We start from the raw sequence: 49869 nt of genomic DNA on the forward strand, positions 1-49869 counted from the left end.
TTGGACTGCTCTGCTCATGGCAGCTACGACCGGGCCCGGACGGCCCATATTCCCCTGTCGTCGACATTCACAGACGACGCCCAGACCGGCCGCGGCCGATTCCGCTCTCAGCGATGCGGACCGACCGGCGGCCGACGAGGGGAACAAAACGACATGCCACAAGGTTGAGCGCATCAGACTGAACTTTGGAGGGTTGATGTCCGAACCAATTGCTGTGCCGGTCCTGTTTGTCAGTGAGCCGATCGTGCTGCCCGGCATGGTCGTGCCGATCGAACTCGACGATGCGGCCCGCGCCGCGGTCGACGCCGCGCAAGCCACGGAGTCCGGAAAACTCCTGATCGCCCCGCGGCTCGATGACCGGTATCCCACGTATGGCGTGCTGGCCTCGATCGTGCAGGTCGGCCGGATCGCCGGCGGTGGCGGTGCGGCCGCGGTGATCCGCGGCGAGAACCGCGCACACATCGGAACCGGCACCACCGGGCCGGGTGCGGCGCTGTGGGTCGAAGTGACCGAGGTCACCGAAGCACCGGCCGATGACGATACGAAAGCGCTTGCCGCCGAATACAAGAAGCTGCTGCTCGCCATGCTGCAGCGGCGTGAGGCGTGGCAGATCGTCGACGTCGTCAACAAGATCAGCGATCCGTCCGCGCTGGCCGACACTGCCGGTTACGCGTCGTATCTGACCGACGTGCAGCGTCGGCAGCTGCTGGAAACCGAGAACGTCACCGATCGGCTCCGCGTGTTGATCGACTGGACCAGCGAGCATCTGGCCGAGGTCGAGGTCAACGACAAGATCGCCGAGGACGTGCGCTCGGGTATGGAGAAGCAGCAGAAGGAGTTCCTGCTGCGCCAACAGCTGAACGCGATTCGCAAGGAACTGGGTGAAGGCGAACCCGAGGGTTCAGATGACTATCGGGCCCGCATCGAGGCCGCCGACCTGCCCGAGAAAGTGCGGGAGGCCGCGCTGCGCGAAGTCGGCAAGCTGGAGCGGTCCAGTGAGCAGAGCCCCGAGGGCGGCTGGATCCGCACGTGGCTCGACACGGTGCTGGATCTGCCGTGGAACGTGCGGACCGACGATTCGACGGATCTCAAGGGCGCCCGCGAAATTCTGGACGCCGACCACCACGGTCTGGACGACGTGAAGGATCGCATCGTCGAGTACCTCGCGGTGCGGGCCAGGCGCGCCCAGCGCGGCATGGCCGTGGTCGGCGGTCGCGGATCCGGTGCGGTGATGGTGCTGGCAGGCCCGCCCGGCGTCGGCAAGACGTCGCTCGGTGAGTCCGTGGCACGCGCACTCGGCCGCAAGTTCGTGCGGGTCGCCCTCGGCGGCGTGCGCGACGAGGCCGAGATCCGCGGTCACCGACGCACCTACGTCGGCGCGCTGCCCGGCCGGATCGTGCGGGCCATCGGCGAGGCGGGATCGATGAATCCCGTTGTGCTGCTGGACGAGATCGACAAGGTCGGCTCGGATTTCCGCGGCGACCCGTCGGCCGCGCTGCTCGAGGTGCTCGATCCCGCGCAGAACCACACGTTCCGCGACCACTACCTGGATCTGGACCTGGACCTGTCCGACGTGGTGTTCCTCGCGACGGCCAACGTCATCGAGAACATCCCTTCGGCGCTGCTGGACCGCATGGAACTGGTGCAGATCGACGGCTACACCGAGGACGACAAGGTCGCGATCGCACGCGATTACCTGCTCCCCCGGCAGGCCGAACGCGCGGCATTGACCGAATCCGAGGTGACGGTGACCGACGCCGCGTTGCGCAAGATCGCCGCCGACTACACCCGTGAGCCGGGTGTGCGGCAGTTCGAGCGGTTGCTGGCCAAGGCGCTGCGCAAGGTGACGACCAAATTGGATTCCGCGGCTGCGCCCATCACGATCGATGAGCCGGATCTCGTGGAATACCTGGGTCGTCCGCGGTTCACGCCGGAATCCAGCGAGCGTACGGCGGTGCCGGGCGTCGCGACGGGCCTGGCGGTGACCGGCCTGGGTGGCGACGTGCTCTACATCGAGGCCAACTCGAACGAGGGCGAGCCGGGTCTGCAGCTCACCGGTCAGCTGGGCGACGTGATGAAGGAGTCGGCGCAGATCGCGCTGTCCTACGTGCGTGCACACGCCGAGCAGCTCGGCGTCGACCCCACGGCGCTCGACCGGCGCATCCACGTGCACGTGCCCGCGGGCGCGGTGCCCAAGGACGGCCCGTCGGCCGGCGTCACGATGGTGACGGCGCTGGTGTCGATGGCGACCGGGCGGCAGGTGCGCGGTGACGTCGGTATGACCGGCGAGGTCACGCTGAACGGTCGGGTGTTGCCGATCGGCGGGGTCAAGCAGAAGCTGTTGGCAGCCCAACGAGCCGGACTGTCAACGGTTTTCATCCCGCAACGCAACGAGCCCGATCTGGACGATGTCCCTGCCGAGGTGCTGGCGGCACTTGAGGTCAAGCCGATGACCGACGTGGCCGACATCATCGCCCAGGCGCTGGAGCCCGCGGCTCAGGCCGCCACCGCCGCGGCCTGAGCCGCGCGCGTCAGACGCCGGGCAGCCGCCGCGATGCGCTCACGTCGCGGCGGCGCATGTCCTCCTCGGCGTCGAGCAGCTCGACCGCCCGCAGTGCGAGCCACAGCTCGGCCAGCGAATCGGTTTCGGCCAGATCGAGTTTGGTGATCTCGGCGACCCTCCGCATCCGGTACATCACCGTCTGCCGGTGGACGTGCAACGTCTGCGCCGTCTGCTGCCACGACCGTCGGTTTCGCAGGAACGCATCGAGCGTCTCGACGAGATCGGTGTTCTGTTCGCGGTCGTACTCCTGCAGCGGGCGCAGCACGCGGTCGACGAGGGCTTGTGCGTCGCCGACGCTCGACAGTCCCAGCCAGGACGGCCCGCTGCCGTACCGCGACACTGCGACCCCGCGCCGCTGTGCGAGCGAAAAGGCCCACGACGCTTCGCGAATCGATTCCTGAAGGCGGTTGATGGAACCCAGACGCTGGCTGATCCCGATTCGGGCCGTGGGCCCGAGTGCCCGCGCCAGCACGTCGTCGCACGGCGAGTTCTCGGGCACCACGGCGTAGAGGATCCCTTCGCGTGTGGTGCACACATACGGAATCGCATGGCGCCACAGCGAGTTGTGCACGTGGAGCACGCGGTCGTCGTCGGAGCTGTGCGCGGCGATCAGGACCACCGTCGCGGGATCCAGTCCGAGATCGGCGAGTTGTCCGGCTGCGGTCGGACCGTCGATGCGGCTCTCCAACAGGCGCTCCAGGAACGCCGAACCCTGGCGCCGACCGTGTTCGAGCATCAGCTGCGTCTGCGACAACTCGAGGCTGACCACTGTCGCCGCGTGCTGGAGCTGAATGGGGTCGACACGCCCGCCCTCGGCCGTGACGGCCACCAGCGCGGCGCTGGGATGGCGCTGAATGTCGGTGAGCAGGGCCGTGTTCCCGGCGACGGCGGGCAGGCCGAAGGCGCCCGCCGCCACATTCGTGAGGCTGTCGGACAATGCGACGACCGCGTCCCGCGTGGTGGCGTCCAACTCGGCTGCTTGCGGAAACCACGGCTCACCGGTGTGTCGATCGCAGACGTGGAGCCGGCAACCCAGTTCGCGTTCCAGTGCGGCGAACAGCTCCGCCGACGTGGTGGCGCGCGCGATGTGGCGGCGAACCAGGTCGTAGATCCGCACCGTCCGGGTGAGGCGGCTGGATTGGTCGAGCAGTGTGGCTTCGGCGACCGCCCGGGAGATGGCCACGAACGGAAGCGGATAGCGGATGTTCAGAATCGGCAGCCCCAGCCGGTCGCTGGCCGAAATCACGTCGTCACTGAGGTCCGGGCAGTACATCTTCTCGCCGATCGCCAGCCCGGACACGCCGGCCTCGTTCAATCGCTCGACGACAAGCACCTGCTCGGCCGGTCCCGCGGGAAACGACAACCCGTTGGTCATCAACAGCTCGCCGCCGGTGACCCAGCGCCACGGTTCGGGGAGATCGGACGTGTGTGTCCAGGAGATCTCCCGGCTCAGGCCCGATGCCCCGGCGAGGACCTCCAGGCCCAGGTGGGGTGTTTCCGCCAACTCACCGACTGTGATCGCGATAGCGCCGCCTCCGTTCCGGTTTAGCCGATCGCACAAACCATAGGCGCGTGTTTTGCGCATCGTCTACTCGCGGACAGGCCGCGCCCGCCGCCATGCTGTGTCTCGGCTCACACCTCCCCCGTTCGAGAGCCCCGTCACGCAGGAGCTTCCATGTCCCAAGCCGGCCACCTCATCGACGATGCGCCGCTCACGTCCTTCCACAAGAAGTTGACGCTGTTCTCGTCAGGCGGACCGTTCATCGACGGTTACGCGCTGTCCATCATCGGCGTCGCCCTCATCACGCTCGAACCCGCGATGAGCTTGTCGGCCACCGAGATCGGGCTGATCGGCGCCGCCAGCCTCATCGGCATCTTCGTCGGCGGCGGGGTGTTCGGATACGTCACCGACAAGATCGGTCGCCACCTGATGTACATCGCCGACCTGATCGCGCTCGCCGTGTTCTCCGTGCTCTCGGCATTCGCCACCGAAGCGTGGCAGCTCATCCTGCTGCGGTTTCTCCTCGGCGTCGCGATCGGCGCGGACTACCCCATCGCCACATCGCTGCTGGCCGAATTCCTGCCGAAGAAACAACGCGGCAGGCTCCTCGGGGCGATGTTCGTGGTGTGGGCCGTGGGTGCCGCGGCCGCCTACGTCGTCGGTTTCCTCCTCCGCGATTACGGGCCCGATGCCTGGCGCCTGCTGTTGGCGAGCCCGGCCGTGTTCGCCGTGATCACCCTGCTGGCCCGGATGGGTACCCCAGAATCGCCGCGCTGGCTGCTCAGCAAGGGGCGAGTCGCCGAGGCCGACGCCGCGATCAAGCAGGCCTTCGGACCGCAGTTCGGCGTGGGCGACCTGGACCAGAATGACGGCGAAACCGCCAGGACCACTTCGTTCGCACAGGTTTTCAAGCGGCCGTACCTCAACCGCACCATCTTCGTCGCGGTGTTCTGGACCGCCCAGGTCATCCCGCTCTTCGCGGTCTACACGTTCGCACCCGACCTGTTGGCGTCCTTCGGACTCGAGGGCGACGCCAACCTCTACGGCGGATCACTGTTGATCTCACTGCTTTTCGTGGTCGGTGGCATACCGGGCCTGTACCTCGTCGAGAAGATCGGCCGCCGGGCACTGCTGATCGGATCGTTCGCCGTGATCGCGGTCGCGCTCGCCATACCCGCCCTCATACCGGGGATTCCGCCCGTCGCGTTCTTCCTCGCGCTGGCCGTGTACGCGCTGGCCTCGGGCGCCTCGAGCTTCCTCGAAATCGTCTATCCCAACGAGCTTTTCCCTACCGAGGTCCGCGCGACCGCGGTCGGCGTGGGCACCGCGGTGAGCCGCATCGGCTCCGCGGGCGGCACGTATCTGATGCCGCTTGCCCTCACCGCACTGGGCGCCGGTGGCGCGCTCGGGGTCGGGGCCGCGGTTACCGCAGTGGGTTTGGTGGTCGCGATCTTCATGGCGCCCGAAACCCGCGGTGTCGCACTGACCGAGAGTGCGGCGCCGTCACCTGCCGAAGAACAACTACCCGCGTCCTGAGCCGTCCCCACAATCCCGCACTCAACGAAAGACAGGAAACCAGTGAGCATTCGACCGACCGTTCCAACCGTCGACGCACGTACCGGCCTCGTCGGGGCGGTGCCCGCCACCGAGGTGCCCCGCTACGCGGGCAAGAGCACCTTCGCCCGCATCGCCGATGTGCACGAGGTCAGCGACTACGACATCGCCATCCTCGGAATCCCGTTCGACGGCGGCACGTCGTACCGACCGGGCGCGCGATTCGGTCCGCTGGCCGTCCGCCAGGCCGCCCGCACCATCCGCCCGGGCTATCACGTCGAACTCGGGGTCGCGCCGCTGCAGACCGTTCAGGTCGTCGACGCGGGCGACATCTCGGTCACGCCCTATGACATCGCCGCCGCGTGCCGGCAGATCCAGGACCACACGGCCGACATACTCGGTGACGGCGACCGCCGCATCGTCGCGATCGGCGGCGACCACACGATCGCGCTTCCGAATTTGCGTGCGCTGCACGCCAAGTACGGGCCGGTGGCCCTCGTGCACTTCGACGCCCACCTCGACACGTGGGACACGTATTTCAACGCCCCGGTCACCCACGGCACGATCTTCCGCCGCGCATTCGAGGAAGGACTGTTGATCGAGGACCACTCGATCCATGTGGGTATCCGCGGGCCGATCTACGACCAACTCGACCTGCGGGACGACGCCGACATGGGATTCAAGATCATCCGGGCCGGTGATCTCGACGTGATCGGTACCGACGCCGCGGTCGACATCGTCCGGTGCCGCGTCGGCGACGTGCCGGTGTACCTCTCGATCGACATCGACGTGCTCGACCCGGCGTTCGCACCAGGCACCGGCACCCCGGAAGCAGGCGGTTTCACGTCCCGCGAACTGCTGCGCATGCTGCGCAAGCTGGGCGGGCTGAACATCGTCGGCGCCGATGTCGTCGAGGTCGCCCCGGCTTACGACCACGCCGAGATCACGTCGGTGGCTGCCGCGACCATCGTGTTCGACCTCGTGTCGCTCATGGTCGCGGACAGCACGACGCATCCGGAGGTGCAGGCGGACGAGGCCGCGATGGCCCCGTCCTGATCGGGGGGTGCGCAATCGGGATCCGACTGATAACGTGACGCGCGGCACACTCCCAGTTCGGGAGTGGCTCATAACTCAAAACGCCGTTGAGTCGCGGCGGGAGAGCCCCGCCCCATCCAGTTGGCGGGCGCCGCAGGAGCAAATCCTCCCCAGGAATCTCTCAGGCACCGGTACCGCCGCGACTAGGCACCTCTGGAAAGCAGCCGAGCACACCGTGTTCGGCTCACCGAAGGGGCAAGCGATTCGTCGGTGACGGCGGATCGTGAAAACTCTCAGGTTCAAGCGACAGAGTGGGGAGGCGCCCGCAGCCCGCGCTCCCCTTCGCGCCTGAGATCCTTGAGGTGTTATGTCCCAATCCAGTGACCTGACCGCTCCCGAAGCGGCTTCGACTCCGTCATCGGCCGAGCCACGGCTCGACCGGCAGCTCTCCAACCGGCACATTCAGCTCATCGCCATTGGCGGCGCCATCGGCACCGGGCTCTTCATGGGCTCGGGCAAGACGATCTCGCTCGCCGGCCCGTCGGTGATCTTCGTCTACATGATCATCGGCTTCATGTTGTTCTTCGTGATGCGGGCCATGGGCGAGTTGCTCTTGTCCAACCTGCATTACAAGTCGTTCGCCGACTTCGCGGCCGATCTCCTCGGGCCGTGGGCGGGCTTCTTCACGGGCTGGACCTACTGGTTCTGCTGGATCGTCACCGGTGTCGCCGACGTGGTCGCCATCTCGGGTTATGTGAGCTACTGGTGGGGTGACCTGCCGCTGTGGATACCGGCGCTCGTCACGGTCGGCGTGCTGATCGGGTTGAACCTGCCGACGGTCCGCGCGTTCGGAGAGACCGAGTTCTGGTTCGCACTGATCAAGATCGTCGCGATCGTCGCACTCATCGTCATCGGTCTCGTGATGGTGTTCCGCCACTTCGAGGCGCCCAACGGCGCGGTGGCGAGCTTCGCGAACCTGTGGAACGACGGTGGCTTCTTCCCGACCGGGCCGATGGGATTCGTCGCCGGATTCCAGATCGCCACATTCGCGTTCGTCGGTATCGAACTGGTGGGCACGACCGCGGCCGAGGCCAAGAACCCCGAACGCAACCTGCCGAAGGCCATCAACTCGATCCCCGTGCGCGTGATGCTGTTCTACGTCGCCGCGCTCGCGGTGATCATCTCGGTGACGCCGTGGCGCGAGATCAGCCCGGACAACAGCCCCTTCGTGGCGATGTTCAGCCTCGCCGGGCTCGGCATCGCGGCATCGGTGGTCAACTTCGTCGTGCTGACCTCGGCGGCGTCGTCGGCCAACTCGGGTATCTACTCGACCTCCCGGATGGTGTACGGCCTGGCCCAGGAAGGCGACGCACCCAGCCGGTTCGGCAAGCTGACGTCACGGCGGGTGCCGGCCAACGCGTTGTTCCTGTCCGGAGTGTTCCTGCTTTCGGGCGTGGTCATGGTGGTCGTGGGCGACTCGATCATCGAGGCCTTCACGATCGTGACGACGATTTCGTCGCTGTGCTTCATGTTCGTCTGGTCGATCATCCTGATCAGCTACCTGACCTACCGCAAGCGCAGACCCGAACTGCACGAGGCGTCGAAGTTCAAGATGCCCGGCGGCATCGTGATGTGTTACGTGGTGCTGGCGTTCTTCGTCTTCCTGGTCTGGGCGTTCACCCAGAAGCAGGACACGCTGCAGGCACTGCTGGTCACACCGGTCTGGTTCATCGTGCTCGGTGTCGCATGGGCGGTGCTGCGGCGGCGCCCGGGCCATCTGGCCCGCGAAGCCAAGTTCCGCGCCGATCTCGAAGCCGCAGAACAGGACTGACCACACCAGCGCCGGAGCGGCGTCCCCGCCATCGGGACGCCGCTCCGCCCTGCGTGATCCAAAGTCGTTGCACGCCAACGGTTTACAACATCACGTCGATCAGGTAGGGTGTGGTGAACAACTCAATACGCCGTTGACCCGCAGCGGGAGAATCCTCCAATTCGGAGGCGCCGTAGGAGCAACTTCCTCCCCGGGAATCTCTCAGGCTCAATACCGCTGCGTCGAGGCAACTCTGGAGAACAGTGCCGAATTCGGCACTTACCGAAGGTGTACAGCGCAACCGCGCCCAGACTCTCAGGTTTCAGGACAGAGCGGGGAGGTGTCCCAGTTGACGTCCGGCCCCCGGACGCTACCGAAACCGGAGTCACCTCGTGAACTTCCCCGCACGCCACATCGGCCCCGACGCCGACGAGACAGCTCACATGCTGCGCCGCCTGGGCTACCGCGATCTCGATCAGCTCATCGATGCCGCGGTGCCCGACCAGATCCGCATCACCGAACCGCTGGATCTGCCTGCCGCCCGCGATGAGGACCGCGTCCTGAGCGACCTGCGTACGCTGGCCGACCGCAATCGGCCGCGCGTGCAGATGATCGGCCTGGGCTACTACGACACCGTGACGCCCGCCGTCCTGCGCCGCAACATGCTCGAATCACCGGCCTGGTACACCGCATATACGCCGTACCAGCCGGAGATCTCCCAGGGCCGGCTCGAGGCGCTGCTGACGTTCCAGACGATGATCCAGGACCTCACGGCACTGCCGATCGCCGGCGCATCCCTGCTCGACGAGGCCACCGCGGTGATGGAAGCGGTGCTGCTCATGCGGCGCGCCAACAAGTCGAAGTCCAGCCGCGTGATCCTCGACGCCGAGTGCCTGCCGCAGACGATCGCCCTCGTGCGCGGCCGCGCCCGAGCGGTGGGCATCGACGTCGAGGTCGCCGAACTGTCGGACGGCCTACCCGACGGCGACGCGTTCGGTGTGGTGCTGCAGGCCCCGGGGGCCAGCGGCGTGGTGCGCGGCCTGGCGGAGCTCATCGCCGACGCCGCCGCCCGCGGAATGCTGACAACCGTTGCGGCCGATCTGCTTTCGCTGACGCTGTTGCGCGCACCCGGTGAGCTGGGCGCCGACATCGCCGTCGGTTCGGCACAGCGGTTCGGTGTGCCCCTGTTCTTCGGCGGTCCGCACGCCGGTTACCTGTCGGTGCGCGCCGGACTCGAACGCATGCTGCCTGGCCGGCTTGTCGGGGTCTCTCTGGATTCCGAAGGCAAGCCGGCCTACCGCCTGGCGCTGCAGACCCGCGAGCAACACATCCGCCGCGACAAGGCCACGAGCAACATCTGCACCGCACAGGCTCTGCTGGCCAACGTCGCCGCGATGTACGCCGCCTACCACGGCCCGGACGGCCTGCGCGCCATCGCCACTCGCATTCACCGGCACGCCTGCGCCATCGCGGCCGGTCTGCGCGCGGCCGGGCACGATGTTGTCCACGAGCGGTTCTTCGACACGGTCTTGGTGCGCAGCCGCGGTGCGGCACAACGATTCGTCGCCGCCGCCGAGGCCGACGGCATCAACCTCAGGCTCGTCGACTCCGACCATGTCGGCATCGCATGCGACGAACGCACGACCGACGACGTCGTGGCCCGGGTGCTCGCGGTGTTCGACGCATCCGTGCAGCCCGCCGTAACCACCGGATTCCCAGCGGAACTGGTACGCACCTCGACCTACCTCCACCACCCGGTGTTCCACGAGCACCGGTCCGAGACGGCGATGCTTCGCTTCCTGCGCGAGCTGTCTGATAAGGATCTCGCCCTGGACCGCAGCATGATTCCGCTCGGCTCGTGCACGATGAAGCTGAACTCGGCCGTCGAAATGGAGCCGATCAGCTGGCCCGGATTCGCCGGTATCCACCCATACGCACCGGCCGAGCAGACCGAGGGATACCTGGCGCTGATCGCCGACCTCGAGGGCTGGCTCGCCGAAATCACCGGCTACGACCGGGTTTCGCTGCAGCCCAACGCCGGTTCGCAGGGCGAGCTGGCCGGGCTGCTGGCCATCAAGGCCTATCACTCCTCGCGCGGTGAATCCCACCGCGACGTCTGTCTGATCCCCCAATCCGCACACGGCACCAACGCCGCATCGGCGGTGCTGGCGGGCATGCGGGTCGTGGTGGTCGGGACGGCGGCCAACGGCAACATCGACATCGCCGACCTGCGGGCCAAACTCGCCGCCCATGACGGCTCGGTCGGCGCCATCATGCTCACCTACCCGTCCACCCACGGCGTGTACGAGAACGACATCACGACCGTGTGCGATCTGGTCCACGCGGCGGGCGGCCAGGTGTACGTCGACGGGGCCAACCTCAACGCCCTGGTGGGCCTCGCCAAGCCGGGCCGGTTCGGCGGCGACGTGTCACACCTGAACCTGCACAAGACGTTCTGCATCCCGCACGGCGGCGGCGGCCCGGGCGTCGGCCCGGTGGCCGTGCGAGCGCACCTGGCGCCGTTCCTGCCGGGCGATCCCCTGGCCGAGGACGGGCCGGCACCCGTCTCGGCCGCGAACTACGGTTCGGCGGGCATTCTCCCGATCACGTGGGCCTATCTGGCGCTCATGGGCCCCGATGGCCTCACCGCTGCCACCAAGTCCGCGGTACTGGCCGCCAACTACCTGGCCGATGCGCTCACCGAGCACTACCCGGTGCTCTACACCGGTCCGGCCGGGCTCGTCGCGCACGAATGCATCCTCGACCTGCGTGCCCTCACGAAGGCCACCGGAGTGACCGCCGAGGACGTCGCGAAGCGCCTGATCGACTACGGATTCCACGCACCGACGTTGTCGTTCCCGGTGAACGGCACGCTCATGGTCGAACCGACCGAGTCGGAGAACCTCGCCGAGCTCGACCGGTTCATCGAAGCGATGATCGCGATCCGCCACGAGATCGACCAGGTCGGGTCGGGGGTCTGGCCGCTGGAGCAGAGCCCGCTGCGGCAGGCACCGCACACCGCCGAACAGGTGACCGCACCGGACTGGGATCTTCCGTACGACAGGCAGTACGCGGTGTACCCGGTCGATGCGGTGCGCCGCAACAAATATTGGCCGCCGGTGCGCCGTATCGACGGCGTGCACGGGGATCGCAACCTGGTGTGCTCGTGCCCGGCACCGGAAGCCTTCGAGATCACCGACGCCCCCGCCGTATCCGACCGTGAGGAAGTGTTCGCATGACCAGTACCGCACCAACCACCACGTCGCCGTTACTCGGCGAGCACCGCGAGCTCGGCGCGACGTTCACCGACTTCGCGGGCTGGCAGATGCCGCTGAAGTACGGCAGCGAACTGACCGAGCATCACGCGGTCCGCCGCACCGCCGGGTTGTTCGACCTGTCGCACATGGGCGAGATCGAGGTCAGCGGTCCGCAGGCCGGTGCGGCGCTCGACTTCGCGCTCGTGGGCGAGCTGTCCAAGATCGCGGTCGGCCGTGCCAAGTACTCGCTGATGTGCGACGCCGACGGCGGTGTGATCGACGACCTGGTGGTGTACCGCCTGACCGACGAGCACTTCCTGGTCGTCGCCAACGCGGCCAACGCGCCGGCCGTCGCCACCGAATTCACCACACGTGCACAGGGTTTCGATGCCACGGTGACGGATCGGTCCGGCGACACCGCGCTGATCGCGGTGCAGGGGCCTGCCTCGGCCTCGATCGTGCAGTCGCTGGCGCCCCAGCAGCTCGCCGACACCATCGCCGCGCTCAAGTACTACGCGGTGACCACCGCCGAGGTGGCCGGTCTCGAAGTGCTGCTGGCCCGGACCGGCTACACCGGCGAGGACGGTTTCGAACTGTACGTACCCGCCGGGCAAGCCGTGGCGCTGTGGCGGGCCTTGGCCGACGCGACCGCGGGTGCGGACGGGAGCCCAGCCGGCCTGGCGTGCCGCGACACCCTGCGTCTGGAAGCCGGCATGGCGCTGTACGGGCACGAACTGACCTTGGCGACCAACCCGTACGAGGCGGGCCTGGGCAAGGTGGTGCGGTTGACCAAAGACTTCGTCGGCCGCGATGCGCTGCAACGTCTTTCCGAGCAGCCCGCGCAGCGGACCCTGGTCGGGCTCAAAGGCGCCGGGCGGCGGGCTGCGCGCGCCGGATACTCCCTGCATCAGGCCGACAACGCCGAGCCCGTCGGTGTGGTGACCTCCGGTGCGCTCTCCCCCACCCTCGGATACCCGATCGCCCTGGCCTACCTCGACGTCGACCTCGCCGAACCCGGAACCGCGCTCACGGTCGACGTGCGCGGCAAACGGGAACCGTTCGAGGTCACCCCATCCCCCTTCTACCGCCGCTAGCCGAGAGGAAAACCGATGTCTGCCACCCCCATTCCCGACGACCGCAGCTACACCGAGGAACACGAGTGGGTGCTCATCGCACCCGGTGCCGCCGTGCCCGACGAGCCGGTGCGGATCGGTATCACCGCCGTCGCCGCGCAGGCCCTCGGCGATCTCGTGTACCTCGACCTGCCCGAGGTGGGTGCGACCGTGACGGCCGGCGAGGTCTGCGGCGAGGTCGAATCCACCAAGACGGTCTCCGAGCTCTACCCGCCGGTCAGCGGTGAGGTCACCGAGGTGAACACCGCGGCCATCGACGACCCGAGCCTGGTGACCTCCGATCCCTACGGCCAGGGCTGGCTGTTCGCGGTCGCCCCCACCGACACGGCCGTGCTTCTCACCGCCGCCGAATACGCTGACAAGAACGGAGTTCCGGCATGAGCGTGCTCAACGACCCCCTGGTCGAATTCGATCCCGAGATCGCCGAGGCGATCGGCCTCGAACTGCAGCGCCAACGCGTCGGGCTCGAGATGATCGCCTCGGAGAACCATGCGCCGCTCGCGGTGATGCAGGCGCAGGGTTCGGTGCTCACCAACAAGTACGCCGAGGGATATCCGGGGCGGCGCTACTACGGCGGATGCGAGCACATCGACGTCATCGAACGGCTCGCGATCGGCCGGATCAAGGAGTTGTTCGGCGCCGAATTCGCCAATGTCCAACCGCATTCGGGCGCGCAGGCCAACGCGGCCGTCATGCATGCGCTGATCAAGCCGGGCGACACCATCCTCGGGCTGTCGCTGGACTGCGGCGGCCACCTCACCCACGGCATGCGGCTGAATTTCTCCGGCAAGCTCTACAACGTCGCGGCCTACGGCGTCTCCCCGTCCGACTACCTCATCGACATGGACGAGGTCGCCAGGATCGCACGGGAATGCAAGCCGCAGTTGATCATCGGCGGCTGGTCGGCCTATCCGCGCCAGCTCGACTTCGCGCGCTTCCGGGAGATCGCCGACGAGGTCGGCGCCTACCTGATGGTCGACATGGCCCACTTCGCCGGTTTGGTGGCCGCGGGCCTGTACCCCTCGCCGGTGCCCCACGCGCACGTCGTCACCTCGACGACCCACAAGACACTCGGCGGTCCGCGCGGCGGGATCATCCTGACCAACGAGGCCGAACTGGCCAAGAAGCTCAACTCGGCGGTGTTTCCCGGTCAGCAGGGCGGCCCGCTCGAACACGTCATCGCCGCCAAGGCCGTCGGCTTCAAGATGGCCGCGCAGCCCGAGTTCGCCGAACGTCAGCAGCGCGTCCTGCGGGGCGCCCGGATCCTGGCCGACCGACTGAGCCAGCCCGACGCCAAAGAGGCCGGCATCACCGTGCTGACCGGCGGCACCGATGTGCACCTCGTGCTGGTCGATCTGCGGGACGCGGCGATCGACGGCCAGCAAGCCGAGGACCGGCTCGACGCGATCGGTATCACGGTCAACCGCAACGCCGTGCCATTCGATCCGCGGCCGCCGATGGTCACCTCGGGCCTGCGGATCGGTACGCCGGCGCTGGCGGCTCGCGGGTTCGGCGATGACGACTTCAGCCGTGTCGCCGACCTCATCGTCCGCGCCCTGGTCGCGGCACCGGGCGCCGACGTCAGCGATCTGGCTGCCGAGGTGCGCGCGCTCGCCGACAAGTACCCGCTCTACCCAGGACTGTAAGCATGACCATCAGCGTGTTCGAGCTCTTCTCGGTCGGCATCGGGCCGTCGAGCTCGCACACCGTGGGACCGATGCGGGCGGCTGCGCGATTCGCCGAGGATCTCAGCAGGGACGGGCTGATCGGCGAGGTCGCCGTTGTCGATGTCGATCTGTACGGTTCGCTCGCGGCCACCGGGGGCGGCCACGGCACGATGCCGGCGATCCTGCTGGGTCTTGAGGGGTACCAGCCGGAGACGATCGAGACCGACGAGATGGAACGCCGCCTGCGGGAACTGCGCACCAGCGGGCGCATCAACCTGGGCGGACGCGTGCCGATTGCGTTGGCGGAGGACGACATCCGGCTGCATCCGCACACCGTGCTGCCGCGCCACCCGAACGGGATGACCATCACGGCGTACGGCGGCAGCGGTCGCCAGGTGCGATCGGAGACGTACTTCTCGGTGGGCGGTGGGTTCGTGGTCAGCGAATCCGAGCCCGAACAGAACCGGAGTGCGTCGCACAACGCATGGTCGTTCGGCTCGGCCGCCGAACTGCTCGACCTGGCCGACCGGCACGGCCTGCCGATCAGTGCCGTGATGCTCAATCACGAGATGGTGACGCGGTCTCAGCCCGAAATCCGCGAGCGGCTGCTACACATCCGCGACGTCATGGTGGCCTGCCAGCGTCGCGGTATCACGCGTGACGGCGACCTGCCCGGAAACCTGCGGGTGCGCCGCCGCGCCCGCGACTGGTACGAGCGACTCGACGCCGAAGACCCGAACCGGGACCCGGCGTTCGCCGAGGACTGGGTCAACCTCGTGGCGCTCGCGGTGAACGAGGAAAATGCCTCGGGCGGAAGGATTGTCACGGCACCGACCAACGGCGCCGCCGGCATCATCCCCGCGGTGCTGCACTACGCGCTGCACTACACCGCGGCAGGAAAGTCCGATCCGGACGGCACCGCAGTGGCGTTCCTGCTCACCGCCGGGGCCATCGGCTCGCTCTACAAGGAGCGCGCGTCGATCTCCGGCGCCGAGGTCGGATGTCAGGGCGAGGTCGGCTCGGCCGCGTCGATGGCCGCCGCCGGCCTGGCCGAGATCCTCGGTGGCACACCGCAACAGGTCGAGAACGCCGCCGAGATCGCGATGGAACACAGCCTGGGCTTGACGTGCGACCCGATCGGCGGGCTCGTGCAGATCCCGTGCATCGAGCGCAACGCCATCTCGGCGGGCAAGGCCATCAACGCCGCGCGCATGGCGCTGCGCGGTGACGGGACACACCGGGTGACGCTCGACCAGGTGATCGAAACCATGCGCTGCACCGGGCTGGACATGAGCGCCAAATACAAGGAGACCTCGACCGGTGGCCTCGCCGTCAACGTGTCGGTGAACCTTGTCGAGTGCTGAATCAGATTGAGGGAGAATCGTAGTGAGCAATGAGACGGGTACCGCGCGGGTTAAGCGTGGTATGGCTGAGATGCTCAAGGGCGGCGTGATCATGGACGTGGTCACTGCGGAGCAGGCTCGCATTGCTGAGGGTGCGGGCGCGGTGGCGGTGATGGCGTTGGAGCGGGTGCCTGCCGACATCCGCGCCCAGGGCGGGGTGTCGCGCATGAGCGATCCCGACATGATCGAGGGCATCATCGACGCGGTCACCATCCCGGTGATGGCCAAGGCCCGCATCGGCCATTTCGTGGAGGCCCAGATTCTGCAGAGCTTGGGTGTGGACTATGTCGACGAGTCGGAGGTGTTGACCCCGGCCGACTACACCAACCACATCGACAAGTGGAAATTCACCGTGCCGTTCGTGTGCGGGGCGACCAATCTGGGTGAGGCGTTGCGCCGGATCACCGAGGGCGCGGCGATGATCCGCTCCAAGGGCGAGGCCGGCACCGGCGATGTCTCCAACGCGACGACGCACATGCGCAAGATCGGTGGCGAGATCCGCCGGCTGACCTCGATGAGCGAGGACGAGCTCTACGTGGCGGCCAAGGAACTCCAGGCACCGTATGAGTTGGTGGCCGAGGTGGCGCGGGCCGGCAAGTTGCCGGTGACGCTGTTCACCGCCGGTGGCATCGCCACGCCGGCCGATGCGGCGATGATGATGCAGCTCGGCGCCGAGGGGGTGTTCGTCGGGTCGGGGATCTTCAAATCCGGCAACCCCGCGCAGCGGGCCGCCGCGATCGTCAAGGCCACCACGTTCTACGACGATCCCGATGTGCTGGCCAAGGTGTCACGCGGTCTGGGCGAGGCCATGGTCGGCATCAACGTCGAAGAGATCGCCCAGCCCCACCGCCTCGCCGAACGCGGCTGGTAGCCGATGACCGTCATCCCACCGGGCCGCCGCATGCTGCGGCTGGAGGTCCGTAACGCCGCGACGCCGATCGAACGCAAGCCGCCGTGGCTCAAGACCCGTGTCCGCACCGGCCCCGAGTACCGCGACCTCACCGCGCTCGTCGAGCGGGAGAACCTGCACACGGTGTGCCAGGAAGCCGGTTGTCCCAACATCTTCGAATGCTGGGAGGCCAGGGAGGCCACGTTCCTGATCGGTGGTGACCAATGCACGCGGCGCTGCGACTTCTGCCAGATCGACACGGGACGGCCCGCGCCGCTCGATCGCGACGAGCCGCGCCGGGTCGCCGAATCGGTGGCCACGATGGGATTGCGGTATGCGACCATCACCGGCGTCGCACGTGATGACCTGCCGGACGGCGGCGCGTGGCTGTATGCCGAGACGGTCCGCGAAATCCACCGCCGCTGTCCGGGCACCGGGGTGGAACTGCTCATCCCCGACTTCACCGGCCGCCCCGACCAACTCGCCGAGGTATTCGACTCGCGGCCCCAGGTGCTCGCCCACAACCTCGAAACCGTGCCACGGGTGTTCCGCCGGGTTCGCCCCGGATTCAGCTATGCCCGCTCGCTGCAGGTGATCACCAGTGCTCGGGACGTCGGACTCATCACGAAGTCCAATCTCATCCTGGGTCTGGGCGAAACACCCGACGAGGCCGTACAAGCGCTGCACGACCTGCACGAGGCGGGTTGCCAATTGGTGACCATCACGCAGTACCTGCGCCCGAGCCCGCGCCACCATCCGATCGCGCGATGGGTCGCACCGGACGAGTTCACCGAGCTCGGCGGCATCGCCCGAGACATCGGATTCGCCGGTGTGCTGTCCGGTCCACTGGTCCGGTCGTCGTACCGCGCCGGCCAGCTCTACGCCCAAGCCAAGAAGGAGATTTCATGACTCGCACCTCTGCGGACGTCGTCGTTCTCGGCGGCGGTCCGGGCGGATATGCCACCGCACTGCGCAGCGCCCAGCTGGGGCTTTCGGTGATCCTCGTCGAGGAAGGCGAGGTCGGTGGGACGTGCCTGCACCGCGGCTGCATCCCGACCAAGGCCCTGCTGCACGCCGCCGAGATTGCTGACAATGCCAGGGCAGCAGCACAATTCGGGGTGAACGCCACATTCGACGGCGTCGACCCGCAACAGCTGCACGCCTATAAGGACAGCGTGGTCGCGCGCCTACACAAGGGGCTGCAGGCCTTGCTGCCCGCGCAGGGTGTCACGGTGATCAACGGTCGCGGCCGCCTCACCGGACCGAACACCGTCGACGTCGCCGGCCAGACGGTCACCGGCGGCGCCATCGTGCTTGCGACCGGCTCCGCACCGAAACCGCTGCCCGGCATCGAGCCCGGTGACCGGGTGATCACCAGCGACGAGGCGCTCGAGCTGCGGTCGATCCCGCGGCGTGCGGTGATCCTCGGCGGTGGTGTCATCGGCGTCGAATTCGCCAGCCTGTGGGCCTCATTCGGCACCGCGGTCACCGTCGTCGAAGCCGAACCCCGGCTGGTCCCGCACGAGGACGAGGCCGTCTCCAAGCACCTCGAACGTGCCTTCCGCCGCCGCAAGATCACCGCCAAGACCGGCGTCCGCGTCACCGGTGTCGAGCAGACGGACGAGGGCGTGGCAGTCACACTCGAGAACGGCGCTGTGATCGAGGCCGACCTGCTGCTGGTCGCCGTCGGACGCGTACCGCGCACCGACGGGCTGGAGGCGGCGGGCATCACGCTCGAACGCGGCTTCGTCGTCACCGACGACCGGCTGCGCACGACAGTGCCCACCGTGTACGCCGTCGGTGACATCGTCGCGGGCACCCAACTCGCGCACCGCGCCTTCCAGCAGGGCATCTTCGTGGCCGAGGTACTCGCGCAACGCAATCCGGACCCGATCGACGAGACCGGCATCCCACGCGTCACCTACTCGCGCCCCGAGATCGCCTCCGTCGGCCTCACCGAGAACCAGGCGCGGATCCGGTTCGGCGACAACGTCGAGACCGCGAGCCACGATCTCGCGGGCAACGGTAAGAGCCAGATCCTCAAGACGTCGGGCACGGTCAAACTGGTCCTCGCCCCGTCGGGCGCGGTGGTCGGCATTCATCTGGTCGGCGAACGCGTCGGCGAGCTGATCGGCGAAGCACAACTGATCTACAACCTGCAGATCAAGCCGGGCGAGGCGGCCAAGTTCGTGCATGCGCACCCGACGCAGAACGAGGCGCTCGGCGAGGCGCTGATGGCCGCCGCAGGAATGCCGCTGCACGGCCACGGCTGACCGCATAGATTGGGGCGGCATGATCGATCTCACGGATCTGAAACGCCGCATCGTGCACGGCACCCAGCGCCGCATCGTCAATCCTGTCGGCAGGCAGCTACCGATCACCATGCTCGAAACGATCGGCCGCAAGTCCGGTCAACCCCGCCACACCGCAGTCGGCGGAAGGGTGATCGACAACCAGTTCTGGATGGTGTCCGAACACGGCGACCGCTCGCACTATGTGCTCAACATCAAGGCGAATCCCGCTGTGCGGGTGCGGGTCAACGGCAAGTGGCGCACCGGTGTCGCCCACCTGCTGCCGGACGACGATGCGGTGGCCCGGTTGAAGGAGCTTCCCACGGTCAACAGCGCGGTGGTCCGGGCCGTGGGCAGCAACCTGCTGACCATCCGCGTAGACCTCGACTGACATGGCCTTCGACCCCGAACTCGCCGACCGCATACGCGAATTGATCGCCACCGAACGCGGCGTCGACGAGAAGCGGATGTTCGGCGGGCTCGCGTTTCTGGTCAACGGCAACATGTCGGTGGCCGCGACCCGCGAGGGCGGCCTGATGGTGCGGGTGCCGATCGAGGAATCAGCACAACTTCTGCGTCGGGACCATGTCGAGCCGATGGTGATGGGCGGCCGGGAAATGCGCGGCTGGTTGCGCGTGGGCACCGACGGCCTGAAGACCAAGCGGCAACTACAGGGCTGGGTCACCCGAGGGGTCGGCTTCGCCAAGACGCTGCCGCCCAAGTGAAGAGGTTTCCACCGCAGGGCAGCCGGGTAGGCGCAGTGACATGTCGACCACGCAGCGGGATCTGGCTCGCCGGCTGCTGAGCGCCGCCGGGCACACCTACGCCGAGCAGGCAGGCATCCGGATGGCCGACAAGCCCATGCCGCTGTTCGAACTGCTGGTGCTGTGCATGCTGGCGAGCAAACCGATCGACGCCGGCATCGCCACCCGGGCCGGCCGCGAACTGTTCCGCAGTGGGCTGCGCACACCACATGCGGTTCTCGACGCCGAGCGGCGCGACATGATCCGGGCCTTCGGCCGCGCGCATTACGTGCGGTACGACGAAAGCTCGGCCACCCGTCTGACCGACATCGCCGCGACGGTCGACGACCGCTACCGCGGTGACCTGCGGCGGCTCGCCGACGCGGCCGACCGCGACACCGCCGCCGCGAGACGACTCCTGAAAGAGTTCAAGGGAATCGGTGACACCGGCGCCGATATTTTCCTGCGCGAGGTACAGGACACCTGGACGTGGGTAAGGCCGTTCTTCGACGACCGCGCGCTGGGCGCCGCACGCGACCTCGGGTTGCCCGGCGACCCGGCGGCCTTACAGCGGCTGGCACCGGGCAAGACGGCGCGGCTGGCAGCGGCCCTGGTCCGTGCGTCGCTGGACGACGAGCTGCGTGCCGCACTGTTGCGACCACCCGCTCACGCCACCGCCTGAGTTCGACCGTTTACCACCATCCGGGCAGAATCGTCATTAACATAGGGGCGCCTGGCAAGAAGGGTGGCACTGGTACATGCTGACCACGGTACGAAAAGTTCTGAGCTTCCAGATGACGATCGCCGAATGGATCGGCACGGCGATCATCCTGGCGGTCCCCTATCTGATCATCGGGATGGTCTGGTCGCTGACCCATACCGAGCACCTGCACGGGATGAGCCGGGCCGATGCCGTGGTGTCGTTCCTCGGCTCCATCGTGTCGTGGCCGGTACTGCTGTTCACCAACGTCTGCATGAGTTGACGGGACGAGCCGCGCATGTCTGTCGGGGACACCACACACGCCAACCGAATCTCGGTCACCAGACGCACCGCACGGTGGGATGACGGCCCGGTCACCATCGCCGACGCCATGGATTTCTGGGCCTTCGCCGCCGGGGCCGCGAACGTCATCATGCAGCTGTCCCGACCCGGGGTCGGGTACGGCGTCGTCGAAAGCAAGGTCGACTCCGGCAATCTGCTCAAGCACCCGTGGAAACGGGCCCGCACGACCTTCCAGTACCTCGCCGTGGCCATCCTCGGCCGCCCCGAAGACCGCGAAGCCTTCCGCGACGCCGTCGACGTGGCCCACCGCCAGGTGAGGTCGGGCCCGGCAAGCCCGGTGCGGTACAACGCGTTTGACCGTGACCTGCAGATGTGGGTGGCGGCCTGCCTGTTCGTCGGGTTGGAGGACACCTACCAGCTGCTGCGCGGCACGATGACGGCCGAACAGGCTGAACAGTTCTACGCCTCCGCCGCCACGCTCGGCACCACGTTGCAGGTCAGTGCCGAGCAGTGGCCCGCCACGCGCGCCGAGTTCGACGCCTACTGGAACACCGCATGCGAGCAGGTCGCCATCGACGACGTGGTCGCGCGCTACCTGCACGATCTGGTGAACCTGAAGATGATCAACCCACTGTTAGGCCTGCCGTTCCGGCCGCTGCTGAAATTCCTCACCGCGGGCTTTCTGGCCCCGGTTTTCCGCGATGCGCTGGGCCTCGGCTGGGGCCGCGGCCGCCAACGGCTGTTCGAATGGCTTTTCCTGCTGGTCGCGTTCGGCAACCGGTTCCTGCCGATCTTCATAAGGCAGGGCGGCAGCTTCCTGCTCCTGGCGGACGTGCGCCGCCGGGTGCGCACCGGCAAGCCCCTGATCTGAGCGGCGTCGGTAGCATGCGACGGATCCTGAGCCGGAAAGTCAGCCTCGAGCAGATGATCGAGACAGCGCTGTGGCTGGCGCTCCCCTACATCGTGATCGGCCTGCTGTGGACGTTCTTCCATCCCGAGCAGGTGCAGTTGATCGAATCCGAACTGCTGACCCGCATACCGGCGGGAGCCAACCTTGTGGCGTTCGGTCAGGTCACGCTGTTGTGGCCGCTGCTGCTAGTCGGCGGCGACATCTGTGTGGCGGCGACCTGAGAAACCGGTCGTCACAAAATCTGGACGCTACCGTCATCGCGGCAGCCGCGGTTGGCTAGGGTCAGGCGCCGTGAAAGCTTGCATGGCGATACGAACGGCGGTCCTCGTCGCGGCGACGGCGACCCTCGCCGCGTGTACCTCCGGCACGGTCGTCAACACCGGCGACACTCCGCAGCAGACTGCGCCGCCCACGTCGGCGCCGGTGCCGCAGTTCGGCACCGCGAACCTGGTGAACGCCGCCGACTATGCGGCACCGGTGGACGGCCGCACGGCCTATTACTTCAGCACCCCGAGCGGACGCTGGCACTGCGCGATCCTGCCCCGCGACCGCGCCGGTTGCGAGTCGGCGGACGGCCTGGACTCCGGTATCGGCATCACCGGAGCGCCCGACGTCATCGTCGACGGCGAGCCCACCACGCCCAACGCGATCGTCGTGGACCGCGATCACGACGCCGCGTTCGTGGTGCTGCCGCAGACGCAGTTCTCGCTCGACACCGCGGCGGTTTTGCCGTTCGGCAAAGTGCTTGCGGTGGCGGGTTTTCGGTGCAATGTGCAGGAGGAGCACGGGGTGTCGTGCGTGCGGGAACTCACCGGCAAAGGTTTCACCTTCTCCGGCGACGGTTACACCCTGCAGTACACCGACGTCCCTTAGCGAGGCTCATGATCCGGATCGGCACCTCGGGGTGGTCCTACGACCACTGGAACGGCGTGCTCTACCCGCCGGGCACGCCGACCGCGAAGCGGCTCGACCGATATACCGAGGCCTTCGACACCGTCGAGCTCAACGCGAGCTTCTACCGCTGGCCCAAAGACACGACCTTCGCCGGCTGGCGGCAACGGCTACCCGACGGTTTCACGATGTCGGTCAAGGCGCACCGCGGTTTGACGCACTACCGCCGGTTGCGCTCGCCCGAACCCTGGATCGAGCGGTTCGAGCGCTGCTGGACCGAACTCGGTGACCGCGGCGAAGCCCTTCTGGTGCAACTCCATCCCGCCATCGAACGCGACGACGATCTGCTCGCCGGGTTTCTGAAGTTGATGCCCGACCGCATCCCGGTGGCGATGGAGCTGCGACATCGATCCTGGAACGATCCGGCCGTGTACGCGCTGTTGGAGGCGCATCGGGCCGCATATGTGGTGATGAGCGGGCCCGGCCTGGTGTGTGAACCGGTGGCCACGAGTGATCTGGTGTATGTCCGCCTGCACGGACCCGAACAGGGCGCGATGTATGCCGGCTCCTATCCGGATGAGCAGTTGCGGTGGTGGGCCGACAAGATCGGGCAGTGGGATGCCGACGGCCATCGCGTCGTCGTGTACTTCAACAACGACCTCGGCGGCCACGCCGTGCGGAACGCCGGAAAGCTCAAGGAGTTCCTGGCGCGCGAGTAGGCTGAGTCGGCATGACAACTTCGTCCACATTCGCGATCATCGGTGGCGGCCTCGCCGGCGCCAAGGCTGCTGAAGCGCTGCGGGACAACGACTTTGACGGCCATGTCGTGTTGTTCGCCGCGGAGGACAAGCTGCCCTACGAGCGGCCGCCGCTGTCCAAGGAATATCTGGCCGGCAAGAAGGCGCTGGCTGATTTCACCGTCGATCCGGCCGCGTGGTACCGCGACCACAATGTCGAACTCCGGCTGGGCACCGAGGTTACCGCCGTCAACCCCGCCGACCACACCATCACCCTGCCCGACGACAGCACCGTGAGCTACGACAAGTTGCTGCTCGCCACGGGCTCGGCGCCGAAACGCCCGCCCATACCCGGCGCCGACGCGGCCGGCGTGCACTATCTGCGCACCATCGACGATGCCGCCGCCCTGAATTCCGCACTGACGGAAGGTTCTTCGTTGGCGGTCGTCGGCGCCGGCTGGATCGGCATGGAGGTCGCCGCCAGTGCCCGTCAGCGGGGCGTGAACGTCACGGTCGTCGAAACGGCTCGTCTTCCCCTGCTCGGTGCGCTCGGCGCCGAAGTTGGTGAGGTGTTCGCGCGCCTGCACCGCGAGCACGGCGTCGACCTACGCCTCAACGAGACCGTGCAGGAGATCACGACCAGCGGCGGCACCGCCACCGGTCTACGACTCGGGGATGGGTCCACCGTTCCCGCCGATGCCGTGCTGGTGGCGGTGGGCGCGGCGCCCAACATCGGCCTGGCCGAACGCGCCGGCCTCGCGACCGCCGACGGTGGCGTACTCGTCGACGCCGCGTTGCGCACGAGCGATGCCGACATCTATGCGGTCGGTGACATCGCCGCCGCGCAGCACCCGCTGTTCGGTGTGCGTATCCGCACCGAGCACTGGGCGAACGCGCTCAAGCAGCCCGCCGTGGCCGCGGCCGGAATGGTCGGCAGAACGGCCGAATACGACGACCTGCCGTATTTCTTCACCGACCAGTACGACCTCGGCATGGAGTACGTCGGCCATGCCCCCAGCTACGAGCGTGTCGTGTTCCGCGGCGATGTCGCGGGCCGCGAATTCGTCGTGTTCTGGCTCGACGCCGACAATCGGGTGCTCGCCGGCATGAACGTCAACGTGTGGGATGTGCTCGACGACATCAAAGCCCTGATCCGGTCGCGTGTCGCCGTCGACCCCGAACGTCTGGCCGACACCGGCCAACCACTCGACGCCGGGTAGCTGTGCAGGCAAAACGCACGCACTGCGAATGCGAGTGCGGTTCAACAATATTGTCGTCACCGTAGCGGTCGGCTGTAACGTGCAGGAGGCGCCGTGGCGCGGCGCGCAGAGCGAAGCCGCGCGAGAATGAGCCGACAGTCAGGAAGGTGAGTCTGCAGTGAACGTTGCCCCCGACGAACTGACCGGCACCGAACAGGCGGTACTCCTGGTGTTGATGGCCGAGTCGCGACCCGTGCCCAACCCGGAACTGGAACGCCTTGGCCCCAAGCTCGACAAGCCGGGTCGGGTTCGGCTCAACGAGCTGGGCTTGATCGAGACGACGACCGGCAGGCCCCTCGTGCACGAGCTGACCGACTCCGGCTGGGCACTGTGCCGCGAATTGCTCGGCGCAGGCGCCCCGGCCCGCTCCTCGGGCCAGGGCAGGGCGCTGTACACCGTGCTGAATTCTCTCGGCCGCTACTTCGACCGAGCCGACCTCGCCCCGGCTGACGTGTTCCTGCCGCCCGCACAGGCCGAAGAGCAGTTACGGACCGCCTACACCCGGCTGGCCGCCCGGCCCGGTGGCTGGGTGAGCCTCGTCAGCCTGCGTGAAGCAGTGCCCGGACTGGCCCGCGCCGAGGTGGACGCGGCGCTGGTGAATCTGTACCAGCAGCCGGGCGTCAGTCTCATCCCCGAGGAGAACCAGAAGGTGCTGACCGCCGCCGACCGGGCCGCCGCCGTACAGATCGGCGACCAGAACAAACATCTGATGGCGATCGAGTCCTGATGGAACTACAGGAACGCGAAGCACTCAGCGCGCTGCGCCTCACGTGGGCGCCGACCGCCGACGATCTGTGGCATTCGCAGGGCGCCCTGCACGTCGGCGGACTGCACGACCGGCCGATGGCCGACGTCATGGCCGCATTCGGCGATGCCGCGCGAGACGCCGATTCCAGCCCGCTCGGCGTCGTGGTGCGCGGGCCCGCCGGCTCGGGCAAGACCCATCTGCTCGGCCAGGTACGCGAACAGGTGCAGACCGCCGGCGGATTCTTTTTCCTGGTCGAACTTCTCGACGCGGCCAGCTTCTGGCAGTCGGCACGCGCCGGGATCCTGGAGAGCCTCGGCAGGCCCGGCTCGGAGCGCGAAACGCAGCTCAAGGATCTGCTGTGGGAGCTGTCGTCGATCGCCCACATCTCCCGGGCCAACCGCAGGGCGATCATCGGCGACGACGAGCTGACACCCGATGTCCTCACCGATTTCGTCAACGCACTGCACAAGGCGCGTCGCCAGACCGTCAAACGGGCCCACCACACGCTGCGCGCGATGGTGCTGCTCGCGGCAACCGATCTCGACCTGCAGGACATCGGCGAGGCGTTCCTGACTGCCAACGACGACTTCGGCCGCGGCGAACGCGACGTGTGGGGGCTGCCCGCACCGAGTCTCACGCCGCAGGAATCGGTACGCGACATCTCCCGACTGATCGCATTGGCGGGACCTGCCGTACTGGCGCTCGACCAGATCGACACGCTGTTGGCGCAATCGCCCGAACGCACCGACAACGCCGGAGACCAGCCCGAGTCCGACAACCGAGATCTGGAGCACGTCGCGCACGGGCTGATGTCGGTGCGGCAGACGATGCGCCGCACCGTGCCGGTGGTGGCCTGCCTGCCCGCCGCGTGGGAGGCGATCCAGGACCGGGCGACCGCCACCGTGCAGGACCGGTTCCGGGCCACCGGGCTGTTGCAGGGTTTGCCGACCCCGGACGTCGGCCGCGCGATCCTGGAGCGCCGATTCACCGCCAGCTACAGCGCGGTCGGTTTCACCGCGCCGTACCCGAGCTGGCCGATCCTGCCGTCGGCGTTCGACGAGGCGACGCAGTACACGCCGCGGCAGCTGCTCAAGCGGGCCGACGCGCACGTGCGGCGCTGTCTCGAACGCGACACCATCGAGGAGCTCGCGCGGCTGACCGGTGAGGTCGCCGAGCCGCACGAGCCGAGCGCGGGTGACACGCCGCGCGGCGACACCGGCGAACTCGACCGCCGGTTCGCCGAGTATCGGCGGCGCGCGGTGCCTGCCGCGGCGCTGGATCCCGACGGTGAGGACACCACGATGCCCGGCCTGTTGTCGGCCGCGCTTGAGGCCTGGATCACCGAGCTCGGCGAAGCCGAGCAGGCATTCCGACCCGATCCGCCGCCCGGCCAACGCGTCGTGCTGCACGCCCGGCTCCGGCAGAGCCTCGATGCCGCCACCGACGACGAGCGGCACTGGGCGTTTCGTGCGGTCTCGTCGGGCAACGCCGTCGCGGTCCAGAACCGCATCCGGAAGGCTTGGGAGGCAACGGGTTCCAACCCGGACCGGCGCAGACTGTTCCTGCTGCGCAACAACCCATGGCCCAAGGGCGCCAAGACGGCCGCGATGATCGCCGAGTTCGAGGCGGCGGGCGGGCGCGTGCTTCCGATGAGCGACGACGACCTGCGCACGATGACGGCGCTGCGCGACCTGATCGCCGACAACCACCCCGATCTGCCCGAGTGGTTGCGAAAGCGCAGGCCCGGCCACGGGATCGCGCTGCTTCGCGCCGCGCTCGGCGACGTCGCGGGCGACGAGCCGCCTCCGGTGCCCGAAATCGTCGACGTGCCGGTCCATGACGAGGAACCGGCCCCGCTCGTGGTCGACCACTCGCCCACCGCGGTCACCCTTGGCATCGACGCGACCACCGGGCAACCGGTCTCGGTCGACCTGGCCGCGCTGCGCAAGCACACCGCGATATTCGCCGGATCGGGGTCTGGCAAGACCGTGCTGATCCGGCGGCTCGTGGAAGAGTGTGCGCTGCGCGGTGTTTCGTCGATCGTGCTCGACCCGAACAACGATCTGTCGCGGTTGGGCAGCCGGTGGCCGGAGCCGCCACCCGGCTGGAATCCTGCCGACGACGCCCGCAGCGACGAGTACCTGTCCAACACCGAAGTGGTGGTGTGGACGCCGCGCCGCGCGACGGGGCGGCCGTTGGCGTTCCAGCCGCTGCCCGATTTCGCCAGTGTGCTCGACGACGCCGACGAGTTCTCCGACGCCGTCGAATCCGCGGTCGCTGCGCTGGAACCACGGGCGCTCATCGTCGGAAACACCGCCAAGGCCAACCGGTCCCGAGCCGTGCTGCGCGAGGCATTGCGGTTCTACGGCGCCGGGCGCTCGGTGACGTTGAGTGGGTTCATCGATCTGCTGAGCAACCTGCCCGACGGCGTCAGCGCACTGGGCGGTGCGCACAAGCTGGCCGCCGAACTCGGCCAGAACCTGCGTGCCGCAACGGTCAACGACCCGTTGTTCGGCGGCGCCGGCACCGCGGCCGATCCGGGTGTCCTGCTGAGCCCGTCGCCGGGTTATCGCGCGCGGGTGTCGGTGATCAGCATGGTCGGCCTGACCAACGAGCAGCAACGCGAAGGCTTCGTCAACCAGTTGCAGATGGCGTTGTTCGCATGGATCAAACGCAACCCGGCGGGCGATCGACCGCTCGGCGGGCTCCTCGTGATGGACGAGGCGCAGAACTTCGCGCCGTCGACCCACATGACCGCCTGCACGCACAGCACGCTGGCGTTGTCATCGCAGGCCCGCAAGTACGGGCTCGGTCTGGTGTTCGCGACACAGGCTCCGCGCGGTCTGCACAACCACATTCCGGGTAATTCGGCCACCCAGTTCTACGGGCTGCTGAACTCCCCCGCCCAGATCGCGGTGGCCAGAGAGATGGCCCGGGTGAAGGGCGGCCTGGTGCCCGACATCAGCCGGCTGCGCTCCGGCCAGTTCTATCTGGCGTTGGAGGGCGACGCATTTCACAAGATCCAGACGCCGTGGTGTCTGTCGTTCCACCCGCCGAGCCCACCGACGACCGATGAGGTGCTGACCCTCGCGCAGCGGGAGCTGGCTGCGCGGTAGAGCCGCGACGAGCGTGGGCCCCGTGCACGCAAATCTTCGAGAAAGCGTGCACGAGGCCCACAGTCGTGTGCGGCGGGTCAGGGCTGGGTCTGCCCCGGGATGCCCTCGTAGGCGATGTCGCCGGTCTTGAGGTTCTGCTCGGTGAGCTCGACCAGACCGTCGAGGAACTTCTGCCGTTCGGTCACCACGTGCTGGATCGCGACGTCGACGTTGTCCTTGGTGATGGCCGGCATGACGTAGACCGGGTCGGTCTTGACCTGCTCGCCCTTGACCAGCGCGTCGGCCACGGCGAGGCCGGCGGACAGCTCGACGGTGCCGTTCTGCAGTGAGGTGCCGATGAATTCACCGCTCTTGACGGCGTTCAGGCCGTCCTCGATGCCGTCGATCCCGACGATCGGCACGCCGGTGCGGCCGGCCTCTTTGAGCGCCTGCAATGCGCCCAGCCCCATGTCGTCGTTCTGCGACACGACGCCGTCGATCTGGTTGCCGAACGACGAGATCCAGTTCTTCATCTTGTTGACGGCCTCGTCGCGCTTCCAGTTCGCGGTGTCCTTGGCCAGCACCTTGATGTCGGGGTACTTCGCGAGGACCTGGTCGATCCCCTTGCCGCGGTTGATCTCTCCCGATCCGCCGAGCGGGCCCTGCAGGATGACGATGTTGCCCTTGCCGCCGAGGCGATCGGCCATCATCTGCATCTCCTGCGCACCCGCCGCGACATCGTCGGGCTGCACGTTGCCCGCAAGATCGGGTGTCTCCAGTGCGGCGTTCACCGCGAGCAGCGGAATGTTCTTGGCCTTGGCCGATGCGACCTGCGGCCCGAGCGAATCCGCCTGCACCGGAACGACGATGATGGCATCGACACCCTGGTTGATCAACGAATCGACCTGGCTGGCCTGGGTGGACACATCGTTGTTGGCCGAGTTCCACACGAGCTCGATGTTCTTGGCCTTGGCGTAGGCATCCATGCCTTCTTTGCCTTCGGTGATGAACGAGCTCATGTCGTACACCGTGACGCCGATACGGGTGGAGTCGCTGTTGGCCTCGGGGTCACCCGCACCGCATGCCGTCATGCCGAGGCCGAGCACCCCGGCCGAGGCAATCGCGGCGACCTTGGTCGTAAGTCTCATCTGTCTGGTTCTCGCTCTCTTATCGCCAGTGGAAATCAGTGGTTACGGCTGCTTCTGGCCCGGGATGCCCTCGTAGGCGATGTCGCCGGTCTTGAGATTCTGGGCGGTGAGCTCCGAAAGCCCGTCGAGGAACTTCTGCCGTTCGGTCACCACGTGCTGGATCGCGACGTCGACGTTGTCCTTGGTGATGGCGGGCATGATGTAGACCGGTTCGGTGTTGACCTCTTCGCCCTTGGCGAGTGCGTTGGCGACGGCCAGACCCGCGGACAGCTCGACGGTGCCGTTCTGCAGTGAGGTGCCGATGAATTCACCGCTCTTGACGGCGTTCAGGCCGTCCTCGATGCCGTCGATCCCGACGATCGGGACCCCGGTGCGGCCGGATTCCTTGAGGGCCTGCAACGCGCCGAGGCCCATGTCGTCGTTCTGCGCGACCACGCCGTCGATCTGCGGTCCGAAGCCCGAGATCCAGTTCTTCATCTTGTTGACGGCCTCGTCGCGCTTCCAGTTCGCGGTGTCCTTGGCCAGCACCTTGATGTCGGGGTACTTCGCGAGCGTCTGCTCGATGCCCTTGCTGCGGTCGAGTTCACCGGACTGTCCGAGCGGGCCCTGCAGGATGACGATGTTGCCTTTGCCGCCGAGGCGGTCGGCCATCATCTGCATCTCCTGCGCGCCCGCCGCGACGTCGTCGGGCTGCACGTTGCCCGCCACATCGGGGCTGTTGAGCGCGGCGTTGACCGGAACCAGCGGAATGCCCTTGGCCTTGGCCGACGCGACCTGCGGCCCGAGCGAATCCGCCTGCACCGGAACGACGATGATGGCATCGACACCCTGGTTGATCATCGAGTCGACCTGGTTCGCCTGGGTGGACACATCGAGATTGGCGGAGTTCCAGACCAGTTCGATGTTGTTGTCCTTGGCGTAGGCCTCCATGCCTTCTTTGCCCGCGGTGATGAACGAGCTCATGTCGTACACCGACACGCCGATGCGGGTGGTGTCACTGTTGGCCTCGGGGTCGCCAGCGCCACACGCTGTCATCCCGAAGCCCAGCACGGTGGCCGAGGCAACCGCGAACATCTTCGTTCCCAGTTTCATGTGCCTTCTTTCCTTTGTTTCCAGTGGTGTCGGATGTGTGATGCCGGATGCTGCGCCATCATGTTCGGCGCCGGGACGACCACACGTCGACGGCGACGGCCGCGACGATCAGCACGCCCTTGATGACGTCCTGCCAGTAGGCCGGGACGACGAGGATGTCCAGGCCGTTGTTGAGTGTCTGAATCATCAGCAGGCCCAACGCGGTTCCCCAGATCGTGCCGCGCCCGCCCATGAGGCTCGCGCCGCCGATCACGACCGCCGCGATCGCGTCGAGTTCGTAGCCCTGCCCGAGGTTGGGCGGTCCGGAGATGACGCGCGACGCGAGCATGACACCGGACAGGCCGGCCAGCAGGCCCGAGAACGCGTACACGCTGAACAACACGTTCTTGGCGTTGATGCCGGCGATCTCGGCGGCGTTGCGGTTGCCGCCTACGGCATAGACGCGCATGCCGTAGGTGGTGCGCTTCATGATGATGGCGAGCGCGACGATGCCGACGATCATCAGCAGCACCGGAATCTGCAGCCCGAGGATCTTGGTGTTGGCGATCGCGCCGAATTCGGCGGGCAGCCCGTTGATGGGTGCACCGCCGCCGATCACGTACGCCATACCCGAACCCGCGGTCAATGTGCCCAACGTCGCGATGAAGGGTGGAACGTTGATGCGCGACACCAGGAAACCGTTGATGCAGCCGACGGCGAGCCCGACGAGCATCGCCACCAGAACCGTGAGCCAGACCTGGCCGGGGTTGGCCTTGGCGGTCGCCGCGCCTGCCATCGCCGACACCGCGATCACGCTGCCGACCGACAGGTCGATGCCGCCGGTGAGAATGACCAGGGTCTGGCCGAGCGCGATCAGTGCGAACGGGGCCGCCGCGACCAGGATGGTGACCAGGTTGTCGGGTGTGGCGAATCGTGCACTGCGGTAACTGAAGTACGCGATGACCAGCAGCATCACGAACACCATCGCGTAACGCACCGCGATGCCGGCGAACCAGTCCTTGGAGAACAGGCGGACCGGTTCGCCGGTGGTTGCCGAGACGACCGTGGCTCCGGACGAATCCGGCACCGCGTCTTCGGGTTTGAGTTGTGTGGTCACGATCCGATCTCCTGGCTTCTCTGTTCTTCTTTGGCATCGAGGGCGGTGGCCAAGCGGAACACCGACTCCTGAACCTCGGGATGGTCGAGGGCATCGCGGTCGAGCTCACCGACGAGCAGCCCGGCCCGCATGACGAACGCGCGGTGCGACAGCCCCACCACCTCCGGCATGTCCGAGGACGCCATCACCACCGCCATGCCTTGTGCGGCGAATTCGGTGATGATGCGGTAGATCTCGCTGCGTGCGCCGACGTCGACGCCGCGGGTGGGCTCGTCGAGCAGCAGGACGTTGACGTCCCCGGTCAGCCAGCGAGCCAGAACCACTTTCTGTTGATTGCCGCCGGACAGCGTCCCGACCTCTTGTCCGAGGCCCCGGCTGCGCAGCCGCACCGAGGACATCACGTCCGACACCGCCTGGGTGCGGGCCTTGCCGCGCAACCAGCCGGCCACGCTGAACGACGACAGCCGCGGCAGCGTGCCGTTGTCGAGCACGCTCATCGACAGCACGGCCCCCGACAGCTTGCGATCCTCGGGCACCATCGCCATACCGGCGGTGATGGCCGCGGCCGGCTGGTTTCGTTTGATCGCGCGGCCCCGCACGATGACGTCGCCCGCCGAGCTGTGGCGTGCCCCGAAGATCGCCTCAAGCAGTTCGGTGCGTCCGGCGCCGACCAGGCCGGCCAGCCCGACGATCTCACCGGCCTTGACGGTGAACGACACTGGGCCAGAAGCGCCTTCGACCTGCAGGTCGCGCACCTCGAGCACGGTGTCGGTGCCGGGTTTCGGACGTTCGGGGAAAAGCGTGTCGAGTTCGCGGCCGATCATCGCGGTGACGATGTCGTCGTCGGACACGCCGTCGATCGGCTTGTCGAGGATCAGCCCGCCGTCGCGCAGTACCACCACGCGGTCGGCGATCGCGCGGATCTCGGCCATCTTGTGGGTCGTGTACACCATCGCCACGCCGCGGTCCCGCAGCTGGCGCACGATCTTGTAGAGGCCTTCGACCTCGCGCTCGGAGATCGCCGACGTGGGCTCGTCGAGCATCACCACCTTCGCGCCGGTGCGCGCGGCCTTGACGATCTCGACGATCTGGCGCAGACCGACCGGCAGGCTGCCCATCCGCGCGGTCGGCGAGATGCCCACGTCGAACACCGCGAGGGTTTCTTTGGCCTCGGCGATCATCGCCCGCCGGTTGAGGAACGGCCCGCGTTTGAGTTCGCGTCCGACGAACAGGTTTTCGTAGACGGTCATGTCCTCGATCGAGGCGAGCTCCTGTGGGACGATGGCCACACCGTGTTTGACGGCGTCACGCGTGTTGCCGGTCGAGAGGTGGTTGCCCTGCACCGAAACCGTGCCGTGGTCGGCGCTGTACTGACCGGAGACGATCTTCATCAGCGTCGACTTGCCCGCCCCGTTCTCGCCGGCCAGCGCGGTCACGGTGCCCGGTTCGAGCTGCAGCGTGATGCCTTTGAGCACCGGGACACCGCCGAAGCTCTTCTGAATGTCAGTGCACTCGAGCAGGGCTGTCATGCCGAACTCCCCACGGTGACGAGAACTTTCACGTTCTCCGCATCGGCGGACGCGGTGAACGCCTTGGCGGAATCTTCGAAATCGAACTCGGCGCTGATGATCTCGTCGACCGGCACCGCACCCGAGGACAGGAGCGCGACGGCAGCCGTGAAGTCCTCCCGGACGTACATCAGGTTGCCGATCAGCGCCAGCTCGCGGTCCTGGATCAGCCCGAGCGGCACCGGGGTCGCGCCCTCCGCCACCCCGACGATCATGACCGCGCCGCCCTTGTCGACCAGTTCGACCGCCTGGGCGACCGAGCTTTCGCGGGACACGCAGTCGATGACCACCGCAGCCGGTCCACCGAGTAGCTCCAGTGCCGTGTCGACGGCGTCGGGCGCCGCCGGATCGAATGTGCCGATCGCGCCGAGGCGCTGCGCCCTGGCGCGTTTGGATTCGAGGAGGTCGGCGACCGCGACGCGGGCGCCCGCGTGCCGCGCCGCCAGCAGCGTGAACAGGCCGATGGGGCCGGCGCCGATCACGACGACGGGCCGGTCCCGGAGATCGCCGACAACCTCGGCGGCGCGCCGGACGGTGTGGACGGGCGTGGCCAACGGCTCGATCAGGATCGCGTGACGATCGTCGAGGTCGTCGTTCAGCGCGACCAGCCGGTCGGCGCCGATGACGAACGAATCGGCAAGGGCTCCAGGTGTTTGGCAGCCGAACACCAGCAATTCACGGCAGATGTTGTAGCGGCCGGCCAGGCACTGGGTGCAGTGGCCGCAGGCCAGATTCGGCTCGATCGTGACGCGGGCGCCGATCCAGGACTCGTCTACGCCGGGGCCGACGACCTCGACAACGCCGACCGCCTCATGTCCCGGCCGGTACGGCAGCTCGATGAACGGATGGCGGCCGCAGGCGGCGTGCAGATCGGATCCGCAGATACCGACCACCGTGGTGCGAACCCGCGCCTCCCCTGCGCCGGGTTCGGCTTGTGCGACCGTCTCGATGTCGACGTCGTCGAGGGAGTTGACGACGACTCTTCTGTTGTCGCGACTTGTGTCGATGCCGGTCGCTACCATGCGGTGTACCCGCCATCGGCGACCAGCACCGACCCGGTGATGAACGAGGCCGCGTCGCTGGCGAGGAAGACCACGCTGGGCGCGATCTCCTCGGGCATCGCATACCGCAGCATCGGGGTGTCATCGATCCAGTGCCGCTTGAACTCGGGCTTGTCGACCGGTGCCATCTCGGTTTTGCAGTAGCCCGGCGCCAGCGCGTTGACCCGGATGCCCAGCGGACCCCATTCGGCGGCAAGCGATTTGGTGAGGTGGTGCACCGCGGCCTTGGACGCGTTGTAGGCCGGCTGCATCTGCGGCCGGTTGACGATCATGCCCGACATCGACCCGATGTTGATGATCGATCCGCTGCCGCGCTCACGCATGTGGGCGCCCACGGCCAACGAACACGCCCACAGTGCCTTCACATTGAGATCGAAGACGTCGTCCCACTGCTGCTCGGTGACCGACCAGGATTCGCCGTGATAGCACGTGCCCGCGTTGTTGACGAGGATGTCGAGATGCCCGAGGGCCGAGATCGCGTCCGCGGTCATGTTCTCGACGTCGGCCGCGCGCGTGATGTCGGCGGTGATGGCGTGGAAGGCGAAGCCGGCTGCTGCAGCCTCACTGACGACCTTCTCATTGCGCTCGGCGCTGCGGCCCGCGATGGCGACCTGCGCGCCCGCCTCGGCGAGGCCGAAGGCGAACGCAAGTCCCAGGCCCTGGTTGCCGCCGGTGACGAGGGCGGTGCGGCCGGTGAGATCGAAGGGCGAACTCCGCACGCGAGGAGCATTGGAGATATCTGTCATGACGGATTCACAATCGACTTGAGGCTGGCGGGGTCGGTGTCGCTGTCGAGCGCCTCGGCGACATGGTCGAGGTCATAGCGCCCGGTGACGAGCGCGTCGAGGTCGACGGCGCCGGACGAGACGAGATGGATTGCGGCAGGCCAGGTGTCGGTGTACCGGAACACCCCGGTGACGGTGATCTCCCAGTTCTGGATGTAGCCGACGGGCAGCGATACGTCGTCGGCACCCATACCGACGAGCACCACCTTGCCCGCCGGTCCGACGGCTTTGATACCGCTGACCACGGCCGGTGCGGCACCGCTCGCGTCGACGAAGGCGTCGACCTTCGGATCGAGTGCGGCGACGTCGTCGACCGTGGGGTCGAGCACCTCGGTCGCGCCGAACTGCAGGACGCGTTCGCGGCGCGATGCCACCAGATCGGACACCACGATACGCGACGCGCCGAATGCGCGCGCGGCCTGTGCGCAGATCACGCCGATCGGGCCGGCGCCGGCGATCAGGATGGACGAGCCCGGGACGATGGCGGCTTTGCGCATCGTGGCGATCGCCACCGACAGCGGCTCGAGCAGCGCCGCGGCGTCGTCGGACATGGAATCCGGTACGGGATGGGCCATGTCGTCGTCGATCGTGACGTAGCGGCAGAACGCGCCGTCGACGGGCGGCGTGGCGTAGAACTTCATCTCGGGGCACAGGTTGTAGCGCCCCGCCGTGCACTGCTTGCAGCGACGGCACGGATGCTGCGGTTCGACCGCGACGCGCTGGCCCACGCGGCCGGGGTCGACGCCGTCGCCGACAGCGGCGATGCGCCCGGATAATTCGTGCCCGAGGATCATGGGGTCCTCGACCACGAAATCGCCGATGCGACCGTGGCGGTAGTAGTGCACATCGGATCCGCACACCCCGACCGCGGCGACCTCGACCAGCACCTCGCGCGGTCCCGGTGTCGGCACCGGACGGTCCTCGACGACGAGCGTTCCCACACCGGTCATCACGCTGGCGCGCATGGTGCCGGGGGATCCGGCTGCGACGGCGTTCATGTCATATCCCTTTCTCTATCCCAGGGGTTTCGGCGAGCAGCGCCCGCCCGACCACCATGGCCTCGACGCCTGCCGTGACGCACAGCGGCGCAATCTCTTCGGTGACTCCTCCGTCGACGATCACCGGCAACCACACCGCACACGCCGCGGCGACATCCAGTCGCTCGGTACGGCACCGGTCCTTGGTCCCTGGCTCGATCAACATCACGAGCGCACCGTCGGGGCTTGCCGGCCACGGCGGCGGCAGCCCGTCGCCCCAGCCCGACCATTCCTCCCAGACCGCGATCCAGGCCGCGCTGCCCGCATCCCGGATGGCGGCCGCACGCTGCTCGGTGAACGCCGCCCAGGGCAGAAATACGCGGCCGGGGCGCATGGCGAGCAGTGGGGGCAACATCTCATCGGCGAATTCGGCCGATCCGATCAGATGCACATCGCATCGCGACGGACCCAGGATGCTCGAAATGCCGCTGAACTCAGTGAGACTCACGCCGACTGGCAGACCAGCGCCGGGGTCCATGACGTCGACGTGCACAGCCATGCCGGCGTCGGCGAGTGCGCGCGCGAACGCAGTGCGTTCCGATGGCGGTGCCGCGTAGATCGATCCGGTCAGCAGCCCGGGATACCGGGTGTGCCACGACGCGATCATGGTTGCCGCCCCGAATCCAGCAGCCGCGACGACGCCACCGCGGCCCAGCGCTCCCGGACCACGGACAAATCCCGTCCCGTGCGGCGCGGTCCGATACGCGTGCGAATTTGCGGCTGCCAACGCTTGGCCAGATCGGTCAATCCGGCGATGTCCAACTCCCCCACGACCGCGGCGGCCTGCACGCAGGCGCCGCGCGCGGTCGCCTCGTCGGCGTCGAGCACGCACACCTCGTCGCCCAGCAGATCGGCCAGCAGCTGCAACGTGGCCGTCGAACGCGCCCCACCGCCGACCGCGACGGCGCCGCCGCTGACGTCGACACCGCAGGCGCGCAGGCTGTCTCGGGCGCTCATCAACGACAGCAGCGGACCCTCCACGAACGCGCGGGCCAGTTCCTCGCGCGTGGTGTGGGAGGTGAGGTCGACGAACGCGCCCCGTGCCGACGGGCGATCGGGCTTGCGCTCGCCGTCGAGGAACGGCACCAACACCGGGCCCGGGTTGTCGCCGGCGGTGAGCGCGAGCTCGGCCAGACCGGCGAGATCGGTGCCGAGCAGCCGCGCCGCGACATCGCTCACGCGCGCCGCGTTGAGCGTGCTCACGAGCGGCAGGTAGCCACCGGTGAGGTCGGCCACCCCGTCGACCATTCCGCTCGGATCGAAAACCGGTGTGCGAGAAGAGGTTGCGACGACACCGGAGGTACCGATGCCGATGTACTGATCGCCGTCGTTGAGGCCCAGCCCGAGATAGGCGGCATGCTGGTCACCGCCGCCCGGGCCGACGATCACGTCGACATCGGGGTCCAGCCCGAGCTCCTGGGCGGCCACCGGCCGCAGCGTCCCGGCCGGCTCGCACGGGCCGAGCACCGTCGGCAACATCTGCGACCAGTTCCGCGGCCCGCCTGCCAGGTCAAGGTATTCGCTGATCCATTGTCCGGCTTCGGTGTTGAAGTAGCCGGTGCCGGAGGCGTCGGAGCGGTCGGTCACCCGGGCACCGGTCAGCCAGTACGTCAGGTAGTCGTGCGGCAACAGCATCGAGGCGCTGCGTTCGAGTACACCGGGCTCGTGTTCGGCGATCCAGGCGAGCTTGGCGATCGTGAACGCCGCCGTCGGCATCGAGCCGATGCTGTTGATCCACTGCTGCGCGCCGATGCGGTCGACGAGCGCGGCCAGCTGCGGCGCGCCGGTGGTGTCGTTCCAGAGCTTGGCTTGCCGCAACGGATTTCCGTGCTCGTCGAGCAGTACCAGACCATGACATTGCGCGGCGACCGAGATTCCCTTGATGACGGGTACCTGGGCGCAGCGGCCCAACGCCGTGCGGGTCGCGGACACGAAGGCCGATACCCACTCCAGCGGATGCTGTTCGCTGCTGGGCGGAAATGCCGGCGGATGCCCGGCCGCGCCGTACCCCAACAGTCGGCCGCCGGCGAGTTCCCGGACCTCGACCTTGCATGATTGTGTGGACGAATCCACCCCGAGCACAGCGAATTCCGTCATGTGCGCACCACCGGGGCATCATCGGCCGCGTGACCGCGGGCTCCGACCCCGCCTGCGGGGTGGCTGTCGACCACATCGCGCATGGTGTGGCCGCGCAGCGCCATCGCGACCACCGCAAGCGCGTCGCCCCAGGCGCCGACCGCAAGCGTGCTCGCCATGGCGATCATGTCGCCGGGATCGGCGTCGGGTGCGGTCGGCGGCAGGGCGACGACGGTTCCTGCCGCGCCGGCGAAAGGCGAGTCGGGGCTCTCGGTGATCGCAACCACCGCGACTCCCCTTCCGGTCAGCCGCTCGGCCAGCCGGGTCAGCTCGCCGGATTGCCCGGTCTTGGAAATGGCGAGCACGAGGTCGTTTTCGGTGATCGCACCCATCCCGCCGTGCAGCGCGTCCATCGAGGGCAAGTAGACGGCGGGTGTGCCGCACACCGAGAGCAGATGAGCGAGCCGCTCGGCCATGATGCCCGAGGTGCCCGAACCCGTGGTCACGACCTTGCCGGTGATCGCGAGCATGCGTCGAGCAATCGCGACGACGTCCGATTCGACGCGTCCGGTCAGCGCGGCGACCGCGGCAGATTCCCGGGATAACACCACGCCGGCCAGCGTTGCCAGGTCGGTGTCATCGGACTGCATGCGCGTTCTGCCTCCTCCGCGGGTCGCTCATCTGTCACCCCGCCGACTCATCTGATCGTTTGTGATGTGGATCATGCAATGCTCTATGCTCATATGTCAACGCGACTGCACATATGTGCACACAGCATCGGGGTGGACGGAAGGGGACGCGGCATGGGCCCGGACGAGCTGTTCCAGCGCGCGGTGATCGCGCGGCGCTACTACCTCGAAGGACGCACCCGAATCCAGATCGCCGAGGAGTTCGGGATCTCGCGGTTCAAGGTCGCGCGGATGCTCGACGAGGCGCTCGAATCCGGAATGGTGGAGATCAAGATCCACAACCCCGGCGCGATCGACGTCGACCTCTCTACCGCGCTGCAGCGTCGATACGGACTCGAACACGCCTATGCCGTCGTCTGCGGATCCGACAACCAAGACGGGTCGGCCGAATCGGACAACACCGCGGAACGGGTTGCGGCCGTGGCCAAAGCGATGGCCGAACTGCTGCAATCGATCCTGCGCGACGGCGATGTGGTCGGCGTGGACTGCGGCCGCACCCTGGCCCACATCGCCGACCATCTGACGACGCTGCCGCAGTGCGACGTCGTGCAACTGACGGGTATGGCCGGCGCCATCAACCACAACGGCGCCGACCTCGTGCGCCGCATCAGCGAGGTCAGCGGCGGGCGGTCCTGGCCGATGTACGCGCCGCTCGTGGTGTCGGACGCCCGAACCGCCGCGAGCCTGGCAGGCACCCAGCAGATCCAGGAGACGTTCGACCAGCATCCGAAGGTCAGTTGCGCGATCGTGTCGGTCGGCGCGTGGACCGAAGGCGCATCGCAGGTGTACGGCTCACTGACGAGTGAAGAGGTACGCCACCTCGACGCCGCAGGCGTGTGCGCCGAGACCTGCGCACTGCTGCTCGACTCCGAGGGAAACCGGCTCGCCGGCCTCGACGACCGGCGCATGGGCATCGACGAGGCCACCCTGCGCGCGATCCCGACCGTCATCGCCATCGCGACGGGTCCGGAGAAGATCGCGGCGACCCGCGCCGTGCTGCGGTCGGGCATGGTCTCGTCACTGGTCACCGACGTCGATATCGCCGCCGCGGTACTCGACTAGCGACAAACCGAAAGGACCGTTTCTCGATGACGCAAACACAGCCGCGCGCAGTGGATTTCGACTTCCGGCTGGGCGGCAAGACGGCGCTGGTGACCGGTGCTGCCTCCGGCATCGGCGCGGCGATCGCCGCGGCCTACGCCAAAAAGGGCGCACGGATCGCCGCTCTTGACCTCAACACGCCGGGCGCCGAGCAGGCCGCTCAGGAGCTCGGCGCCGGCAGTCGTGGATTCCACTGTGACGTCGCCGATCCGGATTCGGTACGCGACGCCGTCGGGTCGGTTGTCGACGCGTTCGGGCGCATCGACATCCTGGTCAACAGCGCGGGCATCGCGCGCCTGGCGCCTGCCGAGGAACTGTCATTGTCGGACTGGGACACCACGATCGACGTCAACCTGCGCGGCACATTCCTGATGTGCCAGGCGGTGGGCAACCAGATGCTGCAGGCCGGTGGCGGGTCGATCATCAACATGGCCTCGCAGGCCGCCACCGTCGCGCTCGATCAGCACGTGGCCTACTGCGCCTCGAAGTTCGGTGTCGTCGGCGTCTCGAAAGTCCTTGCCGCCGAATGGGGTGGCCGCGGCGTGCGGGTCAACACCATCTCGCCGACCGTGGTGCTCACCGAATTGGGGCACCGCGCCTGGGACGGCCCCAAGGGCGACGCACTCAAGAAGCTGATTCCGACCGGGCGTTTTGCCTACCCCGATGAGATCGCGGCTGCCGCGGTCTTCCTGGCATCCGATGCGGCCGAGATGATCAACGGCGCCGATCTTGTGATCGACGGCGGCTACACGATCAAGTAGCTACAGCAACGACGCGGTGCCGTCGGGGTGCACGCGCACCTGCGCGCCGGCGATGTCTTCCGCCACGGTCGCGGCCGCCTCGGACCCGTCGGTGATGCGCGCGAGCGTGCGCGCATCGTCGGGGGTGCGGACGGCCAGGAAGGCCTTCTCCGGAAGCCCTTCGCGATTGAACGGCGTGGTCCACGATTCCACCGTGCCCGTGCCGGACCACTCGACCGCCAGCTTGCGGACCGGTTCGGCGTCGACCGTGGATTGCACATCCTCCCAACGGAATCCATGCTGCGGCGGCTCGGTTCCGTACACACCGAAGCTGTGCTTGGTCAGATAGCCGCCGTTGGCGGTGATCAGGCCGCGCGCGCCGGGGTTCGCGACGAGCCTTTCGGCCATGGTGGCGATCGAATGGCTCACGTAGTTGTTCCACGGTCCCCCGGCGAAGGTCAGGCCGCCCGTGACGGTGAGCGAACGCGCGGGATCGGTCAGCGGCAACCCGAGTTCGTTGGCCGCGACCTGAACGGCCGACGGGAAACACGAATAGACGTCGATCAGATCGATGTCGTCGACGCCGATCTCGGCGAGCTCGAGCGCCCGCCGGCCGGCGATCCGGATCGCCGGGGATCGGTGCAACTCGGCCCGTTCGCCGATCGCGTAAGTGTCGTGTGAATCGGTCCCGGCATACGGGAAAACCCAACGGTCCCTGGGTATTTGAAGGTAGGTCGCCTTCTCCGCGGTGGTCAGGATGAGGACGGCGCCTTGATCGACCATGTTGTTGGAGTTCGTCAGCTTGGTGTAGGGCCAACTGATCATCCGGTTGTCCGGGCCCGGCTCGGAAATCTGTTCCGCGGTCAACCGGTCCCGGCTCCAGGCGTGGCCGTTCCCGGCCGCGACCGCACTGAATTCCGACCACAACTCGCCGATCCGGCGCCGGTGCTCATCGGGCGTCTCTCCCGCCGCGATGCGCAGCGCCTGCTCGAACATCGGGTAGACGAAGGCCGGGCGGTCGAGGTTGATGCGCAGCTCGGCATCGCCCGCCATCGGCACGCCCTCGTGCGCGCCGGGCGCCTCCGACACGGAGTCGTCCTGACGCGTCCACTCCGGCCTGGCGCCGCGGGCCCGCAGCCGGCTGCGGGTCCGCCATGTCTCGGCGCCCGCGATCAGCACCACCCCGGCGCGAGCGGCGATGAGGTCCAGGCACGCCTCGTTGACCAGCGTCTGCGGCACGTTGCCGCCGACCCCGGTGTAACGGGTGGTGGCATGCTCCGCCCGGATGCGTTGCGCAAGTAGCAGACCCGGATCGCGGTAGTGCCACGACAGCAGGTTGACCACGCGCACGGAATCGACCGCCTGCAACACCCGCGGATCGGCCGCCGCCCTGGCCGCCGCGGCCATCAGGTCGACGGGCTCCACATCGGGGTTGTCGTCGTGCTGGTTGATCTGGCCGTAGCCGACCAGCACCGGCGTCGTCGGGTCGATTGACATGCAGTAGAAACTAGCCGACGCGGCGCACCGGCGATTGCGCGGTCGAGTGCCGTCGACGGCATTCAACTGCACCATTGCGCCAGAACGTCATTGGCCGCCGAACCCCGATCCCGACCCCGCGAGTTGGTTATCCGGCGTGTGTTCGGGTACTCGGATCGCACCCACTATTCACCCGCAACCGTCACCATGGAGCTATGAGCGACGCGACTCTATCCCCGGCCCTGACCGACAAGGAACTCGAACTGCTCGATGCGTACTGGCGCGCTGCCAACTACCTGTCGGTCGGCCAGATCTACCTCTTGGACAACCCTCTGTTGTCCGAGCCGCTGTCGCCCGAGCACATCAAGCCGAGACTTCTCGGTCACTGGGGTACGACCCCGGGGCTCAACCTCATCTACGCCCACCTCAACCGCATCATCCGAGATCGGGATTCGAACGTCATCTACATCACCGGACCGGGTCACGGCGGCCCCGGCCTGGTGGCCAACGCCTACCTCGAGGGCACCTACAGCGAGGTCTACACCGGCATCGGCCAGGATGCCGATGGCATGCGAAAGCTGTTCCGCCAGTTCTCTTTCCCCGGCGGAATCCCCAGCCACGTGGCGGCCGAGACACCGGGGTCGATCCATGAGGGCGGCGAACTCGGGTATGCGCTGGTGCACGCGTACGGTGCGGCTTTCGACAACCCGGATCTGGTGGTGGCCTGCGTCGTCGGCGACGGCGAGGCCGAAACCGGTCCGTTGGCCACGAGCTGGCAGTCCAACAAGTTCCTCGATCCGGTCACCGACGGCGCGGTGTTGCCGATCCTGCACCTCAACGGCTACAAGATCGCGAATCCCACGGTGTTGGCCCGCATTCCGCAGGAGGAGCTCGAATCGCTGTTCTACGGCTACGGGTACCGCCCGATCACCGTTGCCGGCGACGACCCGGCAAACGTCCACCAGCAGATGGCCACCGCGATGGACGAGGCCTTCGATCAGATCGCGGCGATCCAGCGCGCCGCGCGCCTCGACGGCGAGCAGGGCCGGCCGCTGTGGCCCATGATCATCATGCGCACGCCCAAAGGCTGGACCGGCCCGGCAACGGTTGACGGTAAGAAGGTGGAAGGGACGTGGCGTTCGCATCAGGTGCCGTTGGCGGAAACCCGCACCAACGCCGAGCACCGCGCGGCGCTCGAACAGTGGCTGCGCAGTTACCGCCCCGAGGAGTTGTTCGACGACACCGGCGTGTTGCGCCAGGAACTGCGGGCGCTCGCCCCCGCGGGTGATCGCCGGATGAGTGCCAACCCGCATGCCAACGGCGGGTTGCTGCTGCGTGATCTCGACCTACCCGACTTCACCGATTACGCGGTCGACGTCGACAAGCCCGCGACCGGCACGGCTGAGGCGACAAAAGTCCTCGGCACGTTCCTTCGGGACGTGATCGCGCGTAACCCCGACCGCTTCCGGCTGATGGGTCCCGACGAGACCGCGTCCAACCGGCTCTCGGCGGTGTTCGAGACCACCGACAAGGCCTGGCAGGCCGAGACCAGTCCGGACGACGAGAACCTCGCGCCGGACGGCCGGGTGATGGAGGTGCTCTCCGAGCACATGTGCCAGGGCTGGCTCGAGGGTTATCTGCTGACCGGGCGCCACGGACTGTTCAGCTGTTACGAGGCGTTCGTGCACATCGTCGACTCGATGCTCAACCAGCACGCGAAATGGCTTTCGAGCAGCTCGCATCTGTCCTGGCGCCGACCCATCGCCTCGCTGAACTACCTGCTGACGTCGCACGTGTGGCGGCAGGACCACAACGGCGCGTCGCATCAGGACCCGGGCTTCATCGACCACGTGGCCAACAAGCGGCCCGAGGTCGTGCGGGTGTACCTGCCGCCGGACGCCAACACGCTGCTGTCGGTCGCCGACCACTGCCTGCGGAGTCGGCAGTACGTCAATGTGATCGTCGCGGGTAAGCAACCGGCGTTGACCTACCTCACCATGGACGAGGCCATCGCCCACTGCACGCGCGGCATCGGCATCTGGGAATGGGCGAGCAACACCACCGGGGAGCCCGACGTCGTGCTCGCGTGCGCCGGGGACATTCCGACATTGGAGACCCTGGCCGCGGCCGACATCCTGCGCCGCCGGCTACCCGAGGTGAAAGTCCGCGTGGTCAACGTCGTCGACATCATGCGGCTGCAGCCTGAGTCCGAGCATCCGCACGGGTTGTCCGACCGCGAGTTCGACTCGATCTTCACGACGGACAAGCCCGTCATCTTCGCCTATCACGGCTATCCGTGGCTGATCCACCGGCTGGCCTACCGGCACGCCAACCATGACCAGCTCCACGTGCGCGGGTTCAAGGAACGCGGCACCACGACCACACCCTTCGACATGGTGATGCTCAACGACCTCGACCGGTTCCATCTGGTCATGGACGTCATCGACCGGGTCGAGGGGCTCGCCGCGACCGCAGCGACCCTGCGTCAGGAGATGGTCGACGCCCGCCTTGCCGCCCGTAGTTACACCCGCGAACACGGCGAAGATGATCCCGCGATCTCGGGCTGGAGCTGGGATTCACAGTGGAAAGCTGACTGACCTGGGCGGTTGCCGATCACCGGTAGACTGCCGGGGTTATGTCTGACTCGAGCGCCGTGGCCGCGCACCCTCACCCGCTGGTCGCTCAGCTGTCGGCACTGCACCATTTCCGGATCTACGCCGACATCGGCATCGTCGTCGTCATCCTGACGCTCACCAACCTGATCGCCCACTTCACGACGCCATGGGCAAGCGTGGCGACCGTCCCGGCAGCCGCGATCGGCCTGCTGATCCTGGTGCGGGCCCGCGGCCTGGGCTGGGCCGAGCTGGGGCTGGGTCGCGAGCACTGGCGCTCCGGCGTCGGCTATGCGTTGGCGGCGGTGGCACTCGTGGTCTCGGTGATCGCCATCGGCACGATGCTGCCGTGGACGCGGCCGATGTTCATGAACGACAACTACGCGACCATCTCGGGTGCGCTGCTCGCGTCGATGGTCATCATCCCGCTGCAGACCGTGATCCCCGAGGAGCTGGCGTTTCGCGGTGTCCTGCACGGGGCGCTGAACCGGGCCTGGGGTTTCCGCGGGGTCGCGGCGGGCGGATCACTGCTGTTCGGCCTGTGGCATATCGCCAGTTCACTCGGGTTGACGAGCGAGAACGTCGGCTTCACCCGGCTGTTCGGCGGCGGGGTCTTCGGCATGGTCGCCGGGGTGGTGCTGGCCGTGGTCGCCACCGGTGTCGCCGGTTTCGTGTTCACCTGGTTGCGCAAGCGCAGCGGCAGCCTGATCGCGCCGATCGCGCTGCACTGGTCGTTGAACGGCGTCGGCGCATTGGCCGCCGCGCTCGTCTGGCATCTGTCGACCTGAGTCAGCCCGCCGCGCGGCGGTTCTCGGCGCGTCTACGAGCCCGGAAATCGCGGTTCTTCAGTTTGTTTCCACAGTCGGCCATGTCGCACCACGTACCGCCGTGGTTGCGGGACCGGTCATAGAACGCCCAGGCGCATTCGTCGTTCGCACAGGCCTTGAGGCGCGCCCAGGTCCCATCCCGCTGAGCGTCGCGCATCACGAGCAACAACTCGACGAGCCGCTCGGCGACGGTGCCACCGGCGGCGAAAAGCTCCACCGTGTCGCCGTCGGCGATCTCGGCGCGGATCGCCCCGCCCGCCGCGACGCGGCGCAGGGTGTCGAGCGACTCGTTGTCCGGCGGCGGCCCGCCGGCATTGTGAACCAACAACGCGCGCAAGGCCTCCCGAACCTCACGCACTAGGCGGAGTTCGGCGTCCGTCGGGTTTTCGCCGTCACCGAGGAGCCCGTTGCCGATCAGCCACGGCGTCGCGTTTGCGGTGTCGGCGAGGCGGTCGGCACCGTCGGGGAGTTCGACGGTGTTCACGAGGGCTTGGATGCGCGACAGCGGCTCCGGAGCGGGCTTGGTCTCGGAATCGCCTGGCCACTGTGTCATGCGCACAGTTTAGCGCCACGTGACCGTCTAAATCGTTTGACTAGTCACTCATGACCGGCGTAGGGTTTTAGATAGTCACGATCTTCGGATCGGACAACCAGAAAATACGAGGTAACGGCGATGAACGACAACCGAATTTCGGCAACTCCCGCCACCACACACAACCGAGCCATCGACGGACGTATCGACTGCCGCCCCTCGTTGCGATGCCGCGCCATCGCTCGGCTTCGGGCCGGCCAACTCGATGCTCAACTGGCCGTCGGCGCCCCGACACCGCCGGGCAGTCCGATCGCCGTGCGCGCCACCCGCCTCACCTCGATCTCCGAGCGTGAAGCCATCGCACGCACATTGCGCCGCGCTCTACATGACGCCGCGGACGGCCGGATGGTGTTCTCCTCACGAATTCCCTTGCATCGCAAAAACATCGAAGCCGCTGAGCCGATCATCGACGCGATCACGCTGCGTCTGCATTCACCGCTGCCGGTGAGCGCGCGCGGCATGGCCCGGCTGGTCCGGTTGCTGCGCGACGGCACGGGACCGCTGTACGCCTACGGCCGCGGTGACCTGACCGGTCGGCTGGGCGCTGCGCTCGCCGCGCTGTGAACCGGCTTTCCGCCGCGATTGTCACGCTGGAGTGACTGTCGGCGCCGGCAGCCACTCCAGCGTGACAACCGTGCGCGGGGCGCCTGGGGCGTTGGTGGGCAGAACGGCTAGGGCAACAGCACCGCCGCGCCCGCGATGCGGCCGGCGCTGAGATCGGCAAGGGCCTGGTCGGCGCGGCCCAAGCCGTACTCGGGCGTGGTGACCTGGACACGATGGTCGGCCACGAACGCCAGGAAATCGCGAGCGTCCGCACGCGTGTTGGCGGTGACCGACCGGATCTCGCGTTCCTGGAACAGGTGCTTCTGGTAGTTCAGGCTCGGGATGTCGCTGAGATGGATGCCTGCGATCGCCAGCACGCCGCCGCGATCGAGGGCGGCAAGCGCGGGCAGCACCAGATCACCGACGGGTGCGAACAGGATGGCGGCGTCGAGCGGTTCGGGTGGCATGTCCGCACTGCCCTGCGCGGACGCGACGCCGAGTGCGAGCGCAAGTTCGCGGGCCCGCTCGCCGCGCGTCATCACGTGCACTCTCGCGCCCTGCGCCAGGGCGACCTGCGCGGTCAGGTGCGCGCTCCCACCGAAACCGTAGATTCCCAACCGCCCACCCGCGGGCAGGTCGGTGCGCGCGAGGGCGCGATAGCCGATGATCCCGGCGCACAGCAGCGGCGCCAGCTCGGTATCGGTGTAGCCCCGCGGCAATCTGTGCGCGAATGCCGTAGGCACGGTGGCGAATTCGGCGTAGCCTCCGTCGGCATCCCAACCCGTATAGCGGGATCGGGGGCACAGGTTCTCCCGACCGCGGGTGCAGTAGTCGCACTCACCGCACGTGTGGCGCAGCCAGGCGATGCCGACCCGGTCACCGGTGCTGAAGCCCTCGGCGTCGGGGCCGACCGCGACCACCTCGCCGACGACCTCGTGCCCCGGTATCACCCTCGGCCGGTGCACGGGCAGATCACCTTCGGCGACGTGCAGATCGGTCCGGCAGACGCCACACGACCGAACCGCGACGAGCAACTCGCCGGCCGCGGGATCCGGCCTGGGGACCGTGACACGTTCCAGCGGCCGCGTCTCGACCGGGCCGGGGCGCACCACCTGCCATGCGGTCATGGTCTCCGTCGTCATGACCGCAACGCGGCTACGTGCGATTGGTCACCAAGCCGACGATCCACAACAGGATCACCGATCCGAGGATCGCAGTGAACAGCGTGAACCACCAGCCTCCGCCCGCGGTATCGAGGAAGAAGCTGAGCAGAAAACCGCCGATGAGCGCGCCCACGATGCCGATGACGATGTTCATCAGGATCCCGGAGCCGCCGCCTTTGACGATCTTGCCTGCGATCCAGCCCGCGATCGCGCCGATGATGATGTAGCCGATCCAGCCCACACTGGTCAACGTCGTGGAACGGGCGAGGATCTCGGTAGCTGCCAATACATCCATTGCAGGTCTCCTACCTGTCACTGGGTATGCCCAGCAGGGCTCGCTGAGCCACTTCTCAGGTCTACCCGCCGAACGTAACAATTCAGTTGGCGTGTTGGGAACGATCAGCGTTCGGCCCAGGTCGTCAGCCGTCAGCGAACAGCAGGACGGGCAAACCGATATCACATTGTCGCCACGCCGTTACCTAGCTACGCTCGTCAATATCTGGCAACTCGCTGTGGATACGCGCGGCGCCGACCGGGTCTGACGCCGCCGGGTTGGGAAAGGTTGCGATGTGCAGCGCAGACGCACCGGTGGTCGGGACGGCTCCGCAGCCCGCACCGAGCCGTCCCGCCGGCGCTGATCTATCGCCGGCTATCTCACATCAGCACCTTTTGCCCCATTGGTCACACCAGCCACAGCAGGCTGCCAGCAAACACAAATATGGCCTTTGACGCAGGAGGCATCGATGAAGGCACTGATTGGATTGGCGGTCGGCGTACTGGCAGCGAGCGGCATCGCGTTGGCGACCGCGTCACCGGCGAGTGCCGGATGCCAGGGCGGCTGGACGCCGTGGGGCGGCGGCACGACGTGTGACGGCCCGATCGCGCAAGACGGCACGTTCCAGCGCTGCGTGACAGCGGGCGCGATGGGCTTCGGTGGCACCAACTGCTACCTGCTCAACGTCAACAACCTCGCCGGCAACGTGCCGTACGTCGGGCCGTAGGACCCCGGCGGGTCAGGCCGGGGGCAACATCTCCGGCGGCGCATCGGTGACTGGAACCGGGACACCGACCCCGGGCCGAGCGGGCGGCGCGTTCGGGTCAGCGGGCGGCGGTGGCGGCGCGTTCGGGTCGGCCGGCGGAGGCGGCGGAGGCGCCCACGGCCGGATCGAATTGGCCAGCGCCACCGCGGCACCCTTGTCGACGGGGTTGGTGGCCGAGCCGAGCCACACCACGAACCACCGCTCGGGCGCGCGCTGACCGCGCGGCGTTCCCGGCGGCGTGGGTGCGCCGACGACGCCGGCCCAGATCTGCCCGTTGGGCTTGTTGGCGTCGGTGAACTTCACCTCGTAATACGAAGCGACGCCGGGCATTCCGTTCGCATCGAGGGGCACCGTCTCCTGGTTCACCCGGGTGCCCGGGAACGGCATGAAGAACTCACCCATGTCGGATGCCAGGCGAACGGCGGCCTTGCTGTTGTCGGATTCCGCGCCGGCGAACAGCTTCAGGTCCAACCGACCCAACAGCACGCTGGTGTCGTTCGGCGGTTCCGGCGTGCCCTCCGGCGGAATCTTGGTCAGCAGCGCCTGACCGTAGGACAGCTGGGTCGCGTCCGAGACCTTCCACCCGGCGGGCACGACATAGCTGAACCCGCCCGCGGCGTTGTCCACCCGACCCGGTTCCGGAGCGGGCGGTGGCGGTGGGGCGTTCGGATCGGCGGGCGCGGGTGCGGGTGCGCCGGGAGCGCCGGGCGCGGGGGCGGGCGGCGGCGCCGCAG

The 49869-nt window shown here is 67.7% G+C and carries 46 protein-coding genes and 2 riboswitches (1 of these 48 cut by a window edge); of the genes, 29 read left to right on the forward strand and 17 right to left on the reverse strand.

Annotation, left to right across the window (positions count from 1 at the left end; all coding sequences use genetic code 11):
* Nucleotides 1-18 carry the 5' portion of an NADP-dependent oxidoreductase gene (locus AWC31_RS36055; RefSeq protein ID WP_085150683.1) on the reverse strand. 909 nt of this gene lie to the left of the window's left edge, so only the first 18 of its 927 coding nucleotides appear in the window; its start codon is at nt 16-18; the stop codon falls past the left edge of the window.
* A gap of 178 nt (nt 19-196) precedes the next feature.
* Here AWC31_RS36055 and lon point away from each other — a divergent pair, with 178 nt between their 5' ends.
* Nucleotides 197-2521 carry an endopeptidase La gene (gene lon / locus AWC31_RS36060; RefSeq protein ID WP_085150546.1) on the forward strand — a complete coding sequence of 775 codons (2325 nt, stop codon included), beginning with the start codon at nt 197-199 and terminating at the stop codon, nt 2519-2521.
* A 10-nt stretch (nt 2522-2531) separates the two neighbouring features.
* Here lon and AWC31_RS36065 read toward each other — a convergent pair whose 3' ends face one another.
* Nucleotides 2532-4067, reverse strand: a complete 1536-nt coding sequence (locus AWC31_RS36065) for a PucR family transcriptional regulator (RefSeq protein WP_234817122.1) — start codon at nt 4065-4067, stop codon at nt 2532-2534.
* A gap of 171 nt (nt 4068-4238) precedes the next feature.
* Between AWC31_RS36065 and AWC31_RS36070 the strand changes: the two genes are divergently transcribed.
* The 22 genes from AWC31_RS36070 to AWC31_RS36175 all read left to right on the forward strand — a co-directional run bounded on the left by AWC31_RS36070 (nt 4239) and on the right by AWC31_RS36175 (nt 28510).
* Nucleotides 4239-5600, forward strand: coding sequence for an MFS transporter (locus AWC31_RS36070; protein ID WP_085150550.1), 1362 nt, complete (start codon nt 4239-4241; stop codon nt 5598-5600).
* A gap of 42 nt (nt 5601-5642) precedes the next feature.
* Nucleotides 5643-6674 (forward strand): agmatinase, encoded by a 1032-nt coding sequence (gene speB, locus AWC31_RS36075; RefSeq protein WP_234817123.1) that lies wholly within the window; start codon nt 5643-5645, stop codon nt 6672-6674.
* An 87-nt stretch (nt 6675-6761) separates the two neighbouring features.
* Nucleotides 6762-6860, forward strand: a riboswitch (glycine riboswitch).
* 160 nt (nt 6861-7020) lie between these two features.
* A complete protein-coding gene (gene cycA, locus AWC31_RS36080; protein ID WP_085150554.1) occupies nt 7021-8484 on the forward strand; it encodes a D-serine/D-alanine/glycine transporter in 1464 nt (487 codons plus the stop codon).
* Nucleotides 8485-8618: 134 nt separating this feature from the next.
* Nucleotides 8619-8710, forward strand: a riboswitch (glycine riboswitch).
* A 145-nt stretch (nt 8711-8855) separates the two neighbouring features.
* Nucleotides 8856-11702, forward strand: coding sequence for an aminomethyl-transferring glycine dehydrogenase (gene gcvP, locus AWC31_RS36085; RefSeq protein ID WP_085150556.1), 2847 nt, complete (start codon nt 8856-8858; stop codon nt 11700-11702).
* A complete protein-coding gene (gene gcvT, locus AWC31_RS36090) occupies nt 11699-12814 on the forward strand; it encodes a glycine cleavage system aminomethyltransferase GcvT (RefSeq protein WP_085150558.1) in 1116 nt (371 codons plus the stop codon). The genes gcvP and gcvT overlap by 4 nt, the downstream gene beginning before the upstream one ends.
* Nucleotides 12815-12829: 15 nt before the next feature.
* Nucleotides 12830-13234: a glycine cleavage system protein GcvH gene (gcvH, locus tag AWC31_RS36095; RefSeq protein WP_085150560.1), complete on the forward strand. Its 405-nt coding sequence runs from the start codon at nt 12830-12832 to the stop codon at nt 13232-13234.
* Nucleotides 13231-14499: a serine hydroxymethyltransferase gene (glyA, locus tag AWC31_RS36100; RefSeq protein WP_085150562.1), complete on the forward strand. Its 1269-nt coding sequence runs from the start codon at nt 13231-13233 to the stop codon at nt 14497-14499. The genes gcvH and glyA overlap by 4 nt, the downstream gene beginning before the upstream one ends.
* Before the next feature lie 2 nt (nt 14500-14501).
* Nucleotides 14502-15884 (forward strand): L-serine ammonia-lyase, encoded by a 1383-nt coding sequence (locus AWC31_RS36105; protein ID WP_085150564.1) that lies wholly within the window; start codon nt 14502-14504, stop codon nt 15882-15884.
* A 22-nt stretch (nt 15885-15906) separates the two neighbouring features.
* On the forward strand, nt 15907-16794 hold the full coding sequence (pdxS, locus tag AWC31_RS36110; RefSeq protein WP_264052052.1) for a pyridoxal 5'-phosphate synthase lyase subunit PdxS: 888 nt from the start codon (nt 15907-15909) through the stop codon (nt 16792-16794).
* A gap of 3 nt (nt 16795-16797) precedes the next feature.
* Nucleotides 16798-17721: a lipoyl synthase gene (gene lipA, locus AWC31_RS36115; protein WP_085150568.1), complete on the forward strand. Its 924-nt coding sequence runs from the start codon at nt 16798-16800 to the stop codon at nt 17719-17721.
* On the forward strand, nt 17718-19085 hold the full coding sequence (gene lpdA, locus AWC31_RS36120; protein WP_085150570.1) for a dihydrolipoyl dehydrogenase: 1368 nt from the start codon (nt 17718-17720) through the stop codon (nt 19083-19085). The genes lipA and lpdA overlap by 4 nt, the downstream gene beginning before the upstream one ends.
* 19 nt (nt 19086-19104) lie before the next feature.
* On the forward strand, nt 19105-19494 hold the full coding sequence (locus AWC31_RS36125) for a nitroreductase/quinone reductase family protein (RefSeq protein WP_085150572.1): 390 nt from the start codon (nt 19105-19107) through the stop codon (nt 19492-19494).
* A 1-nt stretch (nt 19495) separates the two neighbouring features.
* On the forward strand, nt 19496-19828 hold the full coding sequence (locus AWC31_RS36130) for a TfoX/Sxy family protein (RefSeq protein ID WP_085150574.1): 333 nt from the start codon (nt 19496-19498) through the stop codon (nt 19826-19828).
* 40 nt (nt 19829-19868) lie between these two features.
* Nucleotides 19869-20528: an endonuclease gene (locus tag AWC31_RS36135; RefSeq protein WP_085150576.1), complete on the forward strand. Its 660-nt coding sequence runs from the start codon at nt 19869-19871 to the stop codon at nt 20526-20528.
* A 76-nt stretch (nt 20529-20604) separates the two neighbouring features.
* Nucleotides 20605-20829, forward strand: a complete 225-nt coding sequence (locus tag AWC31_RS36140) for a hypothetical protein (RefSeq protein ID WP_085150578.1) — start codon at nt 20605-20607, stop codon at nt 20827-20829.
* Nucleotides 20830-20844: 15 nt separating this feature from the next.
* Nucleotides 20845-21720 carry an oxygenase MpaB family protein gene (locus AWC31_RS36145; RefSeq protein WP_085150580.1) on the forward strand — a complete coding sequence of 292 codons (876 nt, stop codon included), beginning with the start codon at nt 20845-20847 and terminating at the stop codon, nt 21718-21720.
* Between the two features lie 53 nt (nt 21721-21773).
* Nucleotides 21774-21980 carry a hypothetical protein gene (locus AWC31_RS36150; RefSeq protein WP_374214064.1) on the forward strand — a complete coding sequence of 69 codons (207 nt, stop codon included), beginning with the start codon at nt 21774-21776 and terminating at the stop codon, nt 21978-21980.
* Nucleotides 21981-22062: 82 nt separating this feature from the next.
* The gene (locus AWC31_RS36155; RefSeq protein ID WP_234817124.1) at nt 22063-22632 is read left to right on the forward strand and encodes a hypothetical protein; all 570 of its coding nucleotides are present in this window, start codon (nt 22063-22065) and stop codon (nt 22630-22632) included.
* 8 nt (nt 22633-22640) lie between these two features.
* Nucleotides 22641-23369: a DUF72 domain-containing protein gene (locus AWC31_RS36160; protein WP_085150586.1), complete on the forward strand. Its 729-nt coding sequence runs from the start codon at nt 22641-22643 to the stop codon at nt 23367-23369.
* 11 nt (nt 23370-23380) lie between these two features.
* Nucleotides 23381-24607 carry an NAD(P)/FAD-dependent oxidoreductase gene (locus AWC31_RS36165; protein ID WP_085150588.1) on the forward strand — a complete coding sequence of 409 codons (1227 nt, stop codon included), beginning with the start codon at nt 23381-23383 and terminating at the stop codon, nt 24605-24607.
* Nucleotides 24608-24764: 157 nt separating this feature from the next.
* Entirely contained in the window at nt 24765-25373 is a 609-nt protein-coding gene (locus AWC31_RS36170) for a hypothetical protein (protein WP_067851835.1), read from the forward strand.
* A complete protein-coding gene (locus AWC31_RS36175) occupies nt 25373-28510 on the forward strand; it encodes a helicase HerA domain-containing protein (protein ID WP_085150590.1) in 3138 nt (1045 codons plus the stop codon). The genes AWC31_RS36170 and AWC31_RS36175 overlap by 1 nt, the downstream gene beginning before the upstream one ends.
* A 77-nt stretch (nt 28511-28587) precedes the next feature.
* Here the strand turns inward: AWC31_RS36175 and xypA are convergent, their stop codons facing one another.
* The 10 genes from xypA to AWC31_RS36225 are packed head-to-tail and all read right to left on the reverse strand — an operon-like array spanning nt 28588 to nt 39002.
* Entirely contained in the window at nt 28588-29637 is a 1050-nt protein-coding gene (gene xypA / locus AWC31_RS36180; protein ID WP_085150592.1) for a sugar ABC transporter xylitol/L-sorbitol-binding protein XypA, read from the reverse strand.
* Nucleotides 29638-29679: 42 nt separating this feature from the next.
* Nucleotides 29680-30729 (reverse strand): sugar ABC transporter xylitol/D-threitol-binding protein ThpA, encoded by a 1050-nt coding sequence (thpA, locus tag AWC31_RS36185; protein ID WP_067851838.1) that lies wholly within the window; start codon nt 30727-30729, stop codon nt 29680-29682.
* A gap of 58 nt (nt 30730-30787) precedes the next feature.
* Entirely contained in the window at nt 30788-31825 is a 1038-nt protein-coding gene (locus AWC31_RS36190) for an ABC transporter permease (RefSeq protein ID WP_067851839.1), read from the reverse strand.
* Nucleotides 31822-33354 carry a sugar ABC transporter ATP-binding protein gene (locus AWC31_RS36195; protein ID WP_085150594.1) on the reverse strand — a complete coding sequence of 511 codons (1533 nt, stop codon included), beginning with the start codon at nt 33352-33354 and terminating at the stop codon, nt 31822-31824. Before AWC31_RS36195 ends, AWC31_RS36190 begins: the two co-directional genes overlap by 4 nt.
* Entirely contained in the window at nt 33351-34415 is a 1065-nt protein-coding gene (locus tag AWC31_RS36200) for a zinc-dependent alcohol dehydrogenase (RefSeq protein WP_085150596.1), read from the reverse strand. Before AWC31_RS36200 ends, AWC31_RS36195 begins: the two co-directional genes overlap by 4 nt.
* Complete coding sequence (locus AWC31_RS36205; protein WP_234790910.1) at nt 34409-35173, reverse strand: SDR family NAD(P)-dependent oxidoreductase; 765 nt, start codon at nt 35171-35173, stop codon at nt 34409-34411. Before AWC31_RS36205 ends, AWC31_RS36200 begins: the two co-directional genes overlap by 7 nt.
* Before the next feature lie 23 nt (nt 35174-35196).
* On the reverse strand, nt 35197-36237 hold the full coding sequence (locus tag AWC31_RS36210) for an NAD(P)-dependent alcohol dehydrogenase (protein WP_085150600.1): 1041 nt from the start codon (nt 36235-36237) through the stop codon (nt 35197-35199).
* Nucleotide 36238: 1 nt separating this feature from the next.
* Nucleotides 36239-36883: a beta/alpha barrel domain-containing protein gene (locus AWC31_RS36215; RefSeq protein ID WP_085150602.1), complete on the reverse strand. Its 645-nt coding sequence runs from the start codon at nt 36881-36883 to the stop codon at nt 36239-36241.
* The gene (locus AWC31_RS36220) at nt 36880-38373 is read right to left on the reverse strand and encodes an FGGY family carbohydrate kinase (protein WP_085150605.1); all 1494 of its coding nucleotides are present in this window, start codon (nt 38371-38373) and stop codon (nt 36880-36882) included. Before AWC31_RS36220 ends, AWC31_RS36215 begins: the two co-directional genes overlap by 4 nt.
* A complete protein-coding gene (locus AWC31_RS36225) occupies nt 38370-39002 on the reverse strand; it encodes an SIS domain-containing protein (protein WP_085150607.1) in 633 nt (210 codons plus the stop codon). The genes AWC31_RS36220 and AWC31_RS36225 overlap by 4 nt, the downstream gene beginning before the upstream one ends.
* Before the next feature lie 153 nt (nt 39003-39155).
* On the opposite strand from AWC31_RS36225, the gene AWC31_RS36230 reads away from it, so the two are divergent.
* Both AWC31_RS36230 and dthD read left to right on the forward strand, forming a co-directional pair.
* The gene (locus AWC31_RS36230; RefSeq protein ID WP_085150609.1) at nt 39156-40103 is read left to right on the forward strand and encodes a sugar-binding transcriptional regulator; all 948 of its coding nucleotides are present in this window, start codon (nt 39156-39158) and stop codon (nt 40101-40103) included.
* 26 nt (nt 40104-40129) lie between these two features.
* A complete protein-coding gene (dthD, locus tag AWC31_RS36235; RefSeq protein WP_085150611.1) occupies nt 40130-40903 on the forward strand; it encodes a D-threitol dehydrogenase in 774 nt (257 codons plus the stop codon).
* On the opposite strand, the gene AWC31_RS36240 is transcribed toward dthD, so the two are convergent.
* Nucleotides 40904-42379, reverse strand: coding sequence for an acetyl-CoA acetyltransferase (locus AWC31_RS36240; RefSeq protein ID WP_085150685.1), 1476 nt, complete (start codon nt 42377-42379; stop codon nt 40904-40906).
* A 194-nt stretch (nt 42380-42573) separates the two neighbouring features.
* On the opposite strand from AWC31_RS36240, the gene AWC31_RS36245 reads away from it, so the two are divergent.
* Together AWC31_RS36245 and AWC31_RS36250 are read left to right on the forward strand one after the other, a co-directional pair.
* The gene (locus AWC31_RS36245; protein ID WP_085150614.1) at nt 42574-44955 is read left to right on the forward strand and encodes a phosphoketolase family protein; all 2382 of its coding nucleotides are present in this window, start codon (nt 42574-42576) and stop codon (nt 44953-44955) included.
* 38 nt (nt 44956-44993) lie between these two features.
* Nucleotides 44994-45758 (forward strand): CPBP family intramembrane glutamic endopeptidase, encoded by a 765-nt coding sequence (locus AWC31_RS36250; protein ID WP_067851849.1) that lies wholly within the window; start codon nt 44994-44996, stop codon nt 45756-45758.
* A 1-nt stretch (nt 45759) separates the two neighbouring features.
* On the opposite strand, the gene AWC31_RS36255 is transcribed toward AWC31_RS36250, so the two are convergent.
* On the reverse strand, nt 45760-46350 hold the full coding sequence (locus AWC31_RS36255) for a CGNR zinc finger domain-containing protein (RefSeq protein WP_085150616.1): 591 nt from the start codon (nt 46348-46350) through the stop codon (nt 45760-45762).
* A 120-nt stretch (nt 46351-46470) separates the two neighbouring features.
* On the opposite strand from AWC31_RS36255, the gene AWC31_RS36260 reads away from it, so the two are divergent.
* Nucleotides 46471-46953 carry a hypothetical protein gene (locus AWC31_RS36260; RefSeq protein WP_085150618.1) on the forward strand — a complete coding sequence of 161 codons (483 nt, stop codon included), beginning with the start codon at nt 46471-46473 and terminating at the stop codon, nt 46951-46953.
* Between the two features lie 107 nt (nt 46954-47060).
* On the opposite strand, the gene AWC31_RS36265 is transcribed toward AWC31_RS36260, so the two are convergent.
* Nucleotides 47061-48074, reverse strand: a complete 1014-nt coding sequence (locus tag AWC31_RS36265; protein ID WP_110775437.1) for a zinc-binding alcohol dehydrogenase family protein — start codon at nt 48072-48074, stop codon at nt 47061-47063.
* Nucleotides 48075-48087: 13 nt separating this feature from the next.
* Nucleotides 48088-48390 (reverse strand): GlsB/YeaQ/YmgE family stress response membrane protein, encoded by a 303-nt coding sequence (locus AWC31_RS36270; RefSeq protein WP_085150620.1) that lies wholly within the window; start codon nt 48388-48390, stop codon nt 48088-48090.
* 448 nt (nt 48391-48838) lie between these two features.
* On the opposite strand from AWC31_RS36270, the gene AWC31_RS36275 reads away from it, so the two are divergent.
* Nucleotides 48839-49096, forward strand: coding sequence for a CDGP domain-containing protein (locus tag AWC31_RS36275; protein WP_067851853.1), 258 nt, complete (start codon nt 48839-48841; stop codon nt 49094-49096).
* A 12-nt stretch (nt 49097-49108) separates the two neighbouring features.
* Here the strand turns inward: AWC31_RS36275 and AWC31_RS36280 are convergent.
* A partial coding sequence (locus AWC31_RS36280) for an APA family fibronectin-binding glycoprotein (RefSeq protein ID WP_085150689.1) occupies nt 49109-49869 on the reverse strand: 761 nt, incomplete at its 5' end.

Source organism: Mycolicibacterium wolinskyi, assembly GCF_002101965.1.
Classification (GTDB): domain Bacteria; phylum Actinomycetota; class Actinomycetes; order Mycobacteriales; family Mycobacteriaceae; genus Mycobacterium; species Mycobacterium wolinskyi.

Excerpts from the sequence above, each read along its gene's own strand:
- AWC31_RS36255 (WP_085150616.1), bottom strand. The coding sequence starts at position 46,350 with ATGACACAGTGGCCAGGCGATTCCGAGACCAAGCCCGCTCCGGAGCCG.
- AWC31_RS36135 (WP_085150576.1), top strand. The coding sequence starts at position 19,869 with ATGTCGACCACGCAGCGGGATCTGGCTCGCCGGCTGCTGAGCGCCGCC.
- AWC31_RS36105 (WP_085150564.1), top strand. The coding sequence starts at position 14,502 with ATGACCATCAGCGTGTTCGAGCTCTTCTCGGTCGGCATCGGGCCGTCG.
- dthD (WP_085150611.1), top strand. The coding sequence starts at position 40,130 with ATGACGCAAACACAGCCGCGCGCAGTGGATTTCGACTTCCGGCTGGGC.
- AWC31_RS36145 (WP_085150580.1), top strand. The coding sequence starts at position 20,845 with ATGTCTGTCGGGGACACCACACACGCCAACCGAATCTCGGTCACCAGA.
- AWC31_RS36245 (WP_085150614.1), top strand. The coding sequence starts at position 42,574 with ATGAGCGACGCGACTCTATCCCCGGCCCTGACCGACAAGGAACTCGAA.
- AWC31_RS36160 (WP_085150586.1), top strand. The coding sequence starts at position 22,641 with ATGATCCGGATCGGCACCTCGGGGTGGTCCTACGACCACTGGAACGGC.
- cycA (WP_085150554.1), top strand. The coding sequence starts at position 7,021 with ATGTCCCAATCCAGTGACCTGACCGCTCCCGAAGCGGCTTCGACTCCG.
- AWC31_RS36275 (WP_067851853.1), top strand. The coding sequence starts at position 48,839 with ATGAAGGCACTGATTGGATTGGCGGTCGGCGTACTGGCAGCGAGCGGC.
- lpdA (WP_085150570.1), top strand. The coding sequence starts at position 17,718 with ATGACTCGCACCTCTGCGGACGTCGTCGTTCTCGGCGGCGGTCCGGGC.
- lipA (WP_085150568.1), top strand. The coding sequence starts at position 16,798 with ATGACCGTCATCCCACCGGGCCGCCGCATGCTGCGGCTGGAGGTCCGT.
- AWC31_RS36265 (WP_110775437.1), bottom strand. The coding sequence starts at position 48,074 with ATGACGACGGAGACCATGACCGCATGGCAGGTGGTGCGCCCCGGCCCG.
- AWC31_RS36130 (WP_085150574.1), top strand. The coding sequence starts at position 19,496 with ATGGCCTTCGACCCCGAACTCGCCGACCGCATACGCGAATTGATCGCC.
- AWC31_RS36200 (WP_085150596.1), bottom strand. The coding sequence starts at position 34,415 with ATGGTAGCGACCGGCATCGACACAAGTCGCGACAACAGAAGAGTCGTC.
- glyA (WP_085150562.1), top strand. The coding sequence starts at position 13,231 with ATGAGCGTGCTCAACGACCCCCTGGTCGAATTCGATCCCGAGATCGCC.
- AWC31_RS36070 (WP_085150550.1), top strand. The coding sequence starts at position 4,239 with ATGTCCCAAGCCGGCCACCTCATCGACGATGCGCCGCTCACGTCCTTC.
- AWC31_RS36175 (WP_085150590.1), top strand. The coding sequence starts at position 25,373 with ATGGAACTACAGGAACGCGAAGCACTCAGCGCGCTGCGCCTCACGTGG.
- AWC31_RS36260 (WP_085150618.1), top strand. The coding sequence starts at position 46,471 with ATGAACGACAACCGAATTTCGGCAACTCCCGCCACCACACACAACCGA.
- AWC31_RS36165 (WP_085150588.1), top strand. The coding sequence starts at position 23,381 with ATGACAACTTCGTCCACATTCGCGATCATCGGTGGCGGCCTCGCCGGC.
- AWC31_RS36270 (WP_085150620.1), bottom strand. The coding sequence starts at position 48,390 with ATGGATGTATTGGCAGCTACCGAGATCCTCGCCCGTTCCACGACGTTG.
- AWC31_RS36215 (WP_085150602.1), bottom strand. The coding sequence starts at position 36,883 with ATGATCGCGTCGTGGCACACCCGGTATCCCGGGCTGCTGACCGGATCG.
- gcvH (WP_085150560.1), top strand. The coding sequence starts at position 12,830 with ATGTCTGCCACCCCCATTCCCGACGACCGCAGCTACACCGAGGAACAC.
- AWC31_RS36140 (WP_085150578.1), top strand. The coding sequence starts at position 20,605 with ATGCTGACCACGGTACGAAAAGTTCTGAGCTTCCAGATGACGATCGCC.
- gcvT (WP_085150558.1), top strand. The coding sequence starts at position 11,699 with ATGACCAGTACCGCACCAACCACCACGTCGCCGTTACTCGGCGAGCAC.
- lon (WP_085150546.1), top strand. The coding sequence starts at position 197 with ATGTCCGAACCAATTGCTGTGCCGGTCCTGTTTGTCAGTGAGCCGATC.
- AWC31_RS36125 (WP_085150572.1), top strand. The coding sequence starts at position 19,105 with ATGATCGATCTCACGGATCTGAAACGCCGCATCGTGCACGGCACCCAG.
- AWC31_RS36250 (WP_067851849.1), top strand. The coding sequence starts at position 44,994 with ATGTCTGACTCGAGCGCCGTGGCCGCGCACCCTCACCCGCTGGTCGCT.
- AWC31_RS36220 (WP_085150605.1), bottom strand. The coding sequence starts at position 38,373 with ATGACGGAATTCGCTGTGCTCGGGGTGGATTCGTCCACACAATCATGC.
- thpA (WP_067851838.1), bottom strand. The coding sequence starts at position 30,729 with ATGAAACTGGGAACGAAGATGTTCGCGGTTGCCTCGGCCACCGTGCTG.
- AWC31_RS36230 (WP_085150609.1), top strand. The coding sequence starts at position 39,156 with ATGGGCCCGGACGAGCTGTTCCAGCGCGCGGTGATCGCGCGGCGCTAC.
- AWC31_RS36150 (WP_374214064.1), top strand. The coding sequence starts at position 21,774 with ATGATCGAGACAGCGCTGTGGCTGGCGCTCCCCTACATCGTGATCGGC.
- xypA (WP_085150592.1), bottom strand. The coding sequence starts at position 29,637 with ATGAGACTTACGACCAAGGTCGCCGCGATTGCCTCGGCCGGGGTGCTC.
- AWC31_RS36195 (WP_085150594.1), bottom strand. The coding sequence starts at position 33,354 with ATGACAGCCCTGCTCGAGTGCACTGACATTCAGAAGAGCTTCGGCGGT.
- AWC31_RS36225 (WP_085150607.1), bottom strand. The coding sequence starts at position 39,002 with ATGCAGTCCGATGACACCGACCTGGCAACGCTGGCCGGCGTGGTGTTA.
- AWC31_RS36240 (WP_085150685.1), bottom strand. The coding sequence starts at position 42,379 with ATGTCAATCGACCCGACGACGCCGGTGCTGGTCGGCTACGGCCAGATC.
- AWC31_RS36210 (WP_085150600.1), bottom strand. The coding sequence starts at position 36,237 with ATGAACGCCGTCGCAGCCGGATCCCCCGGCACCATGCGCGCCAGCGTG.
- AWC31_RS36155 (WP_234817124.1), top strand. The coding sequence starts at position 22,063 with ATGGCGATACGAACGGCGGTCCTCGTCGCGGCGACGGCGACCCTCGCC.